The organism is Nocardioides sp. (assembly GCF_035503875.1).
Lineage (GTDB): Bacteria > Actinomycetota > Actinomycetes > Propionibacteriales > Nocardioidaceae > Nocardioides.
The window spans coordinates 1-57671 of record NZ_DATJTA010000093.1 but is presented as its reverse complement, the minus strand read 5'-3'; the positions used below and the strand labels follow the sequence as shown (position 1 = coordinate 57671).

The window sequence follows — 57671 nt, the reverse complement described above, 5'->3', positions numbered from 1 at the left end:
ACCGCAGACGCTCCCGGAAGGAGACTGAAATGATCGTCCTCGGACTGATCCTGCTGGTGCTCGGCCTCGTCACGACCACGAGCATCCTCACCACGATCGGCGCGATCCTGCTGGTGGTCGGGTTGATCCTCAACCTGGTGCCGATCGGTGGCACCCGTCGACGGGTCTACTAGCGAGAGCCTCGGCACCTTCGTCACGACCCCGGCCGGACGGCCGGGGTCGTGTCATGTCCGGGGCTGGGCATCGGCTGGGCCGGGTTGCGGGCTCATCACGGTATGCAGACCGATTGTCGGTTCCCACGGTGGGTACGCCGTGGGAACCGAGAGTTCGTCTGCATACCGTGATGAGCCTGCACGGCCCGACCCCACCCCGACCAGGCTCAGGACCGCCCCGGCGCCCGCCAGCCCGGGTCCCGCCCGATGAACCCGAGCAGCCGGGTCTGCGGATCCGCGTCGGCGGGTACGGCGACCCGCGGGCCGTACTGCCCGCTGGCCCGGATCATCTCCTCGACCGGCTCCATCCCGGCCAGCATCCGCGCGCAACGCTCGGGGTCGAGCGACTCGTCCTGACCGGTGGCGCGGGCGAGGTCCCAGGTGTGCATGAAGACGTCGGCGGTGAAGAACTGCGACACCGCCCGGTCGAGCGGCACGTCGCCGATGTGCGGGTTGCTGAGCACCCGGGTGGCGGTCGCCGGGTCGTCGAGCAGGTCGCGGACCCCGCGCTCCAGCTCGTTCCAGGCGGCGGCCGGGTCGTCCTCGACCGAGGTCGCGACCTCCAGGCGGATGCCGGACCCCGACTCCAGGAAGCCGGGGAACCACTCGACGAGGTGGCCGACCACGTCGCGCGCCCGCCAGCCGTCGACCGGCGCCGGGGCGTCCCAGGACCCCGGGTCCGCTCCGTCGACGCGGCGGGTGAAGCCGCCGCCGATCTCGCGCCACTCCTCGGCCGCGCCCTGACCCGTGTCGTCGCTCATGCCGCTACCGACCGGCCGGGCGACCCGGATTCATCGGCGACGGCTCACGCGCCGCGGGTGCGCCGTACGGCGTCGTCGAGCCAGACCTTGGCGGTGCCGAGGAACCCGGCCAGGTCGTGGGCGAGCTTCCCGACCGCGTCCTGGCTGTGCTCGAAGACCTCGGAGTAGCTGCGCGCGGCCTCGCGGGCCGCGTCGGTGACGGTCGCCGTGGCGTCGTCGTCGCGGCGCGGGTAGGTGCCGCCGAGCATCGCGGTGTACTCGCCGGAGTCGACCCAGCGCCGCAGCTCGGCCGCGCGTACGACGGCGAACGGGTGCGACTGGTTCTCGATCAGCAGCAGCTTCAGCACCGAGTCCCGCAGGTCGCCGGCCTCCAGGTACTCCTTGCCCTGCGCGAAGAACGCCGGGGTGTCGAGGTCGTCGAGACGGCCGCCCGACGCGAGCTTCATGTGAACCCGGAACGCCGTCGCCGGATCCTGGGTCGCGAGCAGGCCGGCCCGGTCGGCCGAGAGCTCGGACTTGCGCGACCACTCGTGCAACGCCGCCACGATCGCGCGCACCCCGAGACCGCCGATCGGGATCGTCGACATCAGCCCGGAGAGCTTGATCAGGCGCTGGAGCAGCGTCTGGTAGACCGCGTGCCCGCTCAGCGCGTGCCCGAGCTCGTGCCCGATGACGAAGCGCAGCTCGTCCTCGTCGAGCAGGTCGACCAACCCCGAGGTGAGCACGATGAACGGCTCGTTCATGCCCAGGGTGTGGGCGTTCGGGACCGGGTTGGCGGCGACGTACACCTCGGGGAGCTTCGGCAGGTCCGGGGCGTCGAGCACCTCGGCCACCTCCCCGAGCAGCCGGTGCAGCGTCGCGAACTGCCGCTCGTCGACGCGGACGGCGGACCCGAGGAACACCAGGCGTACGGCGCGCTCGTTGACCAGCCCCGACATGGCCTTCAGGACCGTGTCGAAGCCCTTCAGCTTGCGCAGCGCCACCAGCGCGCCGCGGTCGGCGGGATGCTCCCAGGCGCGGGAGCTGATGTCGCGGAGGATGGCACGGGGGCGAGCCGGCGAGGTCGTCACGGGGTTTACTCTCGCAGGCGGCTGGAAAAGTGCGTCACGTTTTCAACGCTAAGAGCGCTCTCAACGTCGAGAACGTGACGCACTTTCCCGACCTCAGTGATGGGTGAGTTCCTCCACCATCCCCAGGCGCACGAACCGATCGTCCAGCGTCTCGGGCGCCGTGTCCCACGGAGGACGCTCCACCGTCCAGGCCCGTGACTCGGGGGGCAGGAACTTGGCACGGCCGCGTGCCGCCAGCATCCGGGCCGCTGCCACTCCTCGCGTGTCGCCGCGTACGACTGCGAAGCACTCGATGCCGTGGTTGCGGAACCGTTCCTCCCGCGCGACGTCGTCCCGCGCCTGGGTGACCTCCTTGTGGTGCTCCCCGTTGTACTCGCCAGCGAGACCCGCCACGGGGTCGAAGAGATCGGGGATCCCCACCAGCTTGCCGTCGAGGTCGTACACGGGCTCGTTCACCAGCGGCGGCTCGAGCCCGGCCACGAGCTGCCAGACCAGGCGCATCCACGGCTCCCGCGGCGACCAGCTCTCGTCGACGGCCAGGGAGGCGGCGTGCCGAGCCAGCGGTGCACCGTTGCGTGAGTTGAGGTCCGCGACGTACGCCGCGAACAGCCAGGTTGAGATGAGGCCCGCCGCAGCGGTCATGTCGATCGCAGTCACCGCCGCCCACAGCTCGCCGCGGCGGCGAACCTCGTCGAACAGGGCACGCTGGACCGTCGCAACGGGGACTCCGTCTACGACCTCTCTCTCGGTGGGCGCCAACCGCGCGCGCGAGATCGTGCATCCCAGCGATGGCCGGAGGTTCGCGTGCGCGCCACCGAGCGCGAGCGGGACTGGGAGCGGTTCCAGCGCTCCCTCGGAGAGGCCGTCGAAGTAGGCGGCACCCCGCCACCGCAGCGCCGCCCAGGCTGTGACACAACCCGACGAGCCGTCAGGTCGGAGCCGCGCCGCCTGCTCGACGATCCGCTGCTCGACGCATTCCGGCGCCTCCGCCGGGACATACAGGCCCACCCCGGTCTTGCGGAACCCCCGGCCGTTGGCCTGCCGCCAGGTCGGACCACTCTCGCCGGTGGGATCGACGCGGGTGGGCACGACGAGGTGGGCCGGTCGCGTGCATACCGCACTCCATCGATTCGATGACATGCACCGGGTCTGTCCCGTGCAGGTCCAGGGCTCCCGTTCCCGGGCGCGAGCCTGTGGAGGACGCGCGCACCTCGCCGACTGTGCAGCTTTGGTGGAGCACCCCGGTGCGGCGCTTGGGGAAAGTGCGTCACGTTTTCGACGGTAAGAGGGCTCTCAACGTCCAAAACGTGACGGACTTTCCGCTACTCCCCCATCGGCACCCGCACCCCCCGCTCGGCGGCGACCTCACGCGCGCGGTCGTAGCCCGCGTCGACGTGCCGGATCACCCCCATGCCGGGGTCGTTGGTGAGCACCCGCTCGATCTTCTCGGCGGCCAGGGCGGTGCCGTCGGCGACGCACACCTGGCCCGCGTGCAGCGACCGGCCCATGCCGACGCCGCCGCCGTGGTGGAACGACACCCAGCTGGCGCCCGAGGCGGTGTTGACCAGCGCGTTGAGGATCGCCCAGTCGGCGATGGCGTCGGAGCCGTCGAGCATCGCCTCGGTCTCGCGGTACGGCGAGGCGACCGAGCCGCAGTCGAGGTGGTCGCGGCCGATGACGATCGGAGCGGAGAGCTCCCCGCTGGCGACCATCTCGTTGAAGCGCAGCCCGGCGAGGTGGCGTTCGCCGTACCCGAGCCAGCAGATCCGCGCCGGCAGGCCCTGGAAATGCACCCGCTCCTGCGCCATCCGGATCCACCGGTGCAGCCGCTCGTTGTCCGGGAACAGCGACAGGATCGCCTCGTCGGTCGCGGCGATGTCGGCCGGGTCGCCCGACAGCGCGGCCCAGCGGAACGGGCCCTTGCCCTCGCAGAAGAGCGGCCGGATGTACGCCGGCACGAAGCCCGGGAAGTCGAACGCGCGGTCGTAGCCGCCCCGACGCGCCTCGTCGCGGATGGAGTTGCCGTAGTCGAACACCTCGGCTCCCCGGTCCTGGAACTCCACCATCGCCCGCACGTGCGCGGCCATCGAGGCCCGCGCCTCCTTGGTGAACCCCTCCGGGTCGGCGGTACGACGCGCCTCCCACTCCTCGAACGGCACGCCGACGGGCAGGTAGTAGAGCGGGTCGTGGGCCGAGGTCTGGTCGGTGACGATGTCGACGGGCGCGTCGATCTCCAGCAGCCGCGGCAGCAGCTCGGCGGCGTTGCCCAGCACTCCGATCGACAACGGCGTCCGCGCGTCGCGCGCCTGCACCGCCAGCTCGAGGGCGTGCTCCAGCGACGTCGCGCGTACGTCGAGGTAGCGGTGGTCGATGCGCCGCTGGATGCGCGCGTCGTCGCACTCGATGCAGATCGCCACGCCGTCGTTCATCGTCACGGCGAGGGGCTGCGCCCCGCCCATCCCGCCCAGCCCCGCGGTGACCGTGATGGTCCCGGCGAGCGTCCCGCGCTCCCCGGTGGTCGAGGCCGTCGAGATCTTGTCGGCCACCGCCGCGAAGGTCTCGAAGGTCCCCTGCAGGATCCCCTGCGTGCCGATGTAGATCCACGAGCCGGCGGTCATCTGCCCGTACATCGTCAGCCCGAGGTCCTCCAGCCGCCGGAACTCCTCCCAGTTCGCCCAGTCGCCGACCAGGTTGGAGTTCGCGATCAGCACCCGCGGCGCCCACGCGTGGGTACGCATCACGCCGACCGGCTTGCCGGACTGCACGAGCAGGGTCTCGTCGTCGGCCAGCGAGCGCAGCGAGGACACGATCGCGTCGTACGCCTCCCAGGACCGGGCGGCGCGGCCCGTGCCGCCGTACACCACCAGCTCGGCGGGGTTCTCGGCCACCTCGGGGTCGAGGTTGTTCATCAGCATCCGCAGCGGCGCCTCGGTCTGCCACGACCCCGCGCTCAACGTCGTGCCCCGCGGGGCGCGCACCTCTCTCACGACAGTTCTCCGATCACGTCTTCGACAGCGGACAGGACGGCACCCGAGGCGACCAGGCCGACGGCCGTCTCGATCTCGGGCGCCAGGTGGCGGTCGGGCCCGGGCCCCTCGACCCCGGCCTCACGAAGCAGGCGTACGACGGCGCCCGTCGCCGGCGACGGCTCGAGCGGCCGCCGGAGGTCGAGCGCCCTCGCCGCGGTCAGCACCTCGATCGCGACGACCCGGGTCAGTCCGTCGACGGAGCGGCGCAGCTTGCGCGCGGCCGACCAGCCCATCGACACGTGGTCCTCCTGCATCGCGCTGGAGGGGATCGAGTCCACCGACGCCGGCGCCGCGAGTCGCTTCAGCTCGGACACGATCGCGGCCTGGGTGTACTGGGCGATCATGTGTCCGCTGTCGACGCCGGGGTCGTCGGCGAGGAACGGCGGCAGCCCGTGGTTGCGTGCCTTGTCGAGGAACCGGTCGGTACGGCGCTCGCCGATCGACGCGACGTCGGCGGCCACGATGGCCAGGAAGTCGAGCACGTAGGCGACCGGGGCGCCGTGGAAGTTGCCGTTCGACTCGACCCTCCCGTCGAGCACCACCGGGTTGTCGACGGCGGAGGCGAGCTCGCGCTCGGCGACGGAGGCGGCGTGCTCGACGGTGTCGCGGGCCGCACCGTGGACCTGGGGCGAGCAGCGCAGCGAGTACGCGTCCTGGACCCGGTTGCAGTCCGGCCCGCGGTGCGAGGCGACGACGCCGGAGTCGCGGAGGAGGGCGACCAGGTTGGCGGCCGAGAGCGCCTGACCCGGGTGCGGCCGGATCGCCTGCAGCTCGGGCGCGAAGACCCGGTCGGTGCCGAGCTGGCCCTCGACCGACATCGCCACCGCGATGTCGGCGGTGCGCAGCAGGCGACGCAGGTCCTCGATCGCGAGCACCAGCATCCCGAGCATCCCGTCGGTGCCGTTGATCAGCGCCAGCCCCTCCTTGGCGGCCAGCCGCACCGGCTCGAGTCCGGCGGCGGCCAGCGCGTCGGCCGCCGGCATCAGCGTGCCGCTCGCGTCGCGCACCTGACCCTCGCCCATCAGCGCCAGCGCGCAGTGCGCGAGCGGAGCGAGGTCGCCCGAGCAGCCGAGCGAGCCGTACTCGTGCACCACGGGCGTGATCCGGTGACTCAGCAGCGCGGCCAGCAGCTGCGCCGTCTCCGGCCGTACGCCGGTCCGCCCCGTCGCCAGCGTCGAGAGCCGCAGCAGCATCAGCCCGCGCACGACCTCCCGCTCCACCTCGGGGCCGGACCCGGCCGCGTGCGAGCGGACGAGCGAGCGCTGGAGCTGCTCGCGCAGCTCGGACGGGATGTGCCGGGTCGCGAGCGCGCCGAAGCCCGTCGAGACGCCGTACGACGGAGTCTCGGCCGCGGCCAGTCGCTCCACGACGGAGCGGGACCGGGCGATCGCCTCGAGGGCGCCCGGCGTCAGCTCCACCGGGGCGTCGTGCCGCGCGACGGCGACGACCTCCGCGAAGGTCAGCGGGCCGACGTCGACGGGCACGAGCGAGCACATGCCCTCATCCAAGGCCGGGCTCGCACGGCCCACCAGCGGGTGGCGGGACCCCACGTCTCAGATCCGAGACAATTGGTAGAACGTGTTGCAGAAAAAGCGTTTGCCGCCGCGACCGGCCGGGCAGGTCAGACGTCGACGGCGCCGCTCCACCTGCGCGGATGCCCACCCGTGATCCCCCTGAGGAGTTCTCTCGATGCGCCGGTTCATCCCCCTCGGCACCGCCCTGGTGCTCGCCGCCACCACCCTCACGGCCCCCCTCGCCGGCACGGCGGCGGCCTCCGACCCCGACGCCGCGTCGGTCGTCGCCAAGGCCAAGCCCAAGAAGCCCAAGGCCAAGAAGAAGCCCACGCCGTACGCCTTCCGCGCCCACGGCTACGGCACCCGGGTCGTGGGCGGCCAGCTGCCCGCCGCGTCCGGGGCAACGGCGCTCGCGGTGATCGGCTGCACCAACAAGACCGGCGTCCACCGCGACAACAACGTCGCCGAGGTCAAGCTGCCCGGCCTCGGCACGATCTCCGGCGTGCGCACCGACGTCCGGACCGTCAAGACCGCGACCGAGACCGCCTCGATCTCCGAGCACAAGGTCGCCCAGATCGTCCTCGCCGAGTCCGCGCTCGGCCGGTTGTCGATCGAGGGCATCACGTCGTACTCCAAGGCGAGCGCGACCTCGGCGGGCTACGCCACCGAGACCGACACCACCCTGGCCAAGCTCGTCTTCCGCGCCCCCGGCGGCCAGGCCCAGGAGCTGCCGCTGCCCACCCTGAAGCGGCCGATCGAGGTCCCCGGCCTGCTGCGGGTCGCGATCGGCGACCAGAAGGAGCGCACCGGACCGGACTTCGCCCGCGCCCGCGCCAACGGCCTGACCATCACCCTGATCCCGACCAAGACGAAGGTCGTCGTCGGGCGCACGGTCGCCTACCTCACCAAGGGCATCCAGACCGGCCTGTTCGTGGGCTCGTCGAACGCCACCTCGACCGAGCTCCTCGGCGGGCTCGTCGGCACCGGCCGGACCCAGCGGATCACCATGCCCTGCCAGGGCACCGACGGGAAGGTCGAGCACTCCAGCGCGCTCGACCTCACCATCCCGGGCATCCTCGACGTCGGCGCGGCCCGCTCCAGCCAGATGGGCGAGCAGCGCCGCCGCCGCGCGTTCGGCTACGAGGAGTCCTCGGTCGCCAGCATCAACCTCGGCAACGGCGCCCTGGTCGTCGACGCGATCAAGGCGCGGGTGAACGTCTCCCGGGTCAAGGGCCGCAAGGCGAAGGTGAACTTCAACGGCACGACGGTCGCCGGCATCACCGTCAACGGCCAGACCTACTCGCTGCCCAAGCTCGACGGGCTGGAGATCCCCGGGATCGCCAAGGTCGAGACGATGGTCGAGGAGCGCTTCAACAACGGCGGCCAGATCACCGCCCTGCGGATCACCCTGCTCGACGGCACCGGCGGCGTCGTGAACCTCGGCCAGGCCAAGCTGAAGATCGCGCGCAGCGGGCGCTGACGGGCGGTCAGGTCCGTCCAACGGCCGCAATTGCGGCCGTTGGACACCCTGGCCCGTCCTCACCCTGCGCAACCGCCGCAATTGCGGCCTCCGGACAGCCCGGCCTCCGGACAGCCCCCTTCGACCTGTCGACAACCTCACACCCGCCATCCGTGAGACGTGCGCTCACCACCGGATCGCGGGGCGTTGACTGACCCGCGTGGACGACGTCAGCACCCTGCGCCGGTGGGCGATGCTGGCCGCCAGCACCCTCGCCCAGGCCTCGGCCGCGGTGATGATGCACGGCCCCGCGTTCCTGATCCCCGTCCTGCACGAGCGGGAGGGTCTCAGCCTCGCCGAGGCCGGGCTCGTGGCGGCGGCGCCGACGGTCGGGGTGATGCTCACCCTGGTCGCCTGGGGCGCGCTCACCGACCGGATCGGCGAGCGGCGGGTGCTGCTGAGCGGGCTCGGCGCCACCGCGGCCGCGGGGACGCTCAGCGTGCTGGTCGAGGGGCTCGTCCCGCTCGCGCTCGCGCTCCTCCTCGCCGGGGGCGCCGCCGCCAGCACCAACGCCGCGAGCGGCCGGGTCGTCGTCGGCTGGTTCCCGCCGCACCGGCGCGGTCTCGCCATGGGCATCCGGCAGATGTCCCAGCCGGTCGGCGTCGGCGTCGCCGCCATCAGCATCGCGGTCATCGCGGACCGCGCCGGCATCCAGGCCGCCCTGCTCGTGCCGACGATCGCCGCCGCGCTCGCCGCGCTCGTGGTGGCCGCGATCGTGATCGACCCGCCGCGCCCGGCCCGGGTCGCCGGGGACGCGCCCAACCCGTACCGGGAGAACAGCTACCTGACCCGGATCCACGGCGTCTCGGTGCTGCTCGTGGCTCCCCAGTTCGTGGTGTGGACCTTCGCCCTGGTCTGGCTGGTGCAGGACCGGGACTGGTCGCCCGCGGCCGCCGGCGGCCTGGTCGCCGGTGCGCAGGTCGTCGGCGCGCTGGGCCGGATCGCCGCCGGCCACCTGTCCGACGTCGTGGCGAGCCGGATGCGTCCGCTGCGCTGGGTGGCGGTGGCGGCCGCGGTGACGATGGGGCTGCTCGGGGTGGCCGCCGGCCAGGAGCTCGCGATCGCCGTACCCCTGGTCGTGCTGGCCACGGTCGTCACCGTCGCCGACAACGGCCTCGCGTTCACGGCCGTCGCCGAGCGCGCCGGGCCGTTCTGGTCCGGACGCGCCCTCGGGGTCCAGAACACCGCGCAGTTCCTGACCGGCTCCGCGGTGCCGCCGATCGCCGGACTCGCGGTCACGCACCTCGGGTACGCCGCCGCCTTCGGGCTCGCCGCGCTGTGCCCGCTGATCGCCGCGCCCCTGGTGCCGGTCCGCGAGGAGCAGACCCCCTCCTGACTGGGTGGACAGGCGTCCGGGTACCGGACGGAACCCGACCTAGGAGGCACTCGTGGATGACGTCGTCGTCTGGATCATCATCGCCGTGGTGGCGCTCGCCGTGCTCGCCCTCGTCGCGTGGCTGTTGAGCCAGCAGCGCAAGCGCAAGCAGCACCAGGCCCACGAGCACGCCACGCACCTGCGCCGGGAGGCGCTGGCCCATACGCCGGCGGTGACCGACGCGCAGCTCGAGGCGCGTCAGGCCGAGGCCGAGGCGGAGCTCGCCCGCGCCGAGGCCGAGCGGGCCGACCGCCGGGCCGCGGAGGCCCGCCAGGGGTCCGCCGTGGCCGAGGCCAAGCAGGAGGACGTGCTGCGGGAGGCCGACCGCCTCGACCCGCACGTCGACCACCGCTCGAAGGACTACACGCCGACCGTCGGCACGGACGCCGACCCGCGCACCGACCCGCGCACGGAGCCGCGCGCCGACCACGACGGCACCGACCCCGTCACTCCCACCGACACCCAGCACGGCGGCCGCCACAAGGACGTCTGATCCGCCGGCGGGCGCACTAGCCTGCCCGCATGAGCCAGGTGCCCGCAGCGACCCGCGCGCTGCGGGTGCTGCGCTTCCTGGCCAGCCAGCCGGAGGCCGTGCCGCTGGAGCGGATCGCGCGGGCGTGCGACCTGCCGCGCAGCTCGGCGTACCACCTGCTGCGCGCCATGGTCGACGAGGGCTTCGTCTCCCACCTGGCCGACGAGCGCCGCTTCGGGCTCGGGCTGGCCGCCTTCGAGGTCGGCAGCGGCTACTCCCGCCAGGCCCCGCTGCAGCGCATCGCGCGCCGCGCCGTCGCGGCCCTGGCCGACCGCACCGGCGAGAGCGCCCACCTCGCCGTGCTGCACGGTCGTGACGTCCTGTACGTCGTCGAGGAGCGAGCACCCGGACGAGCCCCGCTGGTGACCGACGTCGGGGTCCGGCTGCCCGCCCACCTCACGGCCAGCGGCCGGGCGATCCTCGCGGGGCTGCCACCGGCCCAGGTGCGCGCGCTCTACCCCGACGCCGCCGCGTTCGCCGACCGGCACGGCGTCGGGCCGCGCGGCCCGGCCGCGCTGCGCACCCTGTTGACCGAGACCCGCCAGCGCGGCTGGGCGACCGAGGACGGCGAGGTCACGCCCGGCTTCGCCAGCGTCGCCGCCGCGGTCGTCGACCACAACGGGCACCCCGTCGCCGGGGTCGCGGTCACCTACGCCAGCGCGGACCCGCCCGACGTCAGCGCGGAGGTACGACGGACCGCGGAGCTCGTCACCCGCCGGCTGGGCGGCCTCACCGCGCCGACCCGTCGATGAATCGGCGAGACACGCCGGTCGAGGGCCACTCCACGAAACCGGGCTGCCGCAAACCGCCCCGATCGGGGAGGATGCTCCTCGTGATCTCCCGCGTGCTCCATTTCGGCATCCTGCCGCCTCCGGTCGCCTGACCGGAGCGCCCCACCAGGCGTGCTCCGACCACCGCCCCCGTCGGACCTCCCCAGGAGCACACGCATGCCCACGCACACCTCGTCGACCCCCACGCTCTCCGCCCGCACCGGGCTGCTGCAGGTCTCCCTCGCCGGAGTCCTGTGGGGCACCGGTGGCCTCGCCGTCCAGATCATCCGCGACGTCCTGCCGATGTCGGTCGTCGTCATCAGCGCCTGGCGGATGGTCATCGCCGCGCTCGTCCTGGTCGCCGCACTCGCCCTGACCCGCCAGGTCGCGGGCGTGCGCACCCTGCTGCGCACGAGGCCGGCGTACGCCGTCCTGGTCGGTACGGCGACCGCGGCGTACCAGGTCCTCTACTTCGTCGCGGTCGTCAACGTCGGCGTCACCGTCGCGACCGTGGTCAGCCTCGGCCTGGCACCCGTGCTGCTGACCGTCGGCGAGGCGGTCCGCGACCGCCGCCGGCCCGACACCGCGCACCTGGTCGTCCTGGGCGTCGCCCTGACCGGCCTGCTCCTCGTCAGCGGTACGGCGCACACCGGCGACGGCGGCCCGCACCCCGCGCTCGGCCTGCTCGCGGCCGTCGGGTCCGGGACGGCGTACGCCCTGACGACGGCGCTGGGCCGCCCGCTCGCCCAGGTCACCTCGCCCCTCGCGCTCACCACCACGACCACGACGGTCGGCGCGCTGGCGCTGCTGCCCCTCGCCGCGGTCAGCGCGCTCGGCGGCAGCCCCGTGGTCACCACCGACCCGGTCGCCGCCGGCACGCTCCTCTACCTCGGCGTGATGACGATGGCGCTCGCCTACGGCCTCCTGTACGCCGGCCTGCGGACCACTCCCGGCAGCGCCGCCGTGATCGCGACGCTCCTGGAGCCGGTGACCGCCGCGGTCGTCGCGGCCGTCGTCCTCGACGAGCGGATCGGGGTCCTCGGTGCGATCGGCACGGCACTGATCCTGCTCGCCGTCGCGGGGCTCGGCCGGAAGCCGGTCGTACCTCCGGGTTGAGCCGCTCGTTGAACGGGCACGTAGAACGCGTTCCTGTTCGATCTGGGAGGCCCGGATGCGCGCGACCCGCCCGTACCTGCACCTGCTCGTCGCCGGCCTGACCGCGGCCGCGGTCGTCGTCAGTGCGGTCGTCGTCGGGGACGTCCCGGGCGAGCGGACCGGCACCCTCGCGGCCGGGTTCGACGCGCGGAAGGCCGCCGCGGGTCTGCCGCACGTCGACCCGCCCGGCACGCCGCCGCACACGCACGACGACCCCGCCACGAAGAACTCGCTGTCGCGGACCGCCGAGGCCGGGGCCGACACCCAGGACCCCACGACGTCGCCCCAGCGGCGCGCGGCGGCGGCGTACGTCGAGCGCCAGCGGCGCCTGAAGGACCCCCGGCTGACCCGGACCCGGGTCATGCAGAAGCGGCGGGCACGACCGCAGGACCGCTACGCGATGGCGAAGGGCTGCTACCGGATGGCCGGCCGCCCGGTCTTCTTCAAGCCGACCCGGCTCGGGACCTACCTGCTCTACACCGCCGACCGCCGGTTCCTGAGCGTCGGCGGGGAGCACGTCGCCAAGCCGTCGCCCGAGGTCGAATGGCAGGCGACCAAGGTCGGCCGCCGCAACCTGACCTTCCGCAACGCGGGCGGCTACCTGCGGATCCGGGGGCAGGCGCACTTCCCGCTGGAGCGCACGACGGGCTGCGCGGCGTACCCCGAGTCCCAGGTCGACGTCGTCGGTGCTCCGCACGGCGGCGTCACGCCGTACCAGGAGGTGCGGGGGTACGTCGACGCGCACACCCACGGCATGGCCTTCGAGTTCCTCGGCGGCCAGGCGCACTGCGGCCGGCCCTGGCACCGGTACGGCGCGCCGTACGCCCTCGTCGACTGCGTCGACCACACGGTCACCGGCGGGTACGGCGGGGTGCTGGAGAGCGCGCTCTCCGGGGAGCCCGGCCACGATCCCGTCGGGTGGCCGACGTTCGAGGACTGGCCCGCGCCGGACTCGCTGACCCACGAGGGCACCTACTACCGCTGGCTGGAGCGCGCGTGGCGCGGCGGACAGCGGCTCTTCGTGAACCTGCTGGTCGAGAACAACCAGCTCTGCCAGCTCTACCCGCTGAAGCGGAACTCCTGCGACGACATGGACTCGGTGCGGCTGCAGGCGCAGCGCATGTACGAGCTGCAGGACTACGTCGACGCCCAGTTCGGCGGCCCGGGCAAGGGCTTCTACCGGATCGTGAAGAACCCCTGGCAGGCCCGGAAGGTGATCAACGCCGGGAAGTTGGCGGTGGTGATGGGCATCGAGACCTCGGTGCCGTTCGGCTGCACGATGAAGGTCGACATCCCGCAGTGCTCGCTGGCCGACATCGACCGCCAGCTCGACGAGGTGCACCGGCTGGGCGTGCGGCAGATGGAGCTGGTCAACAAGTTCGACAACGCCCTCTCCGGCGTCGCGGGCGACAAGGGCGCCGTCGGTCCGCTGGTGAACCTGGCCAACTTCCTGGAGACCGGGTCGCTCTGGGACATGCGGCACTGCGAGCCGGCCGACGGGCGCTCCCACGACAACAGCCAGGTGGCGCTGCCCGACATCAGCGGCGGGCAGCAGGACGCGCTGTTCGGCGCGGTGGCGAAGCTCGGGCTCGACCTCGGCCTGCCCAACATCGCCCTGCCGCTCTACCCGCCGCCGGAGCACTGCAACAGCCGCGGGCTGACCACCCTCGGCGAGCACATGATCCGGGCGCTGGCGAAGCGCGGGATGCTCTTCGACCCCGACCACATGAGCGTCAAGGCCCGCCGGGCCGCGATGGACACCATCGAGCGGCTGGGCTACTCCGGCGTGCTCTCCAGCCACTCGTGGTCCACCCCGGACACGTACCCGCGGATCTACCGCTCCGGCGGCTTCATCACGCCGTACGCCGGCGACTCGACGGGCTTCGTCACCAAGTGGCGCGAGCACGTCGGCTGGGCCGACCCGCGCTACTACTGGGGGATCGGCTTCGGCGCCGACATCAACGGCCTCGGCGCGCAGGGCGATCCCCGCGGCGCGACCGTGCGGAACCCGGTGCGCTACCCCTTCCGCGGTCTCGGCGGCGTGCAGGTGAAGAAGCAGCGGGCCGGCCAGCGGGTCTACGACATCAACGTCGACGGCGTCGCCCAGTACGGCCTCTACCCCGACTGGATCGAGGACCTGCGGAAGGTCGCCGGCGGCCGGGCCGGCCGGGCGATCGTCGACGACATGGCCCGCGGCGCGGAGGCGTACCTGCAGATGTGGGAGCGCGCCGAGGGCGTCCGGGCCGACTCGTGCCGCAACCCCGGACTGCGCGAGCCGGTCTCGCGGGTCACGAAGCTGGTCCGCCGCGGCATGAGCACGAAGGCGGTCATGCGCGCCGTCGGACAGCCGTTCACGCGGCTCGGCTCGTCGTACGGCGTGTGCGCCCGGACGGCGAAGGACCCGAGGGTGCGGGTGACGATCACGTTCGGTCGGGGCGGCAAGGTGACGCAGGTGCGGGCGCGGCGCTGACCCCAGCTAAGGAGATTTGCTCAAACCTGGGGTACGCCGGGCTGTCCGGTGATGGAATCGGCGTTCCGCCGCCCTCCCGAGGAGTCCCGTGAACCTGCGCGCCCCGCGCCTGCTGCCCCTGCTCGCCCTGGTCGCGCCCGCGCTCGCCGTCCTGCCGCAGGGCTCGCCCGCCACGGCCGCGGTGCCGACGCCCGCGCCGGTGAACGTTATCGCGAGCGAGCGTGTGAACTTCGGCGACACCCTCCCGGCCGACCGCGCCTACCGCCAGGTCGCTGTCGGCTACTCGATGACGTACGGCCTGCGCCCCGACGGCGCCATCGACGCCGTCGGCCCCTACCCCGGGCTCCCCTCCCCGCCGGCGCCTCCCAGCGGCCGGTCCTGGGTGAGCATCGCCGCCGGTGGCCAGCACGGTCTCGCCCTCGACTCGGCGGGGCACGTCGCGACCTGGGGGTTCGCCGACGACAACCGGACCGTCCCGGCGACCGTGCCGCCCGGCATCGCCTCGACGACGTTCCAGCAGGTGAGCGCCGGACGCAACCACGACCTGGGGCTCACCACCGACGGCCGGGTCGTCGGCTGGGGGACCCCGTCGCACCTCAACGAGCTCGCGATCCCCGCCGCGCTGACGGTCCCGGACCAGGCCGACCCGGTCGTCCAGGTCGCGACCGCGTACGGCATCTCCGCCGCGGTCACCGCGAGCGGGCAGCTGCACGCCTGGGGCAGCATGCTCGGCACGCCTCCCGACGGCCTGGACGGGCCCGTCGCCGAGGTCTCCGCGGGGCGGGGCCACCTGCTGGTCCGCACGGTGGCCGGGGACGCCTTCGACTGGGGCGTCTACTCCGCCGGCCCGATGCCCGACCTGGGCGACGACACGGTCGTCGACGTCGAGGCGGGCTACGAGCAGCGCTCGGCGGTGATCACCGAGGACGGCCAGGTCGTCGTCTGGGGCCAGGGTGAGGGCCAGCTGCCCACCCCGCGCGACGACGCCCGGCCGGTCGGCATCGACCTCGACCGCAGCCGCGGCGTGATCACCTACGGCGCCCTCACCAGCACCGCGGCGCCCACGATCGACGGTGCGCCGCGGTTCGGCGACGAGCTCACCGCCACGCCGGGCGCGTGGAGCGAGCAGCCCGACGACGTCCACTTCGAGTGGCGGGCCCACGACCGCAACGGCGGCTCGGCCGTCGTCGGGACCGACGCACCGACGTACACCCCGACGGCCCAGGACGCCTGGGACTGGGTGACCCTGTCGGTCACGGTCACCGCGACCAAGGACGGGTTCGTCGGCGCGACGGCGACGTCCGAGCAGACCGCGAACGTCGCTCAGCGGCTCTTCGCCGAGGCACCGGAGATCACCGTGACCGGCGAGGCACGGGTCGGCGGGACGCTCACCGCCACCGCGACCTCCGCGTCGCCGCTCCCCGACGACGTCGCGTGGGGGTGGTACCTCGTCGACCGGGACGAGGACATGGTGGAGCGGATCGACGGGACCGCGTCCGGGGTCCTGACCGTCACCCCCGAGCTCGAGGGCAAGACGGTGTCGGCCAACGTCACCGTCACCAAGGAGGGGTACGAGCCCGCCTTCGACCAGGTCGACCTGACCATCGCCGCGGGCACGCTGGCCGCGCCGAGGGTCTCCGTCAGCGGACGGGCCCGGGTCGGCCAGACCCTGACCGCCGCTGCCGCGGCCGACCCCGCTGCGACGAGGACGACGTACCAGTGGCTGCGCTCGGGGGCTCCGATCGCCGGGGCCGTCGCGGGCACCTACCGGGTGACCGCCGCGGACCTGGGCTCGCGGCTGAGCGTGCGGACGACCAGCACGGCGCCCGGCTACACGCCCGTCGCCGGCGCTTCCGCCAGCACCCCCGTCGTCACCCTCGGGGCCGCACGCCTGCGGGTCGTCGCTCCCTCCCGGGTCACCGTCGGCCGGCGGGCGGCGATCTCCGTCCGGGGCCTGGCGGCGAACGAGCGCTTCACGGTCCGGGTCGGCGGGAGGAAGGCGACCGGGACGGCGAACGCCTCGGGGACCGGCAAGGTCCGGCTGAAGATCGCCGGGAAGCCCGGCCGGCGCCCGGTCGTGGTCGTCGGCTCGGTCGCCGACCGTGCGGGCAAGGCCACGCTGCGCGTCGTACGCCGCAGGTAGCACCCAAGCGTCGTCGGCGAGGTTACCCACCAGTAGGATGATTCTCACGCCGACCGGGCACTGACGGGGCACCCGGGGGCCTCTAGGCTCGCGGACGGCCCTGCGGCCGCGCGTACCACGACGAGGAGCCCTACTCGATGCAGACCTTCGCCATCATCGTCTCGCTGGCCATCACGGCCGTGGCGGTGGTCCTGACCGCCCGAGCGGTCCGGTCCATCCTGGCCACCCTGAAGGTCGGCGGGCCAGCCCTGGGCCGCACGGACCGGCCGGGACGCCGTACCTGGACCATGGTCAAGGAGTCGCTGGGTCACACCCGGATGCTGCAGTGGACCTGGGTCGGCATCATGCACTGGTTCGTGTACGCCGGGTTCATCGTGCTCAGCGGCGCGGTCGCGACGGGGTACGTCCAGCTGTTCAACCCCGACTTCGCGCTGCCGATCATCGGCCACTTCTTCCTCTACGAGTGGGTCAGCGAGGGCCTCGGCCTGCTCAGCACGGTCGGCATCGTCTTCCTGATCGTCTACCGCCAGCTCAACCACCCGCGGCGCAAGGGCACCAAGAGCCGCTTCTACGGCTCCAACTTCTGGCAGGCCTACTTCGTCGAGGCGATGGCCCTCCTCGAGGGCTCGGCGATCCTGTTCATCCGCGCCGCGGAGTACAACCTCGGCCAGATCGACAGCGACCACCCCGAGGACTTCGACAACTTCCACTTCCCGATCAGCTCGCTGGTCGGCGACGCGATCTTCCCCTCGGGTCCCGGCTCGGAGGCGACCCTCGAGAACATCATCGTGGTCATCGCGATGATCAAGATCTGCCTGGCCATGGTGTGGCTGATCGTGATCGCGAACAACCTGACGATGGGCGTCGCCTGGCACCGGTTCACCGCCTGGTTCAACATCTGGTTCAAGCGCGAGGGCTCCGGCCGCACCGCGCTCGGCGCGATGAAGCCGCTGACCAGCGACGGCAAGGCGATCACGCTCGACGACATCGACGACCTCGACGAGGACTCGAAGCTCGGCGTCGGCTCCATCGAGGACTTCTCCTGGAAGGGCATCCTCGACTTCACGACCTGTACCGAGTGCGGTCGCTGCCAGTCGCAGTGCCCCGCCTGGAACACCGAGAAGCCGCTCTCCCCCAAGCTGCTGATCACCGCGCTGCGCGACGCGACGTACGCCAAGGCGCCGTACCTGCAGGCGGGTGCGGACGACGAGGCGCGGGCCGCCGTACTCGAGGGCAGCGACACGCTGACCAAGGAGGCCGAGCGGCCCCTCGTCGGCGAGACCGGCGGCCGGATGGACGGCATTGAGGACGGCGACTGGTTCTACATGCCGGAGAACGGCGCCGCGGTCATCGACCCCGACGTGCTCTGGTCCTGCACCTCCTGCGGCGCCTGCGTCCAGCAGTGCCCCGTCGACATCGAGCACGTCGACCACATCATGGACATGCGGCGCTACCAGGTGCTGGTCGAGTCGAACTTCCCCGCGGAGCTCAACGGCCTGTTCAAGGGCCTGGAGAACAAGGGCAACCCGTGGAACATGTCGCCCAACGCCCGCATGGACTGGGCCAAGGGGCTCGACTTCGAGGTCAAGGTCGTCGGCGAGACGGTCGAGTCGCTCGACGAGGTCGACTGGCTGTTCTGGGTCGGCTGCGCCGGTGCCTATGAGGACCGCGCCAAGAAGACGACCCGCGCGGTGGCGGAGCTGCTCGACATCGCGGGCGTCTCGTTCGGCGTCCTCGGCAACGGCGAGACCTGCACCGGTGACCCGGCCCGCCGCGCCGGCAACGAGTTCGTCTTCCAGGGCCTCGCGCAGCAGAACGCCGAGACCTTCAAGGAGTACAAGGTCAAGAAGGTCGTCTCGACCTGCGCCCACTGCTTCAACACGCTGAAGAACGAGTACAAGGAGTTCGGCGTCGAGCTGGAGGTCGTGCACCACACCCAGCTGCTGAACCGCCTCGTCCGCGAGGGCAAGCTGACCCCGGTGCGCGACGGGGCGGGTGCGCACCAGCGCACGATCACCTACCACGACCCGTGCTACATCGGCCGCCACAACGGCGTCTACACGCCCCCGCGCGAGCTGCTGCAGGTGCTGCCCGGCGCCCAGGTCGTCGAGATGGAGCGCAACAGCGAGCGGTCCTTCTGCTGCGGCGCCGGTGGCGCCCGGATGTGGATGGAGGAGAACCTCGGCGAGCGGATCAACGTCAACCGCACCGTCGAGGCGGTCGGCACCGGTGCCGACCAGATCGCCGTCGGCTGCCCGTTCTGCCGCGTGATGCTCTCCGACGGGCTCACCGCCCAGCAGGCCAAGGGAGAGGCCCGCGAGGAGGTCGAGATCCTCGACGTCGCGCAGATGCTGCTCGCCTCGGTCAAGGGCGAGATGGCGACCAAGCTGGCGCCGGGCGCCGGTGCCGCCGCGGCGCCTGCCGCCGCTCCGGCCGCTCCTGCCGCTCCGGCCGCGAAGGCCGCCCCGGTCGAGACCAAGGCGGAGCCCGAGGCCGGCGACGCGACCATCACCGACGACACCGTGGTCGCCACGGAGGACGCCGGCCCGGCCGCGAAGGCCTCCGGCGGATCGTCGCTCTTCGACGACGCCTCCTCGATGTTCGACGAGCCCGCGGCCACGGCCGCTCCGGCCACCGCCGACGAGGACAAGGCGCCCGCCGAGGAGGCGCAGGCCGCCAAGCCCGCGTCGTCCGGTGGGTCGCTGTTCGACCTCGGTGACGACACGTCGGCTCCGGCGGAGGCTCCGGCGGAGGCCGCCCCGTCCTCGGGTGGGTCGCTCTTCGACATCCCGGCCGGCGAGCCGGCGACGGCCGAGCCCGCCGCTGCGGCGGAACCGGCCGCGAAGGCCGAGCCTGCGGCGGACCTGGGCTCCGGTGGCTCGCTCTTCGACATCGCGGCGGACGAGCCCGCTGCGCCCGCCGCGAAGGCGGAGCCGGCAGCCCCGGCCGCTGCGCCGAAGGAGGAGCCGACGAACGCCGAGCCCGCCGTCGACCTGAGCTCGGGCGGTTCGCTGTTCGACATCGCCGCGCCCGAGCCGGAGGCGGCTCCGGCGGCACCCGCTGCTCCGGCCACGCCGGAGGCGAAGTCCGAGCCCGAGCCGGCCCCCGCTGCTCCTGCTGCTCCGCCTGCTGCGGCCGCCTCGACGTCCGCCGGGGCGCCGGCATCGGACGTCGACATCGACAGCCTCGGCTCGCTCTTCGACGTCACCGCGCCCGAGCCGGTCGCCGCCGCCCCGGCTGAGCCCGAGCCCGCGGCCGCGGCCGAGGTCGAGGTCCCCGCGGAGCCGGAGACCCCGGCGGTCGAGGAGCCCGTGGCCGAAGCTCAGCCCGAGCCGACGCCCACCGCGTCGAGCGCCCCCGCGGCCGCGCCGGCCACGGGCGTCGACTTCGACAACCTGGGCTCGCTCTTCGACATCGAGGCACCCGAGCCCGTTGCCGCTCCGACGGCTCCGGCGGCTCCGGCAGCCGAGTCGGCTCCGGCAGCTCCCGCCACTGAGTCGGACAGCCCCGGCGCCGACCTGAGCGCCGCCGCCACTGCGGCGGCGAACCAGGAGCCGGCACCGGAGCCGGAGGCAACTCCCGACCCGGAGCCGGAGCCCGAGGTCGAGCTCGAGGTCGAGCCGGTGGTCGCTGAGACCCCCGACGAGGAGAAGCCGGCAGAGAACAAGCCGCAGCCGACCGTCAGCGGCGAGGCGCACCAGCCGCGCACTGACGCCGACATCGACCAGGCCTCGTCCCTCTTCGACCTCTGAGAGCAAGCCTGAGCAGGAACGCGGTGGATCCGTTCAACCTGGTTGAACGGATCCACCGCAGTCCGGGCAGCTGACCGGCCCGCGTCGTCCAACGGCCGCAATTGCGGCCTCCCGACACCTCCAGGGCGCCTGAGCCTGCCCTACCACCGCAATTGCGGCCGTACGACATGGGCATGCACCGCCCAACCCCCGGCCCGCCCCGTCGCCGCGATCGAGGCCGCAGACATGCCGCGTGCTCCCCGGCCGGCCAACACTTGCGGACGCGACCCGAGCCACCTCAGCCCGCACGCTCGCTCAGCACCTTGTTCAGCAGCACCGCCGCGCGGACGCCGACCTCGGGGCCGCCCACACATCGACCTGTGGACGGCGAGCTACGGCAGGTCGTCCTTGTCGGTGTGCTCGGGGACGAGCACCGGCCGCAGCCGCGCCCAGACGAGGAACCCGATCCCGACGAGCAGCATGATCAGCCCGGCCCACAGGTTCGCGTTGGGGCCACCGGTCTTGTCGGTCTCCGGGTCACCGAAGATGCCCATGAGCGTGAGGATCACGCCGTACACGCCGATCAGGCCGCCGATGATGTTGCGGATGTCGAACGCCCCGGCCTGGTGCTTGCGCTCGGTGCTGGAGTTCGAAGACATGCGGTCCTCCTCGGGGGACGCCATCAGAACACGACGTTCAGGACGATGACCAGGGCGAGCGCGACGCCGGCGAGCGGCATCGTGCGGCGGTACCAGGGGTACGACGCCTCGTTCTCGTCGACCAGGTCCTCGCGCGGGGTCTCGGAGTAGACCAGGCCGCGCAGCTCCTCGGGCGGCTTGGGCTTGGTCGCGAGCGACACGACGATGCTGAGCACGATGTCGACCACGAACGCGGCGCCGGCCGCGACGAAGGACGCACCCTGCCCGGCCAGCGGGAGTACGCCGAGGCTCGCGGAGCCGAAGGCGTCCTCGCTGAGGAAGGCCACCAGGACGGCCGACAGCGTGCCGGCCGTGAGGCCGACCCAGCCGGCCGTGGCGGTCATCCGCTTCCAGAACATGCCGAGGATGAAGGTCGCGAAGAGCGGGGCGTTGAAGAACCCGAACAGCGTCTGGAGGTAGTCCATGATGTTCGAGAAGTTCGAGGCCAGCTGCGCGGTGCCGATCGCGATCACGGCGGAGGCCACGGTGGCGACCCGCCCCACCCGCAGGTAGTAGGAGTCGTCGCGGTCCTTGACGACGTACCGCTGCCACAGGTCGTAGCTGAAGACGGTGTTGAACGCCGAGACGTTGGCGGCCATACCGGCCATGAACGCCGCGAGCAGACCGGCGATCGCCACGCCCAGCAGGCCGTTGGGCAGCAGGTCGCGCATCATCAGGATCAGCGAGTCGTTGAACTGCACCGTGCCGTTCGCGCCGCCGGCAACCGTCTCACCGGCTTTGGTCCTGGCGATCTCGGTGACGAGCACCGCGGCGATCATGCCCGGCAGGATGGTGATGAACGGGACCAGGATCTTCGGGAAGGCGCCGATGATCGGGGTCTTGCGGGCCGAGGAGATCGAGTCGGTCGCCATGGCCCGCTGGACCTCGACGAAGTTCGTCGTCCAGTAGCCGAACGAGAGCACGAAGCCGAGGCCGAAGACGATGCCGACGACCGACCAGAAGTCGGACTCGAAGCCGGTCAACGCGTTGCCGGGCCAGGAGTTCAGCTGCTCGGCCGCGGACGCCGAGCCGCCGATCCCGGCGTTCTCGGTGATCCGGTCGGTCAGCCCGTCCCAGCCGCCGACCTTGTGCAGCCCGATCAGGGTCAACGGCAGCAGCGCGGCCACGATGACGAAGAACTGCAGCACCTCGTTGTAGATCGCGGCCGAGAGGCCGCCGAGGGTGATGTACGAGAGCACGATGACCGCGGCCAGGACGAGCGCGAGGGTGAGGTTCCAGCCCAGCAGCGCCCGGATGATCGTCCCGAGCAGGTAGAGGTTGATGCCGGCGATCAGCAGCTGGGCGACGGCGAACGAGATCGAGTTGACCAGGTGTGCCCCGGTGCCGAACCGGCGGAACATGAACTCGGGGACCGAGCGCACCTTCGAGCCGTAGTAGAACGGCATCATCACGACGCCGAGGAACAGCATCGCGGGGATCGCGCCGATCCAGAAGTAGTGCACGGCCGGGAGCCCGAACTCCGCCCCGTTGGCCGACATGCCCATGATCTCGACCGCGCCGAGGTTGGCGGAGATGAACGCGAGTCCGGTGACCCAGGCGGGCAGCGAGCGACCACTGAGGAAGAAGTCGATGGAGTCGGAGACCTGGCGGCGAGCGACGATGCCGATGCCGAGGACCACCGCGAAGTACAGGGCGATGATCAGGTAGTCGACGGCGTGCGCGGAGATGATCGTGTCAGTCGCGAGCGGACTCGTCATGACGGTGCCTTTCGTGCAACCGGACCGGTGGCGTCCTCCCGGTTTGAGCCTCCAATGAGTGCCCTCTGGCCCGCTCGCACAAACGGCGGCGTCGTCACGACGCCGTCGACGACTCCCGGATCAGGACTTCATGGCGACGCCCTCGCGCCAGTAGCCCATGAAGGCCACCTGGCGGCGGTCGACGTCGAGACCCTTCACGAGCGCGCGGCGCAGGCCGGTGACGACCTTCGACTCGCCGGCGATCCAGGCGTAGAGGTCGTCGAGGTCGTGGCCGACGTGCGTGACCGCGGTGTCGACGTCCTCGCCCGAGGAGGAGTACGACGGCGTCTCCCACAGGTCGGGGTCGATCTCGTCGTCGGCGACCTCGACCGGCTTCAGCGGCGCGCCGAGGTGCTTGAGCACGGCGGCGTGCAGCGCCTCGCCACGGGGCGCGCCCTCGCGCGGGAGCCAGGTCAGCTCGACGCCCGCCGGGTGCTGCAGCGTCTGGACGTCGGCCGCCTCCGGCACCTCCAGGTACGCCGCCCCGCGGGCCTCGTCGGGGAGCATGGACAGGATCGCGGCGACCGCCGGGACGGCGGTCTCGTCGCCGACGAGCAGCAGCCGGCCCGCCGTACCGGGGACGAACTCGATGCCGCCGTACACGGAGCCCTTGCGGGGCGCGAGGACGACGATGCGGTCGCCGACGGTGGCCCGTCCGGCCCACGTCGACCCGGGGCCGGCCTCGCCGTGCCCGTCGACACCGTGCAGCACGAAGTCGACGACGAGGCGGGTGTCGGCGCCGGAGCCGACGACGTCGCGGACGGTGTAGGTGCGCATGTGACCGCGCTCCTCGGCGGGCCGCTCGAACCAGGACGTCATCCACGCCTCGTCGACGTCCACGAGCGGCGGCAGCGGCTGGTCGCCGTGCGGGAAGACGAGCTTGATCCGCTGGTCGTACAGCGGCCCGTCGACCCCGAACTCCGCCAGCGCGGGCGAGCCGAGCTCGATCCGCAGGAAGCTCGGCGAGAGCCGGTCGATCCGGACGACCTCGACCTCCTCCAGGAGCATCGGCAGGTCGGGGGCAGCGAGCGTGGTCATGAGCGTCCTCGTGTTAGGTGAACCTAAGTAAGGCGCACCTTACGCGAGGATGCTCGTCAGATCGAGGTGCGGTGGAAGTTCTGGAAGGAGCGCGACGGCGTGGGGCCGCGCTGGCCCTGGTAGCGCGAGCCGTACTTCTCCGACCCGTACGGGTGGGCCGACGGCGAGGAGAGCCCGAAGAAGCAGAACTGGCCGATCTTCATGCCCGGGTAGAGCTTGATGGGCAGCGTCGCGACGTTGGCCAGCTCCAGCGTGACGTGACCGGAGAAGCCGGGGTCGACGAACCCGGCGGTCGCGTGCGTCAGCAGGCCCAGGCGGCCCAGCGACGACTTGCCCTCGACCCGGGCGGCGATGTCGTCGGGCAGCGTCACGACCTCGTACGTCGACCCGAGCACGAACTCGCCCGGGTGCAGGATGAACGGCTCGTCGCCCTCCGGCTCCACCTCGCGGGTCAGGTCCGACTGGTCGGCCGCCGGGTCGATGTGCGGGTACCGGTGGTTCTCGAAGACCCGGAAGAAGCGGTCCAGCCGCACGTCGACCGACGACGGCTGCAGCATCGCGGGGTCCCACGGGTCCAGGGCGATCCGGCCCTCGTCGATCTGGGCGAGGATGTCGCGGTCTGACAGCAGCACGCGCTCAACCTACCGGTCAGCCGCCCGGCGCGGCCCCGGCTTCCACGGGGACGACCAGCACGGGCACGCCGGCCGCGGCCGCCATCCGCTCCTGGAGAGCCGACCGGTCGTCGAGGTCGGTGTCGGGCGCGACCCCGACGACCAGCCCGGTGCCGTCGGCGCAGCCGTACGCCGCGGTCACCTCGACGCCCAGGTCGTCCGCGTCCTCGACCGCCGACGCCGCGCGGTCGACCTGGTGCCGGGAGAGCGGCACCTCCTCCACGAGCACGCGCACCCGGTCCGGCCGCTCGCCGGCAAGCGCGGTCACCACGCCCGGGACCGGCGGGCGCCACTGCACGACGACGGCACCGCCGGCGACCCAGGGCACGACGTCGTAGCCGCCTTCCAGGCCGCGGGTCGCGCGTCGTACCTCTCGCTCGACGGGCCTGAGCCGCGCCGCCACCACGTCGGTGACCTGGGCGATCGGGTTCACGTCGCCCTTCGGGTCGTGCCAGCGCTCGACGATCGCGACCCCGCGCGGGATCAGCTCCGCGCGCGCCTTCGCCAGGTCGCCGGAGACCAGTGCGATCAGGCCGAGGCGGCTGCTCGCGGTGCGGCGTACGACGTAGCCCTCGCCGACGTAGCCGCCGGCCCACTCCGAGATCCCGCCCTGCTCGACGAGGTCCGCGGGCGGCTCGGCCTCGTGGGTGAAGGTGCGGTCGCAGGAGAAGACGTCGGCGGCGGGCGACTGTTCCGCCTCGTCGTCGCAGCCGGCCAGGACCGCGGCCATGACGAGCACCACCGCGACGGCGAGCCCGCGCCGTACCCCTGTCATGTCCTCATGGAACACCGACCAGAATGTCCGCATGCAGCATTTCCGCCGCTTCGTCGCCCTGGGCGACTCGTTCACCGAGGGCGTCGGCGACCCCGACCCCGCCCGCCCGAACGGCCTGCGCGGCTGGGCGGACCGGGTGGCGGAGGTACTGGCGGCGCAGTCGCCGGACTTCGGCTACGCGAACCTCGCCATCCGCGGCCGCAAGCTCGACGGCATCCTCGCCGAGCAGCTCGAGCCCGCGATCGCGCTCGCGCCCGACCTCGTCACGATCTACGCGGGGGCCAACGACATCCTCCGTCCGCGCGTCGACCTCGACGTGCTGGTGGAGCGGTACGACGCCGCGCTCGGCAAGCTCGCCGCTACCGGTGCACGGCTGCTCGTGTGGACGGCGTTCGACCCGGGCGGGAGCGCGATCTACCGTCCTGTGCGCGGCCGGTTCGCGCTCTACAACGAGCTGGTCCGCGAGGCCGCCGAGCGGCACGACGCGACCGTCGTGGACTTCTGGCGGCTGCGGGACTACCGCGACTGGCGGCTGTGGGACCTGGACCGGATGCACATGAGCCCGGCCGGCCACCAGCGGATGGCCACCGAGGTCCTCGACCTCCTCGGCGTCGCTCACGACCTCCGGCCGCTGCCCCTGCGCGAGATCGTGCCGCTCTCCCGCGCCGAGCAGCGGGCGGCCAACACCGTGTGGGTCCGCGAGTCCGCCGGCCCCTGGGTTCGTCGCCGGCTGACCGGCCGCTCGTCCGGCGACGGCCTGGAGCCGAGGTACCCCGCTCTCGCCCGACCCCACCTGGGGTAGCATCCTCCCGCCGGTCCCACCGGCCTGCGGATGTAGCTCAGTTGGTAGAGCGCGACCTTCCCAAGGTCGATGTCGCGAGTTCGAGTCTCGTCATCCGCTCCAGTCTCCGCCAACGGCCCAGCTCCTTCGAGCTGGGCCGTTCTCCATGCCCGACCCGGCGTGAATGTGGTCCGTCGTTCACCGACATTCACGCCGGCTCGGCGCCACATTCACGCCGGGTCGGCGGTTCGGTGCGAGGTGGATGTGACTGGTGGGGCAATTGACAACTCGTGGGACCAGTGGTGATGGTGGAGCGGCTCCCTCTTCCCCCCATGTTCGGAGTCTCGGATGTCTCGCCCTCGATGGATCGCCATCGGCGCGCTGGTCCTGCTGCTGGCCGTCGGCCCCTTCGTCCCCCGGGGAGGTGACCGCGACGACGGGGCGATCACGCCCTCCGGGCAGCAGGAGTACGACGCCCGCCCGGCCGCCGCGGCGGGCCTCGGGGAGCTGACTCCCGCCGCCGCGGCGGAGATCGACCGCGTGGTCGGCCAGGGACGGCGCGACACCGTCGCGGCCCGGGCCACACCGGCCGCACAGGCGGCCGCGCTGACCCGGTGCGCCGAGTTCGAGGGGCAGCGGTACTGCCTCGGCACCGGCTGGACCCGATCCACCCCGGCCGAGGTCCGGAGCAGGGTCGCCACCGAGGCACGTGCCGCCGCCCAGCCGGTCGCCGGCCGGGCGCGCCGCGTCGAGCGGACCGGCGATCTCGACACGGCGGCGCGCCTGCGTCGTACCGCCGCCCTGACCCCGGCCCAGCGCGCCGCCCAGGAGCGGGCCGAGCTGACGGCCGCCGCGCGCTCCGTCGCGAAGGTCTGGCTGCTGCGGCACGAGCTGCAGGGCGTCCCGCTCCCGGCCGGGTTCCTGGAGCGACACCCGGAGGCCCGGGCGATCCCGGGTGCCGCCCCGGTGGCGCGCACGAGCGCGAAGGACTACCCGCCGTACGCCCGGGTCATGAAGGCGCGCCAGGTCTCCTCGCAGACGCGGACGTACTGGTGCGGCCCCACCGCGATGCAGATGATCGCCTGGGGCTGGCGCGACAAGAAGCGCGCCCAGTCGAGGTGGGCGGCCCGGCTCGGCACCACCAGCGACGGCACCGCCATCTCCAGCATGGTCGCGACGATCAACCGGTCGACCGGCTGGGACCGCCCGGACCACGCGGGGCCGTACATCGTCCTCGACATCGGCGACTGGTCCTACCGCCAGTGGTCCCGGCTGCTGATGAAGCACATCGCCGTCTACCGGGCGCCGGTCGTGCTGCACCCGATCCTGCTCAAGCGCTTCTACCCGTACCTCGACGACGACGCGTCGGGACACTTCCAGGTCGGCCGCGGCTACCGGCAGCGCCCCGGCAAGGCGATGGCGATCTCCTACTTCGAGCCCTGGGACCAGCAGCGGTTCGACCCCTCGGAGCCGTACATCGAGCGGGTCCAGTGGCGCAGCGCCTACAAGAGCTACCGCGCCAACAAGGCCCACCCGCACCAGAACATCGGCGTCTGATGCGCGCCCTCCGGTACGCCGTCCCCGCCGCCCTCCTCGTGCTCGCGGGCTGCTCGAGCGACGCCGGCTCGGGTACGCCGCCCGACGCCGACGCGCCGTCGACGACCGAGTCCGCGACCGGGTCTTCTACCGCCGCCCCCGCGCCGGCGCCCGACTGGCAGCCCGTCGACGGTCCGGTCGACCGCGCGGTCACCCGCAACGCCCGCGGGACCGAGCTCACCGGCGCGACCCATCGCGAGACCTTCCTGACCGAGACCCACTCGCTGGTCGTCGAGCAGGAACCGGAGGAGTCGGAGCCGGCGCGCGCCGTGCTCACCGACCTGGAGTCCGGCAAGGAGAGTGTGCTCGACGGTGACTCCGAGGTGCCGACCACCACCGGCGGCACCTGGGCGCTCGGCCCCGGGTCGCTGGTGCACGCGACCGTGGCACCCGACGGCTCGTACTGCCTCGCCACCGTCGAGCTCGACACGCTCGCGGCCACGCGCGGCTGGTGCGCGCCGCAGCGGCACGGCTTCACCGGCGCCCGGATCACCGACGCCGGCACCACTCTGCAGACCTTCGACGACGCGCGCCCCTCCTGCCGCACTGTCGGGACGGTCGAGGGCACCGAGGTCGTGCCGTTCGCCGATGCTCCCGCCTGCACCGCCTGGGACGCCCTCGTCCTGGACTCCGGTCCGGTCTGGTCGGTCGTCCGCAACGAGCGGAACATCGAGCAGGTCGACCTCTTCGCCCAGGGTCCGGGCGGCCCCGGCGACGTCGTCGAGCTCGGCGTCGGCACGTCCGGCACGCTCGTCGGCTGCGGCGGGGCGGCGTACTTCGTCCGGGACCCGCAGGACGCGAGCGACCCCGCCCGCCTGGTCCGCTGGGACGGCACCAGCGTCGAGGTCGTCTACGAGTCGCCCGCCGGCCCGGCGTTCCTGGAGACACCACGCTGCGGCGGGGACGTCCTCACCCTCACGGCGTACGCCGAGGGCGGCGACGAGCAGGTCTCGGCGCGGGTCCGCTGAGGCGTCCGTACGCTGGGCCGGTGAGCGAGTTCGCAGGCTTCCCGGTCGCCGCCCTGGACTTCTACGACGACCTCGAGGTCGACAACACGAAGTCGTTCTGGGAGAAGCACAAGACGGTCTACGCCGAGTCGGTGAAGGCGCCGATGACGGCGCTGTGCGCGGCGCTCGCGCCCGAGTTCGGCGACGCGAAGATCTTCCGCCCCTACCGCGACGTCCGCTTCGCCAAGGACAAGACGCCGTACAAGACCCACCAGGGGGCGTTCGTCCGGGTCGGCGAGGCGACCGGGTGGTACGTCGAGGTCTCGCCGCGCGGGGTCCGCACCGGCGCCGGGTTCTACGAGGCCAGCGGCCCGCGGCTGGCTGCCTTCCGCGAGGCGGTCGCCCACGACCGCTTCGGCCCCGAGCTCGAGAAGATCCTGCGGAAGCTGGAGAAGCAGGACTTCGAGATCGGCGGCGACCGCCTCAAGACCTCCCCGCGCGGGTACGACGCCGACCACCCGCGCATCGAGCTGCTCCGTCACCGGTCGCTGACCGTCGGCCGCTCGCTCGGCTTCGAGCCCGTCATCCACACGCCCGAGGTGCTCGACCTGGTCCGGGACGACTGGCGCGCGCTGCGCCCTCTCGTCGAGTGGGTCGCCCGGCACGTCAGCACCTGAGCCGGGCGCGAACGGCCTCAGGCCTTCGTGAAGCTCGCCATCGTGCGCTCCGGCTCCCAGAACGCCTTCATGGACGCGACCCGCCCGTCGTCGTGGACGACGTACACCATGATCAGCTCGGTCGTGGTGTGGCTGCCGTCGGGGAAGCTGGTGCGGATCCGGCCGATGTTGGCGCACGTGTTGCTGCCGGGGTTGGCGAACGACTCGTAGATCTCGAACTCGAACTTCGCGATCGGCTCGATGGCCAGCTTCCAGAACGCCGAGATGCCCTCGTGCCCGTGGTGGCCCTTGCCGTCCGGGTCGAACATCGACGGCCCGACCGGGTCCTCCAGGACGGCGTCCTCGGCGTACACGGTCAGCCACTCGGCGAGGTCGCCCTTGGCCACGGCGGAGTACGACCGCTGCGACGCGGCGCGCGCCGGGTGCGGGTCGTTCGGGGCGGTCCAGGTGATGGCGTCGGACGTGATCATGCTCGCAGCGTAGAACGAGTTCTAGTTCTGCGCGAGGGTCGTCCCGGGGGTCGCGGCTTCATCACGGTATGCAGACGAGCTCGCACTCCCCACGGCGTACCCACCATGGGAACCGTCGGCCGGTCTGCATACCGTGATGAGCCCGCAGACCCGCCCCGAACGAATCAGTGCGGCTGCCAGGCGTCCTCGTCGGCGGTACGCGTGGTGACCGCCTTGGGCAGCTTCCCGTCGGCCAGCTGCTGGATCGAGACCTGCTCGAAAACGTCGCGCAGGGAGCGCCGGGCGGCGATCCAGACGTGCTGGAGCACGTCGGCGGCCTCGTTGTAGGTGACGGCCTCGGGGCGGAGGCCGTAGACCGAGACGAGCGGGCCGTCCACGGCGCGGATCACGTCGGCGACGGAGACGTCGTCGGCGGACCGGCCCATCCGCCAGCCACCCGACTGGCCGCGCTGCGACATCACGATGCCGGCGCGGCGCAGGTCGGCGAGGATCGCCTGGAGGAACCCGTGCGGAATCTCCTGGAGCCGACCGAGCTCCTCAGCGCTGACCGCGCGGCCGTCCGCCCGCGACGCCATCTCGATCAGCGCACGGAGCGCATAGTCGGACTTCGCGGAAACTCGCATGGGTGCAGTGTGTCAGAAAAATCGATGCACACACTCGACGACTCCCCGCCCAGCGAGAGGTGTGACTACTCAGGCCAGGACCAGGTCGTCGTCCTTGTCGTCGTCGACCTCCATCGCCCGCGAGCGGCGCTCCTGGCGGACCGCCCAGACGATGCCGGAGATCCACAGCACGCCGACCACCGACGCGACCGTGATGACGACCGCATCGGAGCCGCCGAGGGACTCGACGATGGTCTTGGAGTTGGTGAGCACGATCAGGCCGCCGGCCGCGACGCCGAGCACGCGGGCGGCGAGCTTCTTGACCAGCCAGGCGGCGATCGGCGCGGCGATCACACCACCGGCGAGCAGCGCGGCGGCGTACGACCACTCGATGCCCTGCGAGCCGAGGGCAAGGATGAAGCCGAGCGAGCCACCGACCGCGACGACGAACTCCGAGGTGTCGATCGAGCCGATCACCTTGCGCGGCTCCAGCCGGCCCGACGACAGCAGCGTCGTGGTACCGACCGGACCCCAGCCGCCGCCACCGATGGCGTCGAGCGCGCCGCCGATGACGCCCATCGGGGCCAGCATCTTGGCGGAGGGCCGGCTCTTGAACGTGGGTCGGCGCCCACCGAGCACCAGGAACCGCCAGATCACGTAGATGCCCAGGCCGAGCAGGATGCCCGCGACCCAGGGCTTCGCGGTGTCGCCGTCCAGGCTGACCAGGAAGGTCGCGCCCGCGAACGCGCCGGCGAAGCCGGGGATCGCCAGGATCGAGACGGTCCGCCAGTCCACGTTGCCGAGCTTGTGGTGGGAGAACCCGGACACCAGCGAGGTGCCGATCTCGGAGAAGTGCACCGCGGCGGAGGCCGCGGCCGGCGCAACGCCGGCCGCGAGCAGCAGCGTCGAGGACGTGACGCCGTACGCCATCCCGAGCGAGCCGTCGATGAGCTGGGCCAACAGGCCCACGAAGCCGAGCACGATGAGCTTACGCATGAAGGTTGCACCCTTGGTCGTTCGGTGACTGCACCATCACCGACCGGACATAAGACAGTCGAGAAGCCTGATTTGGCTTATTCGACTTACCTAGTAGAGATTGCGCGGCCCCCTGCTGTCAAACTTCCGGCCACCTTCGACGTGTTGCGTGGGCGAAGACCCCGACCTACTATTAAGTTACCGGTCAGTAGCACTCGTCATCCCGAGCGCGCATGACCGCCTTCTCCACAGACGATCGATCACGGAACAGATCAGGGATAGGTGTGCACCAGTGAGCCACTACAAGAGCAACCTGCGCGACATCGAGTTCAACCTCTTCGAGGTGCTCGGACGCGACCAGGTCCTCGGCACCGGCCCCTTCGCCGAGGTCGACGCCGAGACCGCCCGCGAGGTGCTGGCCGAGGTCGACCGGCTCTCGCGCGAGGAGCTCGCGGCGTCGTACGAGGACAGCGACCGCAACCCGCCGGTCTTCGACCCGCAGACCCACACCGCGCCGATCGGCGAGTCGTTCCAGAAGAGCTACCAGGCCTGGATGGACGCGGAGTTCTGGCGCCTGCAGATCCGCGAGGAGCTCGGCGGCACCCCCGCGCCCCCCAGCCTGATCTGGGGCCTGGCCGAGATGGTCCTCGGCGCCAACGCGCCGATCTGGATGTACGCCGCGGGCGCGCCGTTCGCCGGCGTCGTGTGGAACAACGCCAACGGCGTCGAGCGCGACCAGCGCGTCGCCCAGATCATGGTCGAGCGCCAGTGGGGCTGCACCATGGTCCTCACCGAACCCGACGCGGGCTCCGACGTCGGCGCCGGCCGCGCGAAGGCCGTCCCCAACGAGGACGGCTCCTGGAACATCACCGGCGTGAAGCGGTTCATCACCTCCGCCGAGCACGACATGAGCGAGAACATCATGCACCTCGTGCTCGCCCGCCCCGAGGGCGTCGAGGGCGTCGGCGGCCCGGGGACCAAGGGCCTCTCGCTCTTCTGGATGCCGAAGCACCACTTCGACCACGAGACCGGCGAGCTGACCGGCGAGCGCAACGGCGTCTACGTCACCAACGTCGAGCACAAGATGGGCATCAAGGTCTCCAACACCTGCGAGGTCACCTTCGGCGACCCGCAGGTCGGCGGCGGCGAGCCGGCCAAGGGCTGGCTGCTGGGCGAGGTGCACAACGGCATCGCCCAGATGTTCGACGTCATCGAGAACGCCCGGATGATGGTCGGCACCAAGGCGATCGCCACCCTGTCGTCGGGCTACCTCAACGCGCTGGAGTACGCCAAGACCCGCGTCCAGGGCGCCGACCTGACCCAGTCCGGCGACAAGACTGCCCCGCGCGTGACGATCACCCACCACCCCGACGTACGCCGCTCGCTGCTGACGCAGAAGTCCTTCGCCGAGGCGATGCGCGCGCTGGTGCTCTTCACCGCCACCGTCCAGGACGACGTCTACTTGGCCGAGGCCAACGGCACCTCGGACTCCGACGAGGCCCGGCTGGCCGCCGCGCTCAACGACCTGCTGCTCCCGATCGTCAAGGGCTACGGCTCGGAGCGCTCCTGGGTGCTGCTCGGCACCGAGTCGCTGCAGACCTTCGGCGGCTCCGGCTTCCTGCAGGAGTACCCGCTGGAGCAGTACGTCCGCGACGCCAAGATCGACACCCTCTACGAGGGCACCACCGCGATCCAGGGCCAGGACTTCTTCTTCCGCAAGATCGTCAAGGACCAGGGCAAGGCGCTGGGCCACCTCGCGGGCGAGATCAAGAAGTTCATCGACTCCGAGGCGGGCAACGGCCGGCTGAAGAACGAGCGTGAGCTGCTCGCCACCGCGCTCGACGACGCGAACGCGCTCGTGGGTCACATGATCAACGACCTGATGTCGGCGCAGGAGGAGGTCCGCAACCTCTACAAGGTCGGCCTCAACACCACGCGCCTGCTGATGGTCCTCGGCGACGTCGTCTGCGCCTGGCTGCTGCTGCGCCAGGCCGAGGTCGCGCTGGACAAGCTCGGCGGCGACACCGGCAAGGACCAGGCGTTCTACGAGGGCAAGGTCGCGGCCGCGCAGTTCTTCGCGCGGACCAACCTGCCGCGGATCAGCGCCGAGCGCGCGATCGCCGAGGCGACCGACCTGTCGGTCATGGATCTCGATGAGGGCTCGTTCTGACCCCAGGCTCCACCGCACGACGGCCGCCCCGGTTCCCGGGGCGGCCGTCGGCGTTCCCGGGCACTCAGGGCCGCAGGTGCGCCCGCGCGGCCCGTCGTACGGCGTCGGTGAGGCGGGTCAGCGCCGGGGAGTCCAGACGCCACCGCTGCCAGTGCAGGGGTACGTCGAGCCGCGTCCGGCCGCCCAGCGTGACCAGCCGGCCCGCCTCCAGGTCGGGGAGCAGCTGGGGCTCGGGGAGCATCCCCCAGCCGAGCCCGAGCCGGACCGCCTCGTGGAAGTCGGCACTGGTCGGCACCCGGTGCACGACCGGCACGGAGTCGACGCCGTACCCGCGGAGCACGTCGTACTGCAGGTCGTCCTTGTCGTTGAAGAGCACGACCGGCATCGCGGCCCAGTCGTGACCGCGGCCGCGCCGCCACCGCTCGGCGAAACCCGGGGCGGCGGCCGGCCGGTAGCGCAGGGACCCGAGGCGCTCGACCTCGCAGCCCTGGACCGCGACCGGGTCGCTCGTCACCGCGGCGAGCACGTCACCGCCGCGCAGCAGGCCGGCCGACCAGGCCTGGTCCTCGACGTGCAGCCGCAGGACGCTGTCGTCCCAGGCGGCGACCTCGCCGACGACATCGCGGAACCAGGTCGCGAGCGAGTCGGCGTTGATCGCGAGCGGGAGCTCGACCCGGTGGCCGCCGTGGCCCAGCGCATCGCGGGCCTCGTCGTACAGCAGCTCGGTCTGGCGGGCCAGCCGGAGCAGCGCCTCGCCCGCCTCGGTGGGCCGGCACGGGGTGCCGCGCCGAATCAGCACCCGGCCGGCCGCGGACTCGAGTGCGCGGATCCGCTGGCTCACGGCGCTGGGCGTGACGTGGAGCTGCCGCGCGGCCGCGTCGAAGGTCCCGTGGTCGGCGATCGCGACCAGCGCCGCCAGCTGGTCCGGGTGCGGCCTCATGAAGCGATGCTAATGCTGCTGCAGATTCTTTCGCTGGCCTTCATCGGAGCGCGACCGTAGCGTCGCCGTGTGCTCGACTCCACCGCCGCCGGCCTCGTGACCGGCCTGACCCTGATCGTCGCCATCGGCGCGCAGAACGCGTTCGTGCTGCGGCAGGGCATCGCGCGCGAGCACGTCGTCCCCGTCGTCGCGGTGTGCGCAGTCTCCGACCTGGTGCTGATCTTCGTCGGAGTGAGCGGCATCGGCACCGTCGTCGAGCGGGCGCCCGCCGTCATCGACGTGGTGCGCTGGCTCGGCGTCGCCTTCCTGACCTGGTACGGCGTCCGCACGCTGCTCGCCGTACGGCACGCCTCCGGGCTGGCCGCGAACGGCGGGCAGCGGCTGTCGCGCCGCTCGGCGGTCGGCCGGGCGGTCGCGCTGACCTGGCTCAACCCGCACGTCTACCTGGACACCGTCCTGCTCCTGGGTTCGATCGCCAACACGCACGGACCGGACGGCCGATGGGCGTTCGCGGTGGGAGCGGGCGCGGCGAGCCTGCTGTGGTTCTCCGGGCTGGGCTTCGGCGCCCGCCTGCTGTCGCCCCTGCTCGCGCGCCCCCGCGCGTGGCAGGTCCTCGACGTCGTGATCGGCCTGACCATGCTGGCCATCGCGGTCTCACTCGCCCTCGGCTGACGGTGGCACTCGCTACGCTGCATCGCCATGGACGACCAGCAGCGGCTCGCGGCGTACGTCGAGGTGTGGAAGCAGGCGGTCGACGACCTCGTCGCCCTGCTCGAGAGCCTCCCCGAGGAGGACTGGTCCCGCCCGACCGACCTGCCGGGCTGGGACGTCCGCGCCGTCGCCTCGCACATCGCGCACCTCGAGGGGATCCTCGCCGGCGGCCCCGAGGAGTCCGCCGACATCGGCGAGCCCGAGCACGTCACGGGCTTCCTCGGCCAGTACACCGAGATCGGGGTCGTCAACCGGCGCGAGCTCCCCGCGGCCGAGATCGTCGAGGAGATCCGGCAGGCCGCCACGACCCGCTACTCCGCGCTGCAGGCAGACCCGCCGACCGACGCGAGCGCCAAGCCCGAGGTCATCTTCGGCGGCGTGCCGTGGGACTGGGAGACCCTGTTGCGCAACCGCCCGCTGGACGTGTGGATGCACGAGCAGGACGTACGCCGCGCGATCGACCGCCCCGGCGGCATGGACGGCGAGCCGGCCCGGCACACCGCCGAGTACCTCGCCGAGTCGCTCGGCTTCGTGCTCGCCAAGAAGGCCGGCGCCGCCCCGGGCTCGACCGCGGTGCTGGAGATGGCGGGCAGCGAGCCGTTCGCGTTCACCCTCAACGACGCCGGCCGCGGCGAGCGGCTGCCGCAAGCGCCGGCGTCGCCCGACGTGACCCTGCGGATGGACCGCGAGACCTTCGTCCGCCTGGCCGGCGGCCGGCGCGCGGAGCCCGACCGGGTGGTCGTCGAGGGCGACGCCCAGCTCGGCCGGAGGATCCTCGACTCCCTCGCCGTCACGCCGTGAGCGCGCCGCGGACCGACGCCTGGCAGCTGGCGGACCTGCCCGACCAGGCCGGGCGCACCATCCTCGTCACCGGCACCAGCGTCGGCGGGCTCGGCCACCACACGGCCCTCGAGCTGGCCCGTCGCGGTGCCCGGGTCGTGCTGGCCGGGCGGACCCCGTCGAAGATCGAGGAGACCGACGAGGCCATCCGCGCCGAGGTGCCGCACGCCGACCTCGAGCGGCTCGAGGTCGACCTCTCCAGCCTGAAGTCCGTACGCCGCGCCGCGGACGCCGCGACGGCGTTCGGGCCGATCCACGTCCTGGTCAACAACGCCGGCGTGATGGGGACGCCGCACTCCCGCACCGCCGACGGCCTCGAGCTGCAGCTGGCCACCAACCACTTCGGACCCTTCCTGCTCACCGGGCTGCTGCTGCCGCAGCTGGTCGCGAGCGAGGCGGGCGTCGTGGTGACGGTGTCGTCGCAGTTCCACCGCTACGCCCGCTCGGCACCGCTCGGCGATCCCCGGGTCGAGGGCCGCTACTCGCGCTGGCCGGCGTACGCCCAGACGAAGCTGGCCAACCTGCTCTTCACCTACGAGCTCGACCGCCGGCTGCGCCAGGCCTCGCTGCCCGTCCGCGCGCTGGCCGCCCACCCCGGCTTCGCGGGCACCCACCTGGCCGCGAACGGTCAGTACGGCCGCGCCCAGGGCGGCCGGGCCACCATCCTCGACGCCGCGATCCGCGCGGTCTCGCAGTCCGCCGCCGCCGGCGCGTGGCCGACGCTGATGGCGGCGACGGCCGACCTGCCGGGTGCGACCTACTGCGGTCCGAGCGGGCCGCTCGAGATGGCCGGCGCGCCTCGCGTCGTCACCAGCACCCGACGCTCGCACGACGAGGTCGCCCAGCGTCGGCTCTGGGAGCTGAGCGAGGACGTCACCGGGGTCCGCTACCCGTAGACCAAAGTCGGAGCCGGCACCGACGAGCGGCCGATGCGGTGGCGGCGCCGGTCGTCCTAGCCTGCCGGGGTGGCCGAGCAACCGCAGCAGACCTGGGAGCTGGTCATCGACGGCCAGGCGCACCTGGTCGAGGTGCACGGCTCGGTGAACCGCCGGATCGAGTGGTACGTCGACGGCGAGCTGGTCGGCACGGAGAAGTCCACGGACGACCGGATCCAGGTCAAGGCCGACGACGACCCTGACCTGGGCTCGATCGGCGTCTTCTTCTCCGGGCTCGGCAGGCCACGGCGGGCGACGTACTTCGACCCGGGCCAGCAGGGCGACCTGAAGGCGCTGGCCGGCGTCGGCGGGCTGGACCTGGTGCCCGAGGAGGGCTCGAAGGCCGCGGCGTACGAGGAGCGGGTCCGCGCGCACCCGACGACCTATGCGCTGCTGGCGGCGGGTGGCGGGGTGGCCAAGGTCGTCGTGCCCATCCTGCTCGCGCTGCTCGTGGCGCGGTTCGCCGTGTCGATCCCGTGGCCCGACTGGAACCTCCCGTCGATCCCCACCCCGGACCTGCCGTCGATCCCGTGGCCCGACATCCCGTGGCCGTCGATCCCCTGGCCGGACGTGAGCGTCCCGGGCTGGGTGGAATGGGTGCTCGACAAGGTGAAGTACGTCTGGCCGATCGTGCTCGCGATCGTCATCGCCCGGACCGAGATCCAGCGTCGGCGCAAGCAGGACGAGCTGCGGCAGCAGCGCCGCGAGCGTCCGGCCCCGCCGTCCGATCCGTCGTCCGACCCGAAGGACGACGACGCCTGAGCCCGGCTCAGCCTCGGCCGAGGAGCAGGTCCAGCGGTCGGGTGCCGACCGGAAGGCCGTAGCCGTCGTAGTAGTCGAACATCGCCCGCAGCCACGGGTGCTCGACGTCGTTCTCGACCCGCCGCGCGCTCCTGCCGGCCTCGGCCGCCAGCTCCCCGATCGTGGCGGCGCGGGTCGCCAGCTCGTACGTCGCCCCGACGTGGCCGTCCGTGGTCAGCACGACCGCGGCCGCCTCGCCGACCTCGGCCAGGTCCGCGAAGCCGAAGACCGCGTCGACGTCGTACGGGACGTCGAGATCGGCGGAGAGATCGAGGTTCTGCAGGTAGGCGCCGGGCTGCAGGATCGTCCAGGCCAGCCCGGAGCGGCGGACGAGGTCCTCGGACGCGGCCTTGCCGAGGTGGTGCGGCATCGCGGGGACGTACGGCGACGCGACCGAGTGGTAGCCGATCCGCCCGACACCCGCGTCGCGCAGGGCGTCGAGGACCTCCGTGACGTACGCCGGCTCATCCGGGTGCAGGTTCGGCGCGATCAGGTACGCCGCGTCGCAGCCGGACAGCACGCGGCGCAGGTCCGGCCACTCCGCCCGCCCGATGGGCACCGTCTCCACGCCGCGCCGCTCGAGGGCCTCGCACACGGCCCGGCCCGTCTTGCCCCGTCCTCCGATGACTCCGATCGTCATCGGTCCAGTCTGGAGCATGGCCCTCGGCGGCGAGTATCGTCCCCGGCGTGAGCGACGACTGGCGTAGCGAGACCGTCGACCGGGTGCGGACCCTGATCCGCACGGCCGAGCCGGAGGTGGTCGAAGAGGCCAAGTGGCGCAAGGCGTCGAACCCCGACGGCGTCCCCACGTTCTCCTGCGACGGCCTGGTCTGCACGGTCGAGACGTACAAGGACAAGGTCAAGCTCACCTTCGCCAAGGGCGCCTCGGTCGCCGACCCGACCGGGATCTTCAACGCCAGCCTGGACGCCGGCACCCGCCGCGCGGTCGACCTCCGCGAGGGCGACACGCTCGACGAGGACGCGTTCGTGGAGCTGGTCCGTGACGCGGTGGCGCTGAACCGGGCGTGAGCTCTACTCGCTGACCCGGTCCCGCACGCGCACCAACCCGGCGAGCGTGGCGATGTACGCGGACCCGTCGGGGGCGAGCGTGACGGCGGCGTAGTGGTTGTTGAACATCGTGCCGAGGCCGGTGCGGACGGCGAAGGCGGTGCGGCCGGTGCGGGCGTCGATGGCGGTGAGGTACCAGGCGCTGGCGCCCCAGCGGCTCGGCCGCTTCGTGTACGCGTAGACCAGGCCGGTCTGCAGCGAGACCTTCGGGACCGAGGTGGGGGCGACCTGGTCGGAGGTCCACGACACGCGGCACTCGCCGTCCGCGACGTCGACCCGGGCGAAGCCGGGCTGGGTCGCGAAGCCGAGCATGGTGCTCCAGGGGCCGGCGTACCCGTGGTTGTTCTCCACCACGACGCCGCCCTCACCGACGGAGACGAGCGAGTTGTCGGTGGCGCCGGCGCCCTTCTCGAAGACCTCCGCCCGGCAGACCTCCTCGCCGTCGTCGGTGCGCAGGAAGAGCACGCGCATCCGCTGGTCGGCGTTGTCGGTGATCGCGACCAGGCCGTCGGGCAGCAGCGTCGGCGTCGTACCGCTGCCCTGGCTCAGCTGGCCGGGCTTCTGCGACGTACCCCGGTCGTACGTCGTGCGCCAGCGGACCACGGGGCGGTGCCGCCGGTCGTCGGCGACCAGCTTGTAGAGCGCCTCGACGGTGACGACGTACACCCCGCCGTCCTCGCCCGTGGCCAGCGAGTTGGCCACCTCCTCGCCCAGGTCGAGGGTGCGTACGACGGGCTCCTCGGCCCCGGTCTCGGTGATCGTCCCGATCAGGCCGTCGCCGGTGACCCACCAGATCCGGCCCTCCCAGTCCGGCATCAGCGCGATCAGGCAGTCGTCCTCCGGCACCACCCCGGAGAGGTCGTAGCTCTCCTCCGTGGTCAGGTCGGGGTCGCCCTCACCGTCGTGGGTTGCGACGACGAGCACCCGGCGGTCGGTGGTGGCGAGGACGGCGCGGTCCTCGGCGTCGAGGTAGAAGTACGACCCGCCGCACAGGTCCTGCCAGGGTCGCTTGCCGGAGTTGCCAACGCGGTCGGGCAGGTCCTTGGTGACCAGCGGCCGCATGGTGTCGGGGTCGATGACGTGCAGGGTCGGGCCGCTGAGGTCACCGCAGAGCGCGACCAGCCGCTCGCGCTCGTCGAAGGCGAGGGTCGCGCACTCCTCGACGCCGTACCAGGCCGTGTCGACCTCCGGGGAGTCGCCGGTGGGGCCAGGGCCGGCGTACGCGTCGGAGGCCCAGGCGTCGTTGTGCATCGAGCTGCGCCCGTTCGGCGCCAGCTCCGGGTGCTGGGGCAGCTCCATCGGGATCGGCTGCTCGCTCACCGCGCGGCCGACGTACGACGGCGTCACGAGCGCGCCGCCTCCGGGCGGGAGCGGGAACCACCCGTCGGGCGCGATGACGGGGATCGCCACCACCAGGGCCACCGCGCCGGCCCAGGCCGCCACCACCCGGCGGGTCGGGCGCAGCCACGGCCAGAGCCTCCGGCGGCTGCGCGGAACCGCGAACGCGACCACCACCGCGAGCACCACGACGGGGCCGAGCAGCAGGTAGAGCAGCGCCGTCCCGAGCAGGGCGAGCGAGCGCGCGTACCTCAACGGGCTCGGGGTCGGGGGGCGGGCATGCCCCGCATTGTGCCTGCTGGCAGGCCCCGATCAGCGGAAGAGCGCGCTGTACGCGTTCAGTGCGGGCTGGCCGCCGAGGTGCGCGTAGAGCACGTTCGACTCCGGCCCGATCTCGCCGGTGCGGACCAGGTCGAGCAGGCCGGCCATCGACTTGCCTTCGTAGACGGTGTCGAGGATGACGCCCTCCAGGCCGCCGACCAGCCGGATCGCGTCGAGGGTGGAGTCGACGGGGACGCCGTACAGGTCGCCCGCCCAGCCCTCCAGCACGGTGATCTCGTCGTCCCGCAGGTCGCGCGGGACGCCGATCAGCTCGGCCGTACGACGCGCGATCCGCTCGACCTGCTCGCGGGTCTCGTCGAGCTTGGCGCTCGCGTCGATGCCGATGACCCGGCGGCGCCGGCCGCCGGCGACCTCGAGGTCGGCGAAGCCGGCGATCATCCCGGCGTGCGTCGAGCCGGTCACCGAGCAGACCACCACGGTGTCGAAGAAGACGCCGAGCTCGGCCTCCTGCTGCGCGACCTCGTGCGCCCAGTTGGCGAACCCGAGCCCGCCGAGGCGGTGGTCCGAGGCGCCGGCGGGGATCGCGTACGGCGTACCGCCGCGCGCCTCGACGTCGGCGAGGGCTTGCTTCCAGGAGTCCTTGAAGCCGATGCCGAAGCCGGCGGGGTCGAGGCGCACCTCCGCGCCCATGATCCGGCTGAGCAGGATGTTGCCGACCCGGTCGTTGACGGCGTCGGGCCAGTCGACCCAGTTCTCCTGGACCAGCACGCACTGCAGGCCGAGGTGCGCCGCGACGGCCGCGACCTGGCGGGTGTGGTTGGACTGGTAGCCGCCGATCGAGACCAGCGTGTCGGCGCCGGAGGCGAGCGCGTCGGGGACCAGGTACTCCAGCTTGCGCACCTTGTTGCCGCCGTACGCGAGGCCGGAGCTGACGTCCTCGCGCTTGGCCCAGATCCGGGGGCCGGTGCCGGCGGAGGTCTCGGTCGCGAGGTGGGCGCTGAGCCGGTCGAGCGGGTGCACGGGGCTCGGGCCGAAGGTCAGGGGGTGCCGGGGGAAGTCGGAGAGGGCCATGGGTGTCTCGGTCAGCTTTCGGCTCGGGGATCGTCGGTGAGGGTGTGCCAGGTGTCGTAGGTGACCAGGGCGGCCTGCTCGGCGTGGCCCGCGGCGCAGTGCTCGATGAGGGTCGTGTGGAACTCGACCGAGCGGAGCCCGGCGTCGGAGGCGAAGCGGAGGTTCTCGGCCCGGCGCAGCACGGGCGTGTACTGCTCAAGGACGGCGGTGATCGCCCGGTTGCCGGCGATCCGCAGGGGTACCCCGTGCAGCTGCCGGTCGGCCTCGTGGGCGGCGTCCAGGTCGCCGGACCGGACGGCGGCGGCGAACCGCTCGTTGGCGGCCCGCATGATCTCGAGGTCGGCCGCGCTCAGCCGCTCGACGGCCTGCCGGACGGCGACGGCGTGCAGGCCGGCGACCACGTCGCGGGCCTCGCGCACCTGGACGAGGTCGAGCTCGCTGACCACGGTGGAGCGGCCCGGCCGCGCGACGACCAGGCCGACCTCGCCGAGTCGCAGCAGCGCCTCGCGGACGGGAGTGCGGCTGACGCCGAGCCATTGCGCCAGGTCGAGGTCGCGCAGCTGCTCGCCCGGGGCGAGGGTGCCGTCCACGATCGCATCGCGGAGCCGGTGGAAGACGTCGTCGCGCAGCAGCGACCGCTCGGGCAGCGGCGGACTCGCGGGGATCGGCATGCAATATATTGCACATCGCGTGGCTGCCGTTCGTCAAGCGTCGTGGCGCTCCGCCCCTTCGCGGCGCCCGGCATGATGACGCCATGGCCTCCCCCCGCGCTGGACAGCCCGCCGAGCCCTCCGACCTGGTCGACGTCGCGCACCTCGTGACGGCGTACTACACCGGGGTCCCGGACCCCGACGACGTCGACCAGCAGGTCGCGTTCGGCACCAGCGGTCACCGCGGCAGCTCGCTCAAGACCTCGTTCAACGAGACGCACATCCTCGCCACCACCCAGGCGATCTGCGACTACCGCCGCTCGCAGGGGTACGACGGCCCGCTGTTCCTCGGCCGCGACACGCACGGCCTGTCCGAGCCGGCGTGGGCCTCGGCCCTGGAGGTGCTGGCCGCGAACGACGTGACCGTGCTGGTCGACTCGCGCGACGGGTACACCCCGACCCCCGCGGTCTCGCACGCGATCATCCGGGCGAACGGCGGTCGTGCAACGGGCTCCGGGCTCGCGGACGGCATCGTCGTCACGCCCTCGCACAACCCGCCCACCGACGGCGGCTTCAAGTACAACCCGCCGCACGGCGGGCCCGCCGACAGCGACGCCACCTCGGTGATCGCGCAGCGGGCCAACGAGCTGATCGCCGGCGGGCTCGCCGAGGTGAGGCGGACGTCGTACGACGCGGCTCGCCGGGCCGCCGGTTCGTATGACTTCCTGGGCACGTACGTCGACGACCTGCCGTCCGTGGTCGACCTGGACGCGATCCGGCGCGCGGGGGTGCGGATCGGCGCCGACCCGATGGGTGGGGCGTCGGTGCACTACTGGGGCGAGATCGCGGAGCGGCACGGGATCGACCTGACGGTCGTGAACCCGCTGGTCGATCCCACGTGGCGCTTCATGACGCTCGACTGGGACGGGAAGATCCGGATGGACTGCTCGTCGCCGAACGCGATGGCGTCGCTGATCGCGCAGAAGGCGTCGTACGACATCGCGACCGGGAACGACGCCGACGCGGACCGGCACGGCATCGTCACGCCCGACGCGGGGCTGATGAACCCGAACCACTTCCTGGCCGTGGCGATCGAGTACCTCTTCGGCGGCGCGCGCCCCGACTGGCCCGCCGGAGCGCGGATCGGCAAGACGCTGGTGTCGTCGTCGATGATCGACCGCGTCGCGGCCGCCGTCGGGAAGCCGATGGTGGAGGTGCCGGTCGGCTTCAAGTGGTTCGTGCCCGGGCTGATCGACGGGTCGTTCGGCTTCGGCGGCGAGGAGTCCGCGGGGGCGTCGTTCCTGCGCCGCGACGGATCGGCGTGGACCACCGACAAGGACGGGCTGATCCTGTGCCTGCTGGCCGCCGAGATCCAGGCCGTGACCGGGTCTTCGCCGTCCCAGCGGTACGCCGCGCTGGTGGCACGGCACGGCGAGCCGGCGTACGCCCGCATCGACGCGCCGGCCTCCCGCCCCGAGAAGGCCGCGCTGGCCGCCCTCTCCCCCTCCGACGTCTCCGCCACCTCGCTGGCCGGCGAGGAGATCACCGCGAAGCTGACGGAGGCGCCCGGCAACGGCGCGAAGATCGGCGGCCTGAAGGTCACGACCTCCTCGGCGTGGTTCGCCGCCCGGCCGTCCGGCACCGAGGACGTCTACAAGATCTACGCCGAGTCGTTCCGCGGACCCGAGCACCTCGCGCAGGTGCAGGACGAGGCGCGCGCGGTCGTCACGGCGGCGCTGGGCTCGTGATGACGGCGGGGGAGGTGTTCCAGGTCCGCCTCGAGAAGCACGAGCACACCGGCTGGCGGCGGCTCCGGGTCGGCGCCTGGGCGCTGGCCACCGCCGTCGCCCAGGGCTTCGTCGGCAGCCCGTCGGTGGGCGAGTGGGTGGTGCGCCACCGCACCGACGGGCGCGAGCTCTTCCGGGTCGACGCGGGCGACGAGGAGGAGGCCGCGGTCCTGCGGGCCGAGCTCGACCGGCAGCTCGAGGAGCTGACCCCGGACGAGTTCGCCGCGCGCTGGGCGACCGCTCAGGAGTAGCGGTGGCTCTTGGCCGCGTGGCCCTGCTCGCGGGTGCAGGTGCGGCCGCTCATGTTGCGGTGTCCGCAGAGCGCGTCTCCCGTGGGCTCCTCCGCTCGGGCCGCCGCCTTCTTGGCGGGGGTCGCCGCCGGCTTCTTCCGCGGGGCGGCGGGAGTCGCCGCCCGCGCGGTCATCTCGGCGTACCGCGCCTCACGCATCGCCCGCAGGGCGTCCATCTTGCTCATCGCTGCTTCACCCGAGGAACCCTAGGACCCGGCACCGACAGTCGGACTCACCGCACCCACAGACCGTGCGGCCGGAGCAGCTCGACCACCCGGCCCTCCAGCCACCGCGCCTCGTCGCGGTCGGCGCAGACGGCCCAGGAGACGTCGAGCTCGAGACGGCGTACGGCGCTCGCCGCCCACCGCCGCGCACGCCTCTCTCCACCCTCGACCTGCTCGCGCACCCAGTCGGTGTCGGCCAACGCCCGATCGAGCGCGGCCTCCGAGAAGCCCGACACGGCCGCCTGCCCGGTGAGGTAGGCGCGCAGCCGCCCGTACAGCCCCTGCGGCGACCCGCCCCCGGCCCGCTCCCCCGCGTGGCCGACGTGCCGGACGACCCGGCTCGGACGCTCCAGGAAGAGGTAGACCCCCGGCGCCCGGGGCGCCTCCGCGATCGCCTCGACCAGCGGCGCCCACGCCGACCACTCGGCCAGCCCGGGCAACTCGGAGTACGCCGCCAGCCGGGCCTCCTCGTCGGCGTACGTCGTCATGCGCCCATGCTGCCGGGAGCCGCCGACAGGGTGGGGTCGGGCGGGTGTGCGCGGGGTCGTCGCAGGAGCCGCAGGTTCATCACGGTATGCAGACGAGCTCGCACTCACCACGGCGTACCCACCATGGGAACCGACAACTGATCTGCCTACCGTGATGTGCCTGCACGCCCCGCCGATTCGCCTGCATACCGTGATGAACCAGCAGCAGCGCGCCCCCTACCGGAACTGCGTCGGCAACCCGTGCCGGATCGCCCAGGCGACCGCCTCGGCGCGGTTGGTGGCACCGATCTTGCGGTACGCCCCCGGATGTGGGTCTTGATGGTGTTGACGCCGAGGTGGATCTCGCCGGCGATCTCGAGGTTGGAGTAGCCCTGCGCGATCAGCGCGAGGATCTCGCGCTCGCGGGGGGTGAGGCCGAGGTCGGAGCCCACCCGGTCCTTGAACCGGGCGGACTCGCTCGACCCGACGACCGGGTTCTCGCCGGTGTCGCCGGGCTGCCAGCCGGTCTGGGTGGAGTGGACGGCCGCGCAGATCTCGGCCTCGTCGGCCCCGATGTCGAAGAAGCCCTCCGCGCCCCGGGCGAGGGCCTGCGAGCCGAGGTCGGGGCGCAGTCCGCGGGTCACCGCGAGCACGGTCGAGGCGGTCTTGTCGATGAGGATGTCGAGGTCCGAGCCGTCCCCGCCGAGGAGGCCGATCACGTCGTACAGGACGACGTCCGGGTCCGGTCCCGTGGCGTTGAGGGGGACCACGTCGACCCGGCACTCACACTCGGTGAGGATCGCGCGAAGACCTGAGGTCACGACCGGCTGCGGGCTGACGATCGCGACGCGAACTGGCAACTCGTCCACGACGAAATTCTGCCAAAAGCCCAGGTCAGCGATCAAGACGACGCCTCACCGGACCCACCCCAACGGTTCCTCACCCGTTCGGGTGAGGGGCAACGATTTCCGGTCCGATGCTTCCTGTACGCGAGATTTTCTGGTGATGTTCTCGATGCGGACCGTCTCGGGCCCGCCGGAGCGGCGCCTTTCCGGGCGCCCTTCGCACATATCTCGGAGGATCATGTGAATCGACGCATCTCTCGGGTCGTCGGTGTGGTCGCAGGTCTCGGCCTCGTGTCGATGGCCGTGCCTGCGACCGCTCAGGCGACAGTGCAGGCACCAGGTCAGGCGGCCCCGCGGCTCGACGAGGTCACGGCCGCCACGGGCGAGCCGCGGACCAAGCCCGACAACTTCCCCGACCCCCTCGCACGCAAGCGCACCGCCCTGCGCCAGCGGGCGGTCGGCGACCTGGTCGCGGGGGAGGCCCGGACGGTCGGCAAGGGTCGGGACCGCACCATCCGGATGGCCGACGGCACGGAGGTCGAGTATCCCGTCAAGCAGACCTCGCAGCTGCTGACCTTCCTCGTCGAGTTCGGCGACGGCGAGGGCAACCCCGACTTCCCGGACAACACCTCCGGTCCGCTGCACAACGAGATCCCGGAGCCGGCCCGCAGCGACAACACGACGTACTGGAAGCTCGACTTCTCCCGCCAGCACTTCCTGGACATGTTCTTCAACGGCCTCGCCGACCAGGACGGCGAGTCGTTCAAGGACGTGTACGACGAGATGTCCAGCGGCCGCTTCGACCTGAAGGGCGACGTCTCCGACTGGGTCAAGGTCGACCACCCGGCGTCGTTCTACCAGGAGCTCCAGGACGCCGACAACGACCCGGAGACCCCGGAGACGGGCGAGGAGACCGGTCAGAAGATGACCAGCTTCCTCCAGGACTCCGCCGACGCCTGGTACGCCGCCCAGGTCGCCGCGGGCAAGACGGACGCGCAGATCCAGGACTACCTGAAGACCTTCGACGTCTGGGACCGCTACGACTACGACGGCGACGGCGACTTCAACGAGGCCGACGGCTACATCGACCACTTCCAGGCCATCCACGCCGGTGAGGGCGAGGAGGCCGGCGCCGACACCTGGGCCATCTGGTCGCACCGCTCCGCGGTCAACCAGAACGCCGACGTCGGCCCGGCGGGCAACGAGAACGGCGGCGTCCAGATCGGCGACACCGGCCTGTGGATCCGCGACTACACCACCGAGCCCGAGAACGGCGGGCTCGGCGTCTTCGCCCACGAGTTCGGCCACGACCTCGGCCTGCCCGACTACTACGACACCCAGGGCGGCGACAACGGCACCGGCTTCTGGAGCCTGATGAGCTCCGGCTCCTGGCTCGGCCACGGGGACGGCACCACCGGCACCACGCCCAACCACATGGGCGCGACCGAGAAGCTGTTCCTCGGCTGGTACGGCGACAACAGGGAGGACCTCGCCATCGTGGACGGCACCGCGCCGGCGAAGACGATCACCCTCGGCCCGTCGTACCACGCGACCACCAAGGGCAAGCAGGCCCTCGCGGTCCAGCTCCCGCAGGGCAGCTCCACCGTCGACGTCGTCGAGCCCGACCAGGGCACGCACTACTTCTACTCCGGCAACGGCGACGACCGCGTCGCCACGGTGACCGGCCCGACGACGACGGTCCCGGCGGAGGACCCGACGCTCACGGCACGGGTCAGCTACTCCATCGAGGACGACTGGGACTACGCCTACGCGAAGGTCTCCACCGACGGCGGCGCGAACTGGACCTACCTCGAGACCAACCTGTCGACCACCGACGACCCGAACCAGCAGAACGCCGGCTTCGGCATCACCGGCTGCTCGGGCACGCGGGACGACGACGGGGTCTGCGACAACGCGTGGACCGACCTCACCGCCGACCTGACGCCGTACGCCGGCCAGCAGGTGCAGGTCCAGTTCGAGATGTTCAACGACGCGGCGTACCACGAGCTCGGCTTCTCGGTGGACAGCATCGCCATCGGCGACACCCTGCTCACCGACGTCGAGGACGGCGCCCCGAACTGGACGCTGAAGGGCTTCCAGGTGATGGACGGGCCGTCGTACACGAAGGTCTACGACCGCTACTACGTGGCGGAGAACCGGCAGTACCAGGGCTACGACAAGACCCTCGCCGAGGGTCCGTACAGCGCCGACTACCCCGTGACCGCGCCCAACCGGGTCGACCAGTTCCCCTACCAGGACGGCCTGCTCGTCTGGTACGCCAACGGGCTGTTCACCGACAACAACACCAGCGCCCACCCCGGCGGCGGCCAGGCACTGCCGGTCGACGCCCGGCCGGCGTACCAGCGGTGGCAGAAGAACGGCGTGGACGCCGCCGCGGCCAGCGGCCGGCTGAACGCGTACGACGCCACCTTCGACGTCGACCAGACCGACGCGTTGCGGCTGACCAACGAGAGCCTGGACGGGGTCACGTACGACGTCGCCGCGCGTCCCGGCAACCCGGTCTTCGACGACAGCGACGTCAACCGCTACTGGGACAACGCCTCCGTCCGCGCCTCCTGGTACTCCACCCAGGTCGCCGGCGTCGGCGCGATGATCCAGGTGCTCTCCTCCGACGAGCGCACCGGTCAGATGGTCGTCAAGGCCGGTCGCCGGTTCGCCGCCGCGACCGCGCCCGTCGCGATCACCGGCCGGGCGCGCGTGGGCCAGCGGCTGGGCGTGGTCCCGGCCACCTGGGCCGTGGGCGGCACGAGCACCTTCACCTGGACCGTCGGCGGCAAGACGGTCGGCACCGGCACCGGCTACCGGGTGCGGCCCGCGGACGCCGGCAAGACGGTGAGCGTGACGGAGACCCGGACCGCGACCGGCTACGACAGCGGCACGTCCACCACCTCGACGGCACGGGTCCGGCCCGCCGCGGTCAGGCTGAGCGTCCGCGCGCCGAAGACGGTGAAGCGGAACCGGACGGCGGTCGTCAAGGTCGCCGTCACCTCCCCGGGCCTCACGGCGCGGGGTGCGATCAAGGTGACGTACGCCGGCACGTCGCTGCGTGCCAAGGCGCTGCGCGACGGCCGGGCACGCGTCGTACTCCCGAAGCAGGCGCGGCCGGGCCGGGTCCGGCTGGTCGTGCGGTACGACGCGAGCACCGGTTTCAGCGACGCGCGGACGGTGAAGACCGTCCGGATCGTGCGGTGACCGCGCACTGATCGATCGCAGGACATCGGAGCCCGGCACCGCACGGTGCCGGGCTCCGGTGCGTCCTGGCCGCTACCGTGGCGTGGTGGCCGTGATCGAGACCGTGGGGCTGACCAAGGCGTACCCCGGCGTCACGGCCCTGGACCGCCTCGACCTCGCCATCGGCGAGGGTGTGACCGGCCTGGTCGGCGCCAACGGGGCTGGCAAGTCGACCTTCATCAAGATCCTGCTCGGCCTGGTGCCGGCGACGGCCGGGACCGCGCGGGTGCTGGGCTACAACACCGCGACCGAGGGCGCGTCGGTGCGGGCGCTGGTCGGCTACATGCCCGAGCACGACTGCCTGCCGGCCGACGTGTCCGCGAGCGACCTGGTGGTGCACCTCGGGCAGATGTCGGGACTGCCGTACGCCGCCGCCCGCGAGCGCGCCTCCGACGTACTCCGCCACGTGGGCCTCGCCGAGGAGCGCTACCGCCCCATCGGCGGCTACTCCACCGGCATGAAGCAGCGGGTCAAGCTCGCCCAGGCGCTCGTGCACGACCCGCGGCTGGTGCTGCTCGACGAGCCGACCAACGGTCTGGACCCGTCCGCGCGCGACGACATGCTCTCCCTGGTGCGCCGCATCGGCGCCGACTTCGGCATCGCCGTCCTCGTCACCTCGCACCTGCTCGGCGAGCTGGAGCGGATCAGCGACAGCATCGTCGTGCTCGACGGCGGCCGGCTGCTGCAGTCGTCCGCGACCGCCGACCTGCTGCACGCCACCGGCAGCCTGCTGGTCGAGGTCCAGGGCCGGCCCGACGCCGACCGGCTGCTCGGCCAGGCGCTCGTCGACGCCGGGCTGGCCGCGCGGCCCGCCGGGGGCCGGCTGATCGAGGTCGACGTCCGCGACGAGCACACCCCCGACCAGGTGCGTGACCTCACCGTCGACCTCGGGCTCGGGCTGGTGCGGATGCAGGAGCGGCACCACCGGATCGAGGACGTCTTCCGCCAGGGAGGTGCCGGTCATGTCCAGCCTGCCTGAGACTCCCGGCGCCTCGGCGCAGCCCACCGGCGTCATCCACGACCTCGGCTACCGCCCGTACGCCGGCCCGCGGCTCGGCGATCGCTCGGTCGCCTGGACGTTCTTCGTCACCGGCCTGCGCAACACCTACGGGCTGGGGCGCTCGGCGCGCTCCAAGGCACTGCCGATGATCCTGCTCGGGCTGATGCTGCTGCCGGCGCTGATCCTGGTCGGCGTCCTGGTCCAGGCGCGCGACCTCCTCGACCTGGACAGCCAGCTCGTCGCGTACTCGACGTACCCCCTCACGACGCAGCTGCTGATCTCGGTGTTCGTCGCCGCCCAGGCGCCGGCGCTCATCTCGCGCGACCTGCGCTTCCGCACGCTGACGCTCTACCTGGCGCGGCCGATGCGGCGCACGACGTACGTCCTGGTCCGGCTGGCCTCGCTGACCGTGGCGACGTTCGTGCTCATCGGCTCGCCGCTGCTGCTGATGTACGTCGGCGGGCTGCTCGCCGACCTGGCACCCGGGCGGGAGACCGAGCGGTTCCTCGGCGCGATCGTGGGCGCGGCCCTGCTCGCCGCCTGCCTGGCCGGGCTCTCCGCGGTGGTCGCCGCGTTGACGGTCCGGCGCGGGCTGGCGGTCGCGGCGGTGATCGTGGTGCTGCTGGTCAGCTACACGGTGGTGTCGACGGTGCAGGGCGTGTCCTCGGAGGTCGACAACGACCGGGTCGGCGAGGTCGCGGGGCTGTTCTCGCCGTACACGCTGGTCAACGGGGTGCAGCACGCTCTCTTCGACTCCCCGGCCGCCACCCCGACGCCGCCGGAGGGTGCCGCGATGGGGCTGCTGTACGTCGTCGTGACGGTGCTCGTCGTGCTCGGGTCGATCGGCGCGCTCCTGCTCCGCTACCGGAAGGCCGACTGATGACGTCGATCGTCCTGGACCACGTGTCGCGGTGGTTCCGCAACGTGGTCGCCGTCAACGACGTCTCGATGACGATCGGCCCCGGGGTGACCGGCCTGCTGGGGCCGAACGGCGCCGGCAAGTCGACGCTGATCGCGATGATGTCGGGCTTCCTGGCGCCGTCGGCGGGGACCGTCACGCTGGACGGCGAGCCGCTGTGGCGCAACGAGCAGGTCTACCGCCGGCTCGGACTGGTGCCGGAGCGGGATGCGCTGTTCGACTACCTGACCGGGCGGCAGTTCGTGGTCGCGAACGCGGAGCTGCACGGGCTGCCCGACCCCGGGGCGGCGGCGCAGCGGGCGATCGCGCTGATCGAGATGACGGACGCTCAGGACCGGGAGATCTCGACGTACTCCAAGGGGATGCGGCAGCGGATCAAGATGGCCTCGGCGCTGGTGCACGACCCCGCCGTACTGCTGCTGGACGAGCCGTTCAACGGCATGGACCCGCGGCAGCGGATGCACCTGATGGACCTGCTCCGGTCGATGGGGGCCGAGGGGCGCACCATCCTGTTCAGCTCGCACATCCTGGAGGAGGTCGAGCAGGTCGCCCGGCAGATCGAGGTCGTCGTCGCGGGCCGGCACGCGGCCTCGGGCGACTTCGGCGCGATCCGGCGGCTGATGACCGACCGGCCGAACCGGTTCGTGCTGCGCACCGCCGACGACCGGCTGCTGGCCTCGGTGCTGCTGGCCGACCCGTCGGTGCGCGGCGCCCGGCTTCGTGCGGAGGGCGGGATCGAGCTGGAGGCGTCCGACTTCGGGCGGTTCAGCGAGGTGCTGCCGCGCCTGGCCCGGCAGCACGGCGTACGCCTGCACGAGGTGACGCCGACCGACGAGTCGCTCGAGAGCGTCTTCGCCTACCTGGTGTCGTCATGACGACCCCGATGCCGATCAACCGCACGATCGTCCGCCTCGGCGCGCTCAGCGTCTTCGGCCGCTGGCGCGGCCTGCTGCTGATGGTGCTGCCCGTCGTACTCCTCGGGCTGGCGGTGCTGATCCGGGTGCTCGTCGGGGAGGACCAGCCGGTCACCGAGAACACGCTGTACGCCTTCGGGCTCTCCGTCGTCACGCCGCTGGTCGCGCTGCTCGCCACCTCCGGCCAGCTCGCGCCGGAGATCGACGACGGCTCCATCTCCTACCTGCTCGCCAAGCCGCTGCCGCGTTCGTCCATCGTGGTCAGCAAGCTCGTCGTGGCGATCGGCTGCGTCCTCGTCTTCGCCGCCGTACCCCTGCTCGTCGCCGGTCTCGTCCTGCTCGCCTCCGAGCCCGCGATCGCCGTCGGCTTCGGCCTCGCCGGCCTCCTCGGCGGCGTCGCCTACTGCTCCCTCTTCGCGCTGCTCTCGGTGCTCACCCGGCACGCGATCGTCGTGGGCCTGATCTACCTCTTGATCTGGGAGGGCCTCCTCGGCGGCCTCCTCGACGGCGTCCGCTGGCTCTCCATCACCCGCTGGTCCGGCGAGATCGTCGACGCCGTCGCCTCCACCACCATCGTCACCGACGTCCCCACCTGGTACGCCCTCGTCGCCTCGTTCGTCGTCATCCTCGGCGGAGCCTGGCTCACCGGGCACCGGCTGCGGGGGTTCAACCTGACGGGGGACGAGTAGATTCTTAAACCGGCACCCGAGGGCGTGTCGCATGGCAAACTACGAATGAGTCCTTGTCCTCGTTCAACGACCGTCCGACCACATAAGTGACCTGGCAACGGACCCTTCAACCGGCAGGTCTCAAATTGGTCCGCATACTCACTCCACAAGCCGTCTCGCTAACGACCGGACTGCCGCTAACGGACCGACCTGGGATGCACCGGGGCGTACGTCGCTTCCGCACCGTGTTTTTCCCTGGAGTTCCACCTACAATTGCACCACTGCTCAGCACTGATCTCGGCGACGACGCTCCGCGATCACCCACTCTTTGAACCCAGGAGCTCGCGCGCTCCGCTCACGTCGCTTCACCCGACTGTGCATCGTACTTGCCAAGCCGTGGCACGAATCTCCCTCCAAACGGACCGAGACTACGGCAGCACGGGCAGTCACAGAACAGCAAGTCCGCCGTTCGCGTTAGGCCCAATTGGAACCACCGAACGTCGGTGGAGCCGCACCAGCGACTCCACCGAGAGCTGGCTGCTCGGCAGGCACACGGCAGACTGACCTCCTCGGCACGACTAGCGAACGAGGATCACCATCCATCGCATGGCTCGAACGGGATCGTCACCGATCGGTGCCGATCAGTCACCATCGCGCGTGCGTCCTCTCCACTTCACTGGACCACAAACCTCGATGCCGCCCGGAATGCCAAGTCGCACCACCAGAGTCCCCTCCGATTCCGTCAATCTCCAACAACCGCGCCCCAAACGTGGCAAGGTCTCCTCGGAACGGATCCGACCACCACATTTCTGGAGTTCTGAGTGCGCGTCCACCTTGTAGAGCCCGACTCCAACCGCCGCGGCGACCTCTTTACGAAGAGGGTTTCCGATGTACTTCATGTCCTAGGGTGGCAGAACTTTCGCTTCGATATCGCCAAATCCGGACGAGAAATTGACGTCACCGCAAATCACCGCACAGAGCGACGCCAGCTTCGCGCCGAGTGCAAAGCCAAGAAAGATCCAGTTGGTGGGGGCGACCTCAACAAGTTCGCCGGAGCGGTCGACGTTGAATCACGAAAAGCCGAAGAGCCCGTAACTGCCTACTTCATATCGCTGAACGGGTTTACTGAGACTGCGGTCGAACAAGAGCTCGAAGCAGACGGCCGGATCTCGCTCATCGATTCAACGAGGATCATCGATGAACTTGTTCAGTCGTCCGTTATAATCTCGCCCGACCGAGCCAGACAGGCGATCATCGAGCGCCTCGGAGGCAAGTTCGAGGTCGATCCGGTCCGCGACCTGATCGCCCACGAGGTTGGTTGGACTTGGCTAGTCTTCTTGTCGGGCGGCCGCGATCGGAAGTGCTTTACGCTGGTTCACGCCAACGGCGAATCACTCGATCAACGAATCGTCGAACAGATCTGTTCCGACGACGGGGACTACGAGCAAATTCTGAAGGACTTATCGTATATCGGGCACAATGGTTCGACCACTACTTCGGCTTCTGCTCGGACGACCGCCGCCCGAGCATACTTGGCCCATCTCCAACGAGACGCCGGATTCATCACGCTCGAGGGAATGCCGGCGGACGAACAAATCGGCAGCCGCGCCATCCCGCTACACGATCTTTTCGTTCCGCTCAATGTTCATCCCGAGATGCCACATAGTTCGGGTCCCTCGACCCCGGGCTCGGACTTCGAGTTCGATGCCACGGCGGTATCGACCGAGACATTCATGAAGGCGCACCGAGCCGCCGCGATCGTTGGGCCGCCCGGATGCGGCAAGTCCACTCTCATGAAGAGACTAGCTACAGGCAGCCTCAATTTCCTTGCTGCCGATGCCGACACAGAGACGGAGGCCTATCCGTTACTGATCCGCTGCCGATCCCTAGGGGATTTGAGCAGGTCGCCAATGCAGGACATTCTTGCGAACGCGATTCGCCGCGCCGAGCTGGGCGAGCTTGAGCAGCCCTTTCTGGAGGTTGTCCGCGAGAAACTTGGAAACGGATCGCTCCTGCTTCTGATCGATGGCCTCGACGAGATCGCCGACCCTGGAGCTCGCACCGCCTTCGCGACACAACTGCGCACTTTTCTCTCTACGTATCCGCGAATTCGAACAGTCATTACCTCGCGATCTTCAGCTTTTAGAACAGTTGCTAGCAGTCTGCGAGGAACCTGCGCCCTGGGCCGCGTGTCCGACTTGGATCACGAAGGAATCAGTCGCCTATGCCAGAACTGGGCCGATCAAGTGCTCGCTGGCGACCGAACCGCAGGTGCGCAACTCGCAATGGAAGTTACGACCAGTGAACGCGTGGCCGCTCTAGCAGTTAACCCGCTCCTTCTCACCACCATGCTCTTGGTGAAGCGCTGGATAGGCGAGATCCCGAGAAAGCGCACCATACTCTATGGAAAGGCGATCGAAGTTCTCGCAATGACCTGGAATGTCGAGGCGCATGAGCCTCTCGACCTCGACGAGGTATTGCCACAGCTTGGGTACGTAGCCCTTTCGATGCTGGACTCTGGGACCCAGCGAGTAAGCCGCCGCGAAGTTCAGCGTCTTCTGTCGAGTGCTCGCTCAGACATGCCAGAGATACTCGGCTACGTCCGCAGTGGACCCGCGTCGCTAGTCGACTCCGTCGAACACCGAAGTAGTCTTCTGACGCTTACGGGACACGATATCGCAGGCGGGATCGTAGAGCCCTTCTACGAATTCAAGCATCTCGCCTTTCAAGAATTCTTGGCAGCCAGGGCGGTGGTTGAGGGCTGGCACTCATCCGCGGGAGAACGAAGCTACGTGGACGTCATCGATCAAAAGGTGGGAGATGAGACGTGGGAGGAGGTGATTCCGCTTGTCGCAGTACTGGCGGGCCGCAATTCAGCGCCTCTCGTTGAACGGATCATGACTGTTGCTACAGACCAGGCCAGAAACCACCAGGCGCGGACAGTTGCGGCCCGAATGCTGACCGTGTGCCTTAGTGACGATGTACTAATCTCGCCAACCGTTGCACAGAAAGCACTTGAGGCACTACTTGAGGGGGACATCGCGGAGGATCGCGCAGCGGCCTACTCTATCCTCCGTAGCAAGTTCGCAACGATGTTCGACGAAACATCATGGCGGTCCGCCCGAGAACTGGGTTCTGTTTCACCTGGGGCATGCCAGGTTCTGACCCATATCTACTGTTTCGATAATCCTACTCGGGTATTCGATGTAGCCAGCGAGTTGATTCAGTATCTCGACATTTCCAGCGACCTGATGCAATCGTCGGAACTGAGGGAACGCGTGGTCGGAATAACTTGTGTCATGAACGCAGCCTACGAATATTATCCTCACTTCAATCAACGATTGTCGGCACGCAAGTTGCCTCCAGGAGAACTGGCGGCCCTACGGGACTGCCTAGATTCAATTCGTGGGAACTTGATAACGGGAAACCTGGAGCCACTCGAAAGAATGGCTTCCTATTGGGCGATTGCGTGGGGCGGGACGATCATGCGTTGGCCACGCGCACTTCTCGTTTCGCTTGCATCTGCCCAACTGCGGGACTGGAAGACACTGGCCGAGACAGGCGATGAGACGAGGCGGATTCTTGCCTGGTCACTCGGAGGTATGCCCATCCGGAAGAATCTCGTGGGATCGCTCGAGTTTTCGCGCGACGACGAACTGTTCCTGCGGGATCAGATCAGCATCGACGGCAAGTGGCACCATCAGCAGTTGCGTGGGGCGTTGACCCTTCTCGCTTATGGTGATCGCCTAACGGACGATCTAGCTGGCGTATTTGAGCAGTTCGACGACCGCCTCTACCCCGGCGCGTCGAGATTCCTGGACGCAATCGAGCGCGTTAGTTCACCTGGGCCCCTGCGTGAAGCGGTCGTATCATTGAAGCGGCGTCCCGCGCCATAGCAAGGACTCCACGAAGGCGCACTTGATCTCACCTAAGTCAAGCGAGGTTCGAGCACCGACGCCGAGTGCACCCGCTGCCGCCATCAGCTTGACTCCATCGGCATCGTCGTAGCGCGGGTGAGAGCTGACGAGCGCCTGGCCTGAGCCAGCCTCCGACACCCCTCGCCGAGCGGGACAGGAACGGTCACGGAGCCCGCCGATTCCCGGAATCCAGGCTGCCCGAGGCACGCTTATCGGACTCACCGCGCTGCAGACGACCGGCGCACGTCCCCAATCTCGGGAGAAGGACAATGAGCATCGACGCGCACAACCGCGACAACCGGCCCTCCGGCGAGAGCGCCGACACCGGCACGGGAACCGTCCGTCCCCTGCGGCCACGGAGCGCGCCGGACAGTGCCCCGGACAGCTCGCCGGCCGCCGCTCGCCTCCTCGAGATGACCGCCCGGGAGACCGACCAGTGGCGCGCGGAGGCCAGGAGCGAGGCGGCCGCGATCGTGGCCGGCGCCCGCGAGGAGGCGGCCCGGCTCGTGCAGGCGGCCCGCACGGAGTCGGAGCGACTGGTGACGTCAGCGCAGGAGAAGGCGTCCGAGACGGTGAACGACGCGCGCGTCGAGGCGTACCGGGTGCGCGAGAAGTCGACGGCGGCGCGCAAGCGCAATGAGGAGGAGATCGCTCAGCTGGAGCAGCTGGCGACCCAGCACCGGGCGCAACTGCGGAGCCACCTCACCAAGATGCTCGACGAGGTCGACACCGCGGGCGACGACAAGTCGTAGCGCTCCCCGGCTACGTCCGCCGGTGAAAGCGGACGTCTCCGTCGCCGAGGCGTTCGGTCAGGTACCCCGGGTCGTGGGCCCGGTGGTGATGGTGCGAGCAGAGCAGCATCCCGTCGGCGAGGTCGGTGCGCCCACCGGTGGACCAGGGATGTCGATGGTGGGCCTCGCACCACGGGGCCGGGATGTGGCAACCCTCGGCGCGGCACTCGCCGTCCCGGAGCACCAGCGCCCGTCGCTGCCCGCGGGCGAAGAGTCGTCTGCTCCGGCCAAGGTCGAGGACCTCGCCCTTCCCGCCAAGGACCGCGGGGACGATCCCTGCGGTGCAGGCCAGGCGCCGGGCCTCGTCAGCGGTGATGCGGTCGTGGGAGTCGCCGGGGGCCGGGTTGCCGAGGGTGGCGGTGCCGAGATCGGCGCGTAGCGCGTCCAAGCTCATCGTGACGACCAGGGTGGTGGCGTCGCCGCCGTGGATCGGGAGGCGGGTGGGGTCGAGGGTCTCCAGGAGCTGGCAGAACGCCTGCGCTGTCTTGCGGCCGTAGGGCACCGGGCTGCTGGTCGGCTCACC

At 71.4% G+C, this 57671-nt stretch carries 50 protein-coding genes and 1 tRNA gene; 29 read left to right on the top strand and 22 right to left on the bottom strand.

Annotated features, from left to right (window positions below; all coding sequences use genetic code 11):
* Positions 1 to 29: 29 nt before the first annotated feature.
* Positions 30 to 173, top strand: a complete 144-nt coding sequence (locus VMF51_RS23045) for a hypothetical protein (protein ID WP_325476821.1) — start codon at positions 30 to 32, stop codon at positions 171 to 173.
* A 206-nt stretch (positions 174 to 379) separates the two neighbouring features.
* Here the strand turns inward: VMF51_RS23045 and VMF51_RS23040 are convergent, their stop codons facing one another.
* The 5 genes from VMF51_RS23040 to hutH all read right to left on the bottom strand — a co-directional run bounded on the left by VMF51_RS23040 (position 380) and on the right by hutH (position 6568).
* On the bottom strand, positions 380 to 973 hold the full coding sequence (locus VMF51_RS23040) for a TIGR03086 family metal-binding protein (RefSeq protein ID WP_325476820.1): 594 nt from the start codon (positions 971 to 973) through the stop codon (positions 380 to 382).
* Positions 974 to 1017: 44 nt separating this feature from the next.
* On the bottom strand, positions 1018 to 2043 hold the full coding sequence (locus tag VMF51_RS23035; protein WP_325476819.1) for a M48 family metallopeptidase: 1026 nt from the start codon (positions 2041 to 2043) through the stop codon (positions 1018 to 1020).
* Positions 2044 to 2136: 93 nt separating this feature from the next.
* Positions 2137 to 3132, bottom strand: a complete 996-nt coding sequence (locus VMF51_RS23030) for a hypothetical protein (protein ID WP_325476818.1) — start codon at positions 3130 to 3132, stop codon at positions 2137 to 2139.
* Positions 3133 to 3365: 233 nt separating this feature from the next.
* Positions 3366 to 5030: a urocanate hydratase gene (hutU, locus tag VMF51_RS23025; protein ID WP_325476817.1), complete on the bottom strand. Its 1665-nt coding sequence runs from the start codon at positions 5028 to 5030 to the stop codon at positions 3366 to 3368.
* Positions 5027 to 6568 (bottom strand): histidine ammonia-lyase, encoded by a 1542-nt coding sequence (gene hutH, locus VMF51_RS23020; RefSeq protein WP_325476816.1) that lies wholly within the window; start codon positions 6566 to 6568, stop codon positions 5027 to 5029. Before hutH ends, hutU begins: the two co-directional genes overlap by 4 nt.
* Before the next feature lie 193 nt (positions 6569 to 6761).
* Between hutH and VMF51_RS23015 the strand changes: the two genes are divergently transcribed.
* The 8 genes from VMF51_RS23015 to VMF51_RS22980 all read left to right on the top strand — a co-directional run bounded on the left by VMF51_RS23015 (position 6762) and on the right by VMF51_RS22980 (position 20302).
* Positions 6762 to 8066, top strand: a complete 1305-nt coding sequence (locus VMF51_RS23015; RefSeq protein WP_325476815.1) for a choice-of-anchor P family protein — start codon at positions 6762 to 6764, stop codon at positions 8064 to 8066.
* 199 nt (positions 8067 to 8265) lie between these two features.
* Complete coding sequence (locus VMF51_RS23010) at positions 8266 to 9441, top strand: MFS transporter (protein ID WP_325476814.1); 1176 nt, start codon at positions 8266 to 8268, stop codon at positions 9439 to 9441.
* A 52-nt stretch (positions 9442 to 9493) separates the two neighbouring features.
* On the top strand, positions 9494 to 9973 hold the full coding sequence (locus VMF51_RS23005; RefSeq protein ID WP_325476813.1) for a hypothetical protein: 480 nt from the start codon (positions 9494 to 9496) through the stop codon (positions 9971 to 9973).
* Between the two features lie 29 nt (positions 9974 to 10002).
* Positions 10003 to 10764 (top strand): IclR family transcriptional regulator, encoded by a 762-nt coding sequence (locus tag VMF51_RS23000; RefSeq protein ID WP_325476812.1) that lies wholly within the window; start codon positions 10003 to 10005, stop codon positions 10762 to 10764.
* A 195-nt stretch (positions 10765 to 10959) separates the two neighbouring features.
* Entirely contained in the window at positions 10960 to 11898 is a 939-nt protein-coding gene (locus VMF51_RS22995; protein ID WP_325476811.1) for a DMT family transporter, read from the top strand.
* A 55-nt stretch (positions 11899 to 11953) separates the two neighbouring features.
* Complete coding sequence (locus VMF51_RS22990) at positions 11954 to 14407, top strand: hypothetical protein (protein ID WP_325476810.1); 2454 nt, start codon at positions 11954 to 11956, stop codon at positions 14405 to 14407.
* A gap of 88 nt (positions 14408 to 14495) precedes the next feature.
* The gene (locus tag VMF51_RS22985; RefSeq protein ID WP_325476809.1) at positions 14496 to 16550 is read left to right on the top strand and encodes a hypothetical protein; all 2055 of its coding nucleotides are present in this window, start codon (positions 14496 to 14498) and stop codon (positions 16548 to 16550) included.
* A 137-nt stretch (positions 16551 to 16687) separates the two neighbouring features.
* The gene (locus VMF51_RS22980; RefSeq protein ID WP_325476808.1) at positions 16688 to 20302 is read left to right on the top strand and encodes a (Fe-S)-binding protein; all 3615 of its coding nucleotides are present in this window, start codon (positions 16688 to 16690) and stop codon (positions 20300 to 20302) included.
* A gap of 371 nt (positions 20303 to 20673) precedes the next feature.
* Here the strand turns inward: VMF51_RS22980 and VMF51_RS22975 are convergent, their stop codons facing one another.
* From VMF51_RS22975 to VMF51_RS22955, 5 genes are all read right to left on the bottom strand, one after another.
* Positions 20674 to 20940 carry a hypothetical protein gene (locus tag VMF51_RS22975; RefSeq protein ID WP_325476807.1) on the bottom strand — a complete coding sequence of 89 codons (267 nt, stop codon included), beginning with the start codon at positions 20938 to 20940 and terminating at the stop codon, positions 20674 to 20676.
* Positions 20941 to 20963: 23 nt separating this feature from the next.
* The gene (locus VMF51_RS22970; protein ID WP_325476806.1) at positions 20964 to 22697 is read right to left on the bottom strand and encodes a sodium:solute symporter family protein; all 1734 of its coding nucleotides are present in this window, start codon (positions 22695 to 22697) and stop codon (positions 20964 to 20966) included.
* A 120-nt stretch (positions 22698 to 22817) separates the two neighbouring features.
* Positions 22818 to 23774: a siderophore-interacting protein gene (locus VMF51_RS22965; protein ID WP_325476805.1), complete on the bottom strand. Its 957-nt coding sequence runs from the start codon at positions 23772 to 23774 to the stop codon at positions 22818 to 22820.
* Positions 23775 to 23830: 56 nt separating this feature from the next.
* Positions 23831 to 24406 carry a dCTP deaminase gene (gene dcd, locus VMF51_RS22960; RefSeq protein WP_325476804.1) on the bottom strand — a complete coding sequence of 192 codons (576 nt, stop codon included), beginning with the start codon at positions 24404 to 24406 and terminating at the stop codon, positions 23831 to 23833.
* A gap of 16 nt (positions 24407 to 24422) precedes the next feature.
* Entirely contained in the window at positions 24423 to 25220 is a 798-nt protein-coding gene (locus VMF51_RS22955; RefSeq protein WP_325476803.1) for a hypothetical protein, read from the bottom strand.
* Between the two features lie 31 nt (positions 25221 to 25251).
* Here VMF51_RS22955 and VMF51_RS22950 point away from each other — a divergent pair, with 31 nt between their 5' ends.
* The 5 genes from VMF51_RS22950 to VMF51_RS22930 all read left to right on the top strand — a co-directional run bounded on the left by VMF51_RS22950 (position 25252) and on the right by VMF51_RS22930 (position 29221).
* Positions 25252 to 26022 (top strand): SGNH/GDSL hydrolase family protein, encoded by a 771-nt coding sequence (locus VMF51_RS22950; RefSeq protein ID WP_325476802.1) that lies wholly within the window; start codon positions 25252 to 25254, stop codon positions 26020 to 26022.
* Between the two features lie 26 nt (positions 26023 to 26048).
* Positions 26049 to 26124: transfer RNA gene (locus VMF51_RS22945), tRNA-Gly, on the top strand.
* A 225-nt stretch (positions 26125 to 26349) separates the two neighbouring features.
* Positions 26350 to 27558 (top strand): C39 family peptidase, encoded by a 1209-nt coding sequence (locus VMF51_RS22940; protein ID WP_325476801.1) that lies wholly within the window; start codon positions 26350 to 26352, stop codon positions 27556 to 27558.
* Positions 27558 to 28565 (top strand): hypothetical protein, encoded by a 1008-nt coding sequence (locus VMF51_RS22935; protein ID WP_325476800.1) that lies wholly within the window; start codon positions 27558 to 27560, stop codon positions 28563 to 28565. The genes VMF51_RS22940 and VMF51_RS22935 overlap by 1 nt, the downstream gene beginning before the upstream one ends.
* A 20-nt stretch (positions 28566 to 28585) precedes the next feature.
* On the top strand, positions 28586 to 29221 hold the full coding sequence (locus VMF51_RS22930) for a DUF2461 domain-containing protein (RefSeq protein WP_325476799.1): 636 nt from the start codon (positions 28586 to 28588) through the stop codon (positions 29219 to 29221).
* Between the two features lie 17 nt (positions 29222 to 29238).
* Here the strand turns inward: VMF51_RS22930 and VMF51_RS22925 are convergent, their stop codons facing one another.
* The 3 genes from VMF51_RS22925 to VMF51_RS22915 all read right to left on the bottom strand — a co-directional run bounded on the left by VMF51_RS22925 (position 29239) and on the right by VMF51_RS22915 (position 31289).
* Positions 29239 to 29691: a nuclear transport factor 2 family protein gene (locus VMF51_RS22925; protein WP_325476798.1), complete on the bottom strand. Its 453-nt coding sequence runs from the start codon at positions 29689 to 29691 to the stop codon at positions 29239 to 29241.
* Positions 29692 to 29855: 164 nt separating this feature from the next.
* Positions 29856 to 30314: an Rrf2 family transcriptional regulator gene (locus tag VMF51_RS22920; protein WP_325476797.1), complete on the bottom strand. Its 459-nt coding sequence runs from the start codon at positions 30312 to 30314 to the stop codon at positions 29856 to 29858.
* Between the two features lie 69 nt (positions 30315 to 30383).
* Positions 30384 to 31289, bottom strand: a complete 906-nt coding sequence (locus VMF51_RS22915; RefSeq protein WP_325476796.1) for a sulfite exporter TauE/SafE family protein — start codon at positions 31287 to 31289, stop codon at positions 30384 to 30386.
* Positions 31290 to 31560: 271 nt separating this feature from the next.
* On the opposite strand from VMF51_RS22915, the gene VMF51_RS22910 reads away from it, so the two are divergent.
* Positions 31561 to 33438, top strand: coding sequence for an acyl-CoA dehydrogenase (locus VMF51_RS22910; protein WP_325476795.1), 1878 nt, complete (start codon positions 31561 to 31563; stop codon positions 33436 to 33438).
* Positions 33439 to 33502: 64 nt separating this feature from the next.
* Here the strand turns inward: VMF51_RS22910 and VMF51_RS22905 are convergent, their stop codons facing one another.
* Positions 33503 to 34378, bottom strand: coding sequence for a LysR family transcriptional regulator ArgP (locus VMF51_RS22905; RefSeq protein WP_325476794.1), 876 nt, complete (start codon positions 34376 to 34378; stop codon positions 33503 to 33505).
* Between the two features lie 69 nt (positions 34379 to 34447).
* On the opposite strand from VMF51_RS22905, the gene VMF51_RS22900 reads away from it, so the two are divergent.
* From VMF51_RS22900 to VMF51_RS22885, 4 genes are all read left to right on the top strand, one after another.
* Positions 34448 to 35050 carry a LysE/ArgO family amino acid transporter gene (locus VMF51_RS22900; RefSeq protein ID WP_325476793.1) on the top strand — a complete coding sequence of 201 codons (603 nt, stop codon included), beginning with the start codon at positions 34448 to 34450 and terminating at the stop codon, positions 35048 to 35050.
* Positions 35051 to 35077: 27 nt separating this feature from the next.
* Entirely contained in the window at positions 35078 to 35890 is an 813-nt protein-coding gene (locus tag VMF51_RS22895) for a maleylpyruvate isomerase family mycothiol-dependent enzyme (RefSeq protein ID WP_325476792.1), read from the top strand.
* The gene (locus tag VMF51_RS22890; protein WP_325476791.1) at positions 35887 to 36825 is read left to right on the top strand and encodes an oxidoreductase; all 939 of its coding nucleotides are present in this window, start codon (positions 35887 to 35889) and stop codon (positions 36823 to 36825) included. The genes VMF51_RS22895 and VMF51_RS22890 overlap by 4 nt, the downstream gene beginning before the upstream one ends.
* Before the next feature lie 69 nt (positions 36826 to 36894).
* The gene (locus tag VMF51_RS22885) at positions 36895 to 37626 is read left to right on the top strand and encodes a hypothetical protein (RefSeq protein ID WP_325476790.1); all 732 of its coding nucleotides are present in this window, start codon (positions 36895 to 36897) and stop codon (positions 37624 to 37626) included.
* Between the two features lie 7 nt (positions 37627 to 37633).
* On the opposite strand, the gene VMF51_RS22880 is transcribed toward VMF51_RS22885, so the two are convergent.
* Positions 37634 to 38305: an SDR family oxidoreductase gene (locus VMF51_RS22880; protein WP_325476789.1), complete on the bottom strand. Its 672-nt coding sequence runs from the start codon at positions 38303 to 38305 to the stop codon at positions 37634 to 37636.
* A 47-nt stretch (positions 38306 to 38352) separates the two neighbouring features.
* Here VMF51_RS22880 and VMF51_RS22875 point away from each other — a divergent pair, with 47 nt between their 5' ends.
* On the top strand, positions 38353 to 38694 hold the full coding sequence (locus VMF51_RS22875) for a DUF1801 domain-containing protein (RefSeq protein ID WP_325476788.1): 342 nt from the start codon (positions 38353 to 38355) through the stop codon (positions 38692 to 38694).
* A 3-nt stretch (positions 38695 to 38697) separates the two neighbouring features.
* Here VMF51_RS22875 and VMF51_RS22870 read toward each other — a convergent pair whose 3' ends face one another.
* The 3 genes from VMF51_RS22870 to VMF51_RS22860 are packed head-to-tail and all read right to left on the bottom strand — an operon-like array spanning position 38698 to position 42095.
* On the bottom strand, positions 38698 to 40326 hold the full coding sequence (locus tag VMF51_RS22870) for a hypothetical protein (RefSeq protein WP_325476787.1): 1629 nt from the start codon (positions 40324 to 40326) through the stop codon (positions 38698 to 38700).
* 57 nt (positions 40327 to 40383) lie between these two features.
* Complete coding sequence (locus VMF51_RS22865) at positions 40384 to 41424, bottom strand: 1-aminocyclopropane-1-carboxylate deaminase (RefSeq protein ID WP_325476786.1); 1041 nt, start codon at positions 41422 to 41424, stop codon at positions 40384 to 40386.
* Positions 41425 to 41435: 11 nt separating this feature from the next.
* Positions 41436 to 42095 (bottom strand): GntR family transcriptional regulator, encoded by a 660-nt coding sequence (locus tag VMF51_RS22860; protein ID WP_325476785.1) that lies wholly within the window; start codon positions 42093 to 42095, stop codon positions 41436 to 41438.
* A gap of 83 nt (positions 42096 to 42178) precedes the next feature.
* Here VMF51_RS22860 and pgm point away from each other — a divergent pair, with 83 nt between their 5' ends.
* A complete protein-coding gene (gene pgm / locus VMF51_RS22855; protein WP_325476784.1) occupies positions 42179 to 43822 on the top strand; it encodes a phosphoglucomutase (alpha-D-glucose-1,6-bisphosphate-dependent) in 1644 nt (547 codons plus the stop codon).
* A complete protein-coding gene (locus VMF51_RS22850; RefSeq protein ID WP_325476783.1) occupies positions 43822 to 44112 on the top strand; it encodes a hypothetical protein in 291 nt (96 codons plus the stop codon). Before pgm ends, VMF51_RS22850 begins: the two co-directional genes overlap by 1 nt.
* On the opposite strand, the gene VMF51_RS22845 is transcribed toward VMF51_RS22850, so the two are convergent.
* The 3 genes from VMF51_RS22845 to VMF51_RS22835 all read right to left on the bottom strand — a co-directional run bounded on the left by VMF51_RS22845 (position 44103) and on the right by VMF51_RS22835 (position 45747).
* The gene (locus VMF51_RS22845) at positions 44103 to 44336 is read right to left on the bottom strand and encodes a hypothetical protein (protein ID WP_325476782.1); all 234 of its coding nucleotides are present in this window, start codon (positions 44334 to 44336) and stop codon (positions 44103 to 44105) included. The genes VMF51_RS22850 and VMF51_RS22845 overlap by 10 nt on opposite strands.
* A gap of 47 nt (positions 44337 to 44383) precedes the next feature.
* Complete coding sequence (locus tag VMF51_RS22840) at positions 44384 to 44863, bottom strand: hypothetical protein (protein ID WP_325476781.1); 480 nt, start codon at positions 44861 to 44863, stop codon at positions 44384 to 44386.
* A 146-nt stretch (positions 44864 to 45009) separates the two neighbouring features.
* Positions 45010 to 45747: a response regulator transcription factor gene (locus VMF51_RS22835; protein WP_325476780.1), complete on the bottom strand. Its 738-nt coding sequence runs from the start codon at positions 45745 to 45747 to the stop codon at positions 45010 to 45012.
* 237 nt (positions 45748 to 45984) lie between these two features.
* Between VMF51_RS22835 and VMF51_RS22830 the strand changes: the two genes are divergently transcribed.
* The 7 genes from VMF51_RS22830 (at position 45985) to VMF51_RS22800 (ending at position 57109) form a co-directional block, all read left to right on the top strand.
* Complete coding sequence (locus VMF51_RS22830) at positions 45985 to 48900, top strand: immune inhibitor A domain-containing protein (RefSeq protein WP_325476779.1); 2916 nt, start codon at positions 45985 to 45987, stop codon at positions 48898 to 48900.
* A gap of 85 nt (positions 48901 to 48985) precedes the next feature.
* Positions 48986 to 49918 (top strand): ABC transporter ATP-binding protein, encoded by a 933-nt coding sequence (locus tag VMF51_RS22825; protein WP_325476778.1) that lies wholly within the window; start codon positions 48986 to 48988, stop codon positions 49916 to 49918.
* Complete coding sequence (locus VMF51_RS22820; RefSeq protein WP_325476777.1) at positions 49902 to 50819, top strand: ABC transporter permease; 918 nt, start codon at positions 49902 to 49904, stop codon at positions 50817 to 50819. The genes VMF51_RS22825 and VMF51_RS22820 overlap by 17 nt, the downstream gene beginning before the upstream one ends.
* A complete protein-coding gene (locus VMF51_RS22815) occupies positions 50819 to 51733 on the top strand; it encodes an ABC transporter ATP-binding protein (RefSeq protein WP_325476776.1) in 915 nt (304 codons plus the stop codon). The genes VMF51_RS22820 and VMF51_RS22815 overlap by 1 nt, the downstream gene beginning before the upstream one ends.
* Complete coding sequence (locus tag VMF51_RS22810; protein WP_325476775.1) at positions 51730 to 52461, top strand: ABC transporter permease subunit; 732 nt, start codon at positions 51730 to 51732, stop codon at positions 52459 to 52461. The genes VMF51_RS22815 and VMF51_RS22810 overlap by 4 nt, the downstream gene beginning before the upstream one ends.
* Before the next feature lie 800 nt (positions 52462 to 53261).
* Positions 53262 to 56336 carry an NACHT domain-containing protein gene (locus tag VMF51_RS22805; protein WP_325476774.1) on the top strand — a complete coding sequence of 1025 codons (3075 nt, stop codon included), beginning with the start codon at positions 53262 to 53264 and terminating at the stop codon, positions 56334 to 56336.
* Positions 56337 to 56626: 290 nt separating this feature from the next.
* Positions 56627 to 57109 carry a hypothetical protein gene (locus VMF51_RS22800; RefSeq protein ID WP_325476773.1) on the top strand — a complete coding sequence of 161 codons (483 nt, stop codon included), beginning with the start codon at positions 56627 to 56629 and terminating at the stop codon, positions 57107 to 57109.
* 10 nt (positions 57110 to 57119) lie between these two features.
* Here the strand turns inward: VMF51_RS22800 and VMF51_RS22795 are convergent.
* The coding region (locus VMF51_RS22795) for an HNH endonuclease signature motif containing protein (RefSeq protein ID WP_325476772.1) at positions 57120 to 57671 on the bottom strand (552 nt) is incomplete at its 5' end.

What these genes read in the sequence shown, in the direction of transcription:
- VMF51_RS22925 (WP_325476798.1), bottom strand. Translation starts at nt 29,691, where the DNA reads ATGATCACGTCCGACGCCATCACCTGGACCGCCCCGAACGACCCGCAC.
- VMF51_RS23015 (WP_325476815.1), top strand. Translation starts at nt 6,762, where the DNA reads ATGCGCCGGTTCATCCCCCTCGGCACCGCCCTGGTGCTCGCCGCCACC.
- VMF51_RS22860 (WP_325476785.1), bottom strand. Translation starts at nt 42,095, where the DNA reads ATGCCGATCCCCGCGAGTCCGCCGCTGCCCGAGCGGTCGCTGCTGCGC.
- VMF51_RS22975 (WP_325476807.1), bottom strand. Translation starts at nt 20,940, where the DNA reads ATGTCTTCGAACTCCAGCACCGAGCGCAAGCACCAGGCCGGGGCGTTC.
- VMF51_RS22955 (WP_325476803.1), bottom strand. Translation starts at nt 25,220, where the DNA reads ATGACAGGGGTACGGCGCGGGCTCGCCGTCGCGGTGGTGCTCGTCATG.
- VMF51_RS22940 (WP_325476801.1), top strand. Translation starts at nt 26,350, where the DNA reads ATGTCTCGCCCTCGATGGATCGCCATCGGCGCGCTGGTCCTGCTGCTG.
- VMF51_RS22905 (WP_325476794.1), bottom strand. Translation starts at nt 34,378, where the DNA reads ATGAGGCCGCACCCGGACCAGCTGGCGGCGCTGGTCGCGATCGCCGAC.
- pgm (WP_325476784.1), top strand. Translation starts at nt 42,179, where the DNA reads ATGGCCTCCCCCCGCGCTGGACAGCCCGCCGAGCCCTCCGACCTGGTC.
- VMF51_RS22830 (WP_325476779.1), top strand. Translation starts at nt 45,985, where the DNA reads ATGGCCGTGCCTGCGACCGCTCAGGCGACAGTGCAGGCACCAGGTCAG.
- VMF51_RS22935 (WP_325476800.1), top strand. Translation starts at nt 27,558, where the DNA reads ATGCGCGCCCTCCGGTACGCCGTCCCCGCCGCCCTCCTCGTGCTCGCG.
- VMF51_RS22880 (WP_325476789.1), bottom strand. Translation starts at nt 38,305, where the DNA reads ATGACGATCGGAGTCATCGGAGGACGGGGCAAGACGGGCCGGGCCGTG.
- VMF51_RS23000 (WP_325476812.1), top strand. Translation starts at nt 10,003, where the DNA reads ATGAGCCAGGTGCCCGCAGCGACCCGCGCGCTGCGGGTGCTGCGCTTC.
- VMF51_RS22800 (WP_325476773.1), top strand. Translation starts at nt 56,627, where the DNA reads ATGAGCATCGACGCGCACAACCGCGACAACCGGCCCTCCGGCGAGAGC.
- VMF51_RS22865 (WP_325476786.1), bottom strand. Translation starts at nt 41,424, where the DNA reads ATGGCCCTCTCCGACTTCCCCCGGCACCCCCTGACCTTCGGCCCGAGC.
- VMF51_RS22950 (WP_325476802.1), top strand. Translation starts at nt 25,252, where the DNA reads ATGCAGCATTTCCGCCGCTTCGTCGCCCTGGGCGACTCGTTCACCGAG.
- VMF51_RS23045 (WP_325476821.1), top strand. Translation starts at nt 30, where the DNA reads ATGATCGTCCTCGGACTGATCCTGCTGGTGCTCGGCCTCGTCACGACC.
- VMF51_RS22920 (WP_325476797.1), bottom strand. Translation starts at nt 30,314, where the DNA reads ATGCGAGTTTCCGCGAAGTCCGACTATGCGCTCCGTGCGCTGATCGAG.
- VMF51_RS22820 (WP_325476777.1), top strand. Translation starts at nt 49,902, where the DNA reads ATGTCCAGCCTGCCTGAGACTCCCGGCGCCTCGGCGCAGCCCACCGGC.
- VMF51_RS22850 (WP_325476783.1), top strand. Translation starts at nt 43,822, where the DNA reads ATGACGGCGGGGGAGGTGTTCCAGGTCCGCCTCGAGAAGCACGAGCAC.
- VMF51_RS22980 (WP_325476808.1), top strand. Translation starts at nt 16,688, where the DNA reads ATGCAGACCTTCGCCATCATCGTCTCGCTGGCCATCACGGCCGTGGCG.
- VMF51_RS22970 (WP_325476806.1), bottom strand. Translation starts at nt 22,697, where the DNA reads ATGACGAGTCCGCTCGCGACTGACACGATCATCTCCGCGCACGCCGTC.
- VMF51_RS22840 (WP_325476781.1), bottom strand. Translation starts at nt 44,863, where the DNA reads ATGACGACGTACGCCGACGAGGAGGCCCGGCTGGCGGCGTACTCCGAG.
- hutH (WP_325476816.1), bottom strand. Translation starts at nt 6,568, where the DNA reads ATGTGCTCGCTCGTGCCCGTCGACGTCGGCCCGCTGACCTTCGCGGAG.
- VMF51_RS22995 (WP_325476811.1), top strand. Translation starts at nt 10,960, where the DNA reads ATGCCCACGCACACCTCGTCGACCCCCACGCTCTCCGCCCGCACCGGG.
- VMF51_RS23040 (WP_325476820.1), bottom strand. Translation starts at nt 973, where the DNA reads ATGAGCGACGACACGGGTCAGGGCGCGGCCGAGGAGTGGCGCGAGATC.
- VMF51_RS22990 (WP_325476810.1), top strand. Translation starts at nt 11,954, where the DNA reads ATGCGCGCGACCCGCCCGTACCTGCACCTGCTCGTCGCCGGCCTGACC.
- VMF51_RS22845 (WP_325476782.1), bottom strand. Translation starts at nt 44,336, where the DNA reads ATGAGCAAGATGGACGCCCTGCGGGCGATGCGTGAGGCGCGGTACGCC.
- VMF51_RS22965 (WP_325476805.1), bottom strand. Translation starts at nt 23,774, where the DNA reads ATGACCACGCTCGCTGCCCCCGACCTGCCGATGCTCCTGGAGGAGGTC.
- VMF51_RS22895 (WP_325476792.1), top strand. Translation starts at nt 35,078, where the DNA reads ATGGACGACCAGCAGCGGCTCGCGGCGTACGTCGAGGTGTGGAAGCAG.
- VMF51_RS22815 (WP_325476776.1), top strand. Translation starts at nt 50,819, where the DNA reads ATGACGTCGATCGTCCTGGACCACGTGTCGCGGTGGTTCCGCAACGTG.
- VMF51_RS22915 (WP_325476796.1), bottom strand. Translation starts at nt 31,289, where the DNA reads ATGCGTAAGCTCATCGTGCTCGGCTTCGTGGGCCTGTTGGCCCAGCTC.
- VMF51_RS22810 (WP_325476775.1), top strand. Translation starts at nt 51,730, where the DNA reads ATGACGACCCCGATGCCGATCAACCGCACGATCGTCCGCCTCGGCGCG.